The sequence below is a fragment of the Pseudocitrobacter sp. CD920760 genome (genome assembly GCF_057782505.1).
Map to the genome: position 1 here is coordinate 2,069,773 of NZ_CM173490.1, position 55,755 is coordinate 2,125,527.

The 55,755-nt window shown below is 53.5% G+C and carries 53 protein-coding genes, 2 tRNA genes and 1 pseudogene (2 of these 56 cut by a window edge); 31 read left to right on the forward strand and 25 right to left on the reverse strand.

What is annotated here, in order from left to right:
- From cadA to rutR, 4 genes are all read left to right on the forward strand, one after another.
- On the forward strand, positions 1–2,062 hold the 3' portion of the coding sequence (gene cadA / locus AC1MKH_RS09510) for a lysine decarboxylase (RefSeq protein ID WP_276220258.1). It extends 83 nt beyond the left edge of the window; only the last 2,062 of its 2,145 coding nucleotides appear in the window; its start codon lies beyond the left edge, outside the window; it ends in the stop codon at positions 2,060–2,062.
- Between the two features lie 293 nt (positions 2,063–2,355).
- On the forward strand, positions 2,356–2,532 hold the full coding sequence (locus AC1MKH_RS09515) for a con-10 family general stress protein (RefSeq protein WP_015964929.1): 177 nt from the start codon (positions 2,356–2,358) through the stop codon (positions 2,530–2,532).
- Between the two features lie 159 nt (positions 2,533–2,691).
- Positions 2,692–3,615, forward strand: coding sequence for a DMT family transporter (locus AC1MKH_RS09520; protein ID WP_276220257.1), 924 nt, complete (start codon positions 2,692–2,694; stop codon positions 3,613–3,615).
- Positions 3,616–3,680: 65 nt separating this feature from the next.
- The gene (gene rutR / locus AC1MKH_RS09525) at positions 3,681–4,319 is read left to right on the forward strand and encodes an HTH-type transcriptional regulator RutR (protein WP_015964927.1); all 639 of its coding nucleotides are present in this window, start codon (positions 3,681–3,683) and stop codon (positions 4,317–4,319) included.
- On the opposite strand, the gene AC1MKH_RS09530 is transcribed toward rutR, so the two are convergent.
- Positions 4,316–4,717 (reverse strand): lysozyme inhibitor LprI family protein, encoded by a 402-nt coding sequence (locus AC1MKH_RS09530; RefSeq protein WP_276220256.1) that lies wholly within the window; start codon positions 4,715–4,717, stop codon positions 4,316–4,318. The genes rutR and AC1MKH_RS09530 overlap by 4 nt on opposite strands.
- 209 nt (positions 4,718–4,926) lie before the next feature.
- On the opposite strand from AC1MKH_RS09530, the gene AC1MKH_RS09535 reads away from it, so the two are divergent.
- The 3 genes from AC1MKH_RS09535 (at position 4,927) to AC1MKH_RS09545 (ending at position 7,791) form a co-directional block, all read left to right on the forward strand.
- Positions 4,927–6,267: an MATE family efflux transporter gene (locus AC1MKH_RS09535; RefSeq protein ID WP_276220255.1), complete on the forward strand. Its 1,341-nt coding sequence runs from the start codon at positions 4,927–4,929 to the stop codon at positions 6,265–6,267.
- 107 nt (positions 6,268–6,374) lie between these two features.
- Positions 6,375–7,124: a C40 family peptidase gene (locus AC1MKH_RS09540; RefSeq protein WP_276220254.1), complete on the forward strand. Its 750-nt coding sequence runs from the start codon at positions 6,375–6,377 to the stop codon at positions 7,122–7,124.
- 169 nt (positions 7,125–7,293) lie between these two features.
- A complete protein-coding gene (locus AC1MKH_RS09545) occupies positions 7,294–7,791 on the forward strand; it encodes an REP-associated tyrosine transposase (RefSeq protein WP_276220253.1) in 498 nt (165 codons plus the stop codon).
- A gap of 210 nt (positions 7,792–8,001) precedes the next feature.
- Here the strand turns inward: AC1MKH_RS09545 and AC1MKH_RS09550 are convergent.
- Positions 8,002–9,714, reverse strand: a pseudogene (locus AC1MKH_RS09550) (flagellar biosynthesis protein FlhA); the annotation flags it as partial.
- Here AC1MKH_RS09550 and lafU point away from each other — a divergent pair.
- The gene (gene lafU, locus AC1MKH_RS09555; RefSeq protein ID WP_276220252.1) at positions 9,686–10,453 is read left to right on the forward strand and encodes a putative lateral flagellar export/assembly protein LafU; all 768 of its coding nucleotides are present in this window, start codon (positions 9,686–9,688) and stop codon (positions 10,451–10,453) included. The pseudogene AC1MKH_RS09550 and the gene lafU overlap by 29 nt on opposite strands.
- A 100-nt stretch (positions 10,454–10,553) precedes the next feature.
- Here lafU and putA read toward each other — a convergent pair whose 3' ends face one another.
- Positions 10,554–14,516 carry a trifunctional transcriptional regulator/proline dehydrogenase/L-glutamate gamma-semialdehyde dehydrogenase gene (putA, locus tag AC1MKH_RS09560; RefSeq protein WP_276220251.1) on the reverse strand — a complete coding sequence of 1,321 codons (3,963 nt, stop codon included), beginning with the start codon at positions 14,514–14,516 and terminating at the stop codon, positions 10,554–10,556.
- A gap of 418 nt (positions 14,517–14,934) precedes the next feature.
- On the opposite strand from putA, the gene putP reads away from it, so the two are divergent.
- From putP to phoH, 5 genes are all read left to right on the forward strand, one after another.
- Positions 14,935–16,443, forward strand: a complete 1,509-nt coding sequence (gene putP, locus AC1MKH_RS09565) for a sodium/proline symporter PutP (RefSeq protein ID WP_276220250.1) — start codon at positions 14,935–14,937, stop codon at positions 16,441–16,443.
- 246 nt (positions 16,444–16,689) lie between these two features.
- The gene (gene efeU / locus AC1MKH_RS09570; protein WP_231827702.1) at positions 16,690–17,523 is read left to right on the forward strand and encodes an iron uptake transporter permease EfeU; all 834 of its coding nucleotides are present in this window, start codon (positions 16,690–16,692) and stop codon (positions 17,521–17,523) included.
- A gap of 35 nt (positions 17,524–17,558) precedes the next feature.
- Positions 17,559–18,674: an iron uptake system protein EfeO gene (gene efeO / locus AC1MKH_RS09575; RefSeq protein WP_276220249.1), complete on the forward strand. Its 1,116-nt coding sequence runs from the start codon at positions 17,559–17,561 to the stop codon at positions 18,672–18,674.
- 5 nt (positions 18,675–18,679) lie between these two features.
- The gene (gene efeB, locus AC1MKH_RS09580; RefSeq protein WP_276220248.1) at positions 18,680–19,939 is read left to right on the forward strand and encodes an iron uptake transporter deferrochelatase/peroxidase subunit; all 1,260 of its coding nucleotides are present in this window, start codon (positions 18,680–18,682) and stop codon (positions 19,937–19,939) included.
- Positions 19,940–20,569: 630 nt separating this feature from the next.
- A complete protein-coding gene (gene phoH / locus AC1MKH_RS09585; protein ID WP_276220247.1) occupies positions 20,570–21,358 on the forward strand; it encodes a phosphate starvation-inducible protein PhoH in 789 nt (262 codons plus the stop codon).
- A gap of 427 nt (positions 21,359–21,785) precedes the next feature.
- Here the strand turns inward: phoH and AC1MKH_RS09590 are convergent.
- The 3 genes from AC1MKH_RS09590 to AC1MKH_RS09600 all read right to left on the reverse strand — a co-directional run bounded on the left by AC1MKH_RS09590 (position 21,786) and on the right by AC1MKH_RS09600 (position 23,578).
- A tRNA-Ser gene (locus AC1MKH_RS09590) sits at positions 21,786–21,873 on the reverse strand.
- Positions 21,874–22,021: 148 nt separating this feature from the next.
- Entirely contained in the window at positions 22,022–22,699 is a 678-nt protein-coding gene (locus tag AC1MKH_RS09595) for an isochorismatase family protein (RefSeq protein WP_276224784.1), read from the reverse strand.
- 18 nt (positions 22,700–22,717) lie between these two features.
- The gene (locus AC1MKH_RS09600; protein WP_276224783.1) at positions 22,718–23,578 is read right to left on the reverse strand and encodes a pirin family protein; all 861 of its coding nucleotides are present in this window, start codon (positions 23,576–23,578) and stop codon (positions 22,718–22,720) included.
- A gap of 114 nt (positions 23,579–23,692) precedes the next feature.
- On the opposite strand from AC1MKH_RS09600, the gene AC1MKH_RS09605 reads away from it, so the two are divergent.
- Entirely contained in the window at positions 23,693–24,595 is a 903-nt protein-coding gene (locus tag AC1MKH_RS09605) for a LysR family transcriptional regulator (RefSeq protein WP_276224782.1), read from the forward strand.
- 118 nt (positions 24,596–24,713) lie between these two features.
- Here AC1MKH_RS09605 and AC1MKH_RS09610 read toward each other — a convergent pair.
- A tRNA-Ser gene (locus AC1MKH_RS09610) sits at positions 24,714–24,801 on the reverse strand.
- 267 nt (positions 24,802–25,068) lie between these two features.
- Between AC1MKH_RS09610 and ghrA the strand changes: the two genes are divergently transcribed.
- The 4 genes from ghrA to AC1MKH_RS09630 all read left to right on the forward strand — a co-directional run bounded on the left by ghrA (position 25,069) and on the right by AC1MKH_RS09630 (position 27,989).
- On the forward strand, positions 25,069–26,007 hold the full coding sequence (gene ghrA, locus AC1MKH_RS09615; RefSeq protein ID WP_276220246.1) for a glyoxylate/hydroxypyruvate reductase GhrA: 939 nt from the start codon (positions 25,069–25,071) through the stop codon (positions 26,005–26,007).
- A 93-nt stretch (positions 26,008–26,100) separates the two neighbouring features.
- A complete protein-coding gene (locus tag AC1MKH_RS09620) occupies positions 26,101–26,838 on the forward strand; it encodes a phosphatase (RefSeq protein WP_276220245.1) in 738 nt (245 codons plus the stop codon).
- Between the two features lie 20 nt (positions 26,839–26,858).
- Positions 26,859–27,413, forward strand: a complete 555-nt coding sequence (locus AC1MKH_RS09625; protein WP_276220244.1) for a TorD/DmsD family molecular chaperone — start codon at positions 26,859–26,861, stop codon at positions 27,411–27,413.
- A gap of 96 nt (positions 27,414–27,509) precedes the next feature.
- Positions 27,510–27,989, forward strand: a complete 480-nt coding sequence (locus AC1MKH_RS09630) for a DUF1097 domain-containing protein (RefSeq protein ID WP_276220243.1) — start codon at positions 27,510–27,512, stop codon at positions 27,987–27,989.
- A gap of 36 nt (positions 27,990–28,025) precedes the next feature.
- Here AC1MKH_RS09630 and AC1MKH_RS09635 read toward each other — a convergent pair whose 3' ends face one another.
- A complete protein-coding gene (locus AC1MKH_RS09635) occupies positions 28,026–28,430 on the reverse strand; it encodes a curli assembly protein CsgF (protein WP_276220242.1) in 405 nt (134 codons plus the stop codon).
- Between the two features lie 383 nt (positions 28,431–28,813).
- Here AC1MKH_RS09635 and AC1MKH_RS09640 point away from each other — a divergent pair, with 383 nt between their 5' ends.
- Both AC1MKH_RS09640 and AC1MKH_RS09645 read left to right on the forward strand, forming a co-directional pair.
- A complete protein-coding gene (locus AC1MKH_RS09640) occupies positions 28,814–29,311 on the forward strand; it encodes a hypothetical protein (RefSeq protein WP_276220241.1) in 498 nt (165 codons plus the stop codon).
- 41 nt (positions 29,312–29,352) lie between these two features.
- A complete protein-coding gene (locus AC1MKH_RS09645) occupies positions 29,353–30,618 on the forward strand; it encodes a hypothetical protein (protein ID WP_276220240.1) in 1,266 nt (421 codons plus the stop codon).
- Between the two features lie 106 nt (positions 30,619–30,724).
- Here the strand turns inward: AC1MKH_RS09645 and AC1MKH_RS09650 are convergent, their stop codons facing one another.
- The 3 genes from AC1MKH_RS09650 to csgD form a co-directional block, all read right to left on the reverse strand.
- Positions 30,725–31,687: a CsgG/HfaB family protein gene (locus tag AC1MKH_RS09650; RefSeq protein WP_276220239.1), complete on the reverse strand. Its 963-nt coding sequence runs from the start codon at positions 31,685–31,687 to the stop codon at positions 30,725–30,727.
- 164 nt (positions 31,688–31,851) lie between these two features.
- The gene (locus tag AC1MKH_RS09655) at positions 31,852–32,232 is read right to left on the reverse strand and encodes a CsgE family curli-type amyloid fiber assembly protein (protein ID WP_015964903.1); all 381 of its coding nucleotides are present in this window, start codon (positions 32,230–32,232) and stop codon (positions 31,852–31,854) included.
- Between the two features lie 5 nt (positions 32,233–32,237).
- Positions 32,238–32,888 (reverse strand): biofilm master transcriptional regulator CsgD, encoded by a 651-nt coding sequence (gene csgD / locus AC1MKH_RS09660; RefSeq protein ID WP_276220238.1) that lies wholly within the window; start codon positions 32,886–32,888, stop codon positions 32,238–32,240.
- Positions 32,889–33,400: 512 nt separating this feature from the next.
- Between csgD and csgC the strand changes: the two genes are divergently transcribed.
- From csgC to ymdB, 3 genes are all read left to right on the forward strand, one after another.
- Positions 33,401–33,733 (forward strand): curli assembly chaperone CsgC, encoded by a 333-nt coding sequence (gene csgC, locus AC1MKH_RS09665; protein WP_276220237.1) that lies wholly within the window; start codon positions 33,401–33,403, stop codon positions 33,731–33,733.
- A gap of 249 nt (positions 33,734–33,982) precedes the next feature.
- A complete protein-coding gene (locus AC1MKH_RS09670; protein WP_276220236.1) occupies positions 33,983–34,306 on the forward strand; it encodes a fimbrial protein in 324 nt (107 codons plus the stop codon).
- A gap of 99 nt (positions 34,307–34,405) precedes the next feature.
- Positions 34,406–34,948, forward strand: coding sequence for an O-acetyl-ADP-ribose deacetylase (gene ymdB / locus AC1MKH_RS09675; protein ID WP_276220235.1), 543 nt, complete (start codon positions 34,406–34,408; stop codon positions 34,946–34,948).
- Between the two features lie 45 nt (positions 34,949–34,993).
- Here ymdB and mdoC read toward each other — a convergent pair whose 3' ends face one another.
- Positions 34,994–36,145 carry a glucans biosynthesis protein MdoC gene (mdoC, locus tag AC1MKH_RS09680; RefSeq protein WP_276220234.1) on the reverse strand — a complete coding sequence of 384 codons (1,152 nt, stop codon included), beginning with the start codon at positions 36,143–36,145 and terminating at the stop codon, positions 34,994–34,996.
- Between the two features lie 252 nt (positions 36,146–36,397).
- Between mdoC and mdoG the strand changes: the two genes are divergently transcribed.
- From mdoG to AC1MKH_RS09695, 3 genes are all read left to right on the forward strand, one after another.
- The gene (gene mdoG, locus AC1MKH_RS09685) at positions 36,398–37,951 is read left to right on the forward strand and encodes a glucans biosynthesis protein MdoG (protein WP_276220233.1); all 1,554 of its coding nucleotides are present in this window, start codon (positions 36,398–36,400) and stop codon (positions 37,949–37,951) included.
- Positions 37,944–40,472 carry a glucans biosynthesis glucosyltransferase MdoH gene (mdoH, locus tag AC1MKH_RS09690; RefSeq protein ID WP_276220232.1) on the forward strand — a complete coding sequence of 843 codons (2,529 nt, stop codon included), beginning with the start codon at positions 37,944–37,946 and terminating at the stop codon, positions 40,470–40,472. The genes mdoG and mdoH overlap by 8 nt, the downstream gene beginning before the upstream one ends.
- Before the next feature lie 65 nt (positions 40,473–40,537).
- Positions 40,538–40,765, forward strand: a complete 228-nt coding sequence (locus AC1MKH_RS09695; protein ID WP_276220231.1) for a YceK/YidQ family lipoprotein — start codon at positions 40,538–40,540, stop codon at positions 40,763–40,765.
- On the opposite strand, the gene AC1MKH_RS09700 is transcribed toward AC1MKH_RS09695, so the two are convergent.
- The 3 genes from AC1MKH_RS09700 to AC1MKH_RS09710 all read right to left on the reverse strand — a co-directional run bounded on the left by AC1MKH_RS09700 (position 40,766) and on the right by AC1MKH_RS09710 (position 43,525).
- Complete coding sequence (locus AC1MKH_RS09700; RefSeq protein ID WP_015964894.1) at positions 40,766–41,140, reverse strand: MysB family protein; 375 nt, start codon at positions 41,138–41,140, stop codon at positions 40,766–40,768.
- Positions 41,141–41,261: 121 nt separating this feature from the next.
- A complete protein-coding gene (mdtG, locus tag AC1MKH_RS09705; protein WP_276220230.1) occupies positions 41,262–42,488 on the reverse strand; it encodes a multidrug efflux MFS transporter MdtG in 1,227 nt (408 codons plus the stop codon).
- A gap of 116 nt (positions 42,489–42,604) precedes the next feature.
- Positions 42,605–43,525, reverse strand: a complete 921-nt coding sequence (locus AC1MKH_RS09710) for a Kdo(2)-lipid IV(A) acyltransferase (protein WP_276220229.1) — start codon at positions 43,523–43,525, stop codon at positions 42,605–42,607.
- Positions 43,526–43,746: 221 nt separating this feature from the next.
- On the opposite strand from AC1MKH_RS09710, the gene trhO reads away from it, so the two are divergent.
- Positions 43,747–44,796 (forward strand): oxygen-dependent tRNA uridine(34) hydroxylase TrhO, encoded by a 1,050-nt coding sequence (trhO, locus tag AC1MKH_RS09715; protein WP_276220228.1) that lies wholly within the window; start codon positions 43,747–43,749, stop codon positions 44,794–44,796.
- On the opposite strand, the gene AC1MKH_RS09720 is transcribed toward trhO, so the two are convergent.
- From AC1MKH_RS09720 to mdtH, 7 genes are all read right to left on the reverse strand, one after another.
- Positions 44,797–44,910 carry a DUF2770 family protein gene (locus AC1MKH_RS09720; RefSeq protein WP_015964890.1) on the reverse strand — a complete coding sequence of 38 codons (114 nt, stop codon included), beginning with the start codon at positions 44,908–44,910 and terminating at the stop codon, positions 44,797–44,799.
- Between the two features lie 104 nt (positions 44,911–45,014).
- Positions 45,015–46,133: an N-methyl-L-tryptophan oxidase gene (solA, locus tag AC1MKH_RS09725; RefSeq protein WP_276220227.1), complete on the reverse strand. Its 1,119-nt coding sequence runs from the start codon at positions 46,131–46,133 to the stop codon at positions 45,015–45,017.
- Between the two features lie 146 nt (positions 46,134–46,279).
- A complete protein-coding gene (gene bssS, locus AC1MKH_RS09730) occupies positions 46,280–46,534 on the reverse strand; it encodes a biofilm formation regulator BssS (RefSeq protein WP_015964888.1) in 255 nt (84 codons plus the stop codon).
- 274 nt (positions 46,535–46,808) lie between these two features.
- Entirely contained in the window at positions 46,809–47,054 is a 246-nt protein-coding gene (gene dinI / locus AC1MKH_RS09735) for a DNA damage-inducible protein I (protein WP_276220226.1), read from the reverse strand.
- Positions 47,055–47,125: 71 nt separating this feature from the next.
- Positions 47,126–48,172 (reverse strand): dihydroorotase, encoded by a 1,047-nt coding sequence (gene pyrC, locus AC1MKH_RS09740; RefSeq protein WP_276220225.1) that lies wholly within the window; start codon positions 48,170–48,172, stop codon positions 47,126–47,128.
- Positions 48,173–48,319: 147 nt separating this feature from the next.
- A complete protein-coding gene (locus AC1MKH_RS09745) occupies positions 48,320–48,880 on the reverse strand; it encodes a lipoprotein (RefSeq protein WP_149464674.1) in 561 nt (186 codons plus the stop codon).
- A gap of 171 nt (positions 48,881–49,051) precedes the next feature.
- Complete coding sequence (gene mdtH, locus AC1MKH_RS09750) at positions 49,052–50,260, reverse strand: multidrug efflux MFS transporter MdtH (protein WP_276220224.1); 1,209 nt, start codon at positions 50,258–50,260, stop codon at positions 49,052–49,054.
- A gap of 231 nt (positions 50,261–50,491) precedes the next feature.
- Here mdtH and rimJ point away from each other — a divergent pair, with 231 nt between their 5' ends.
- The 4 genes from rimJ (at position 50,492) to murJ (ending at position 54,337) form a co-directional block, all read left to right on the forward strand.
- Positions 50,492–51,076 carry a ribosomal protein S5-alanine N-acetyltransferase gene (rimJ, locus tag AC1MKH_RS09755; RefSeq protein ID WP_108475757.1) on the forward strand — a complete coding sequence of 195 codons (585 nt, stop codon included), beginning with the start codon at positions 50,492–50,494 and terminating at the stop codon, positions 51,074–51,076.
- 9 nt (positions 51,077–51,085) lie between these two features.
- A complete protein-coding gene (locus tag AC1MKH_RS09760; protein ID WP_276220223.1) occupies positions 51,086–51,733 on the forward strand; it encodes a YceH family protein in 648 nt (215 codons plus the stop codon).
- Between the two features lie 2 nt (positions 51,734–51,735).
- Positions 51,736–52,659: a Gfo/Idh/MocA family protein gene (locus AC1MKH_RS09765; RefSeq protein ID WP_276220222.1), complete on the forward strand. Its 924-nt coding sequence runs from the start codon at positions 51,736–51,738 to the stop codon at positions 52,657–52,659.
- A gap of 142 nt (positions 52,660–52,801) precedes the next feature.
- Positions 52,802–54,337: a murein biosynthesis integral membrane protein MurJ gene (gene murJ / locus AC1MKH_RS09770; RefSeq protein WP_276220221.1), complete on the forward strand. Its 1,536-nt coding sequence runs from the start codon at positions 52,802–52,804 to the stop codon at positions 54,335–54,337.
- Between the two features lie 48 nt (positions 54,338–54,385).
- Here murJ and flgN read toward each other — a convergent pair whose 3' ends face one another.
- The 3 genes from flgN to flgA form a co-directional block, all read right to left on the reverse strand.
- Entirely contained in the window at positions 54,386–54,811 is a 426-nt protein-coding gene (gene flgN, locus AC1MKH_RS09775) for a flagella biosynthesis chaperone FlgN (RefSeq protein ID WP_276220220.1), read from the reverse strand.
- A gap of 4 nt (positions 54,812–54,815) precedes the next feature.
- Positions 54,816–55,109 (reverse strand): flagellar biosynthesis anti-sigma factor FlgM, encoded by a 294-nt coding sequence (flgM, locus tag AC1MKH_RS09780; protein ID WP_276220219.1) that lies wholly within the window; start codon positions 55,107–55,109, stop codon positions 54,816–54,818.
- A gap of 93 nt (positions 55,110–55,202) precedes the next feature.
- On the reverse strand, positions 55,203–55,755 hold the 3' portion of the coding sequence (flgA, locus tag AC1MKH_RS09785) for a flagellar basal body P-ring formation chaperone FlgA (protein WP_276220218.1). Its footprint extends 107 nt past the window's final position; the window shows 553 of its 660 coding nt (coding positions 108–660); its start codon lies off the right edge, out of view; the stop codon is at positions 55,203–55,205.

Below are 55,755 nucleotides of genomic sequence, written 5' to 3' on the forward strand. Positions count from 1 at the left end.
AGAAAATTATCGTATTATCTATCCAGAAGATGTGGATGATCTTATGGAGTTGGTTGAAAATAACGCGAAGGTTTGTGGCGTTATTTTTGACTGGGATACATGGTCAGTACTCTTGCCGAAGAACATTTCAGGGCTAAATGAGCAACTGCCAATGTATGCGTTTTCAAGTCAACGCAAGCAACTTGATATAGCTGTGGATGATCTCGGTCTTAACCTTCATTTCTTCGAGTATGCCTTTGACGCGGTTGAAGAGATTGCTGCACGTATTCAACGAGGAACTGATGTCTATTTTGACGCGATTCTCCCGCCTTTTACTAAAGCGCTATTTCGCTACGTTGACGAAGGGAAATACACATTTTGTACGCCTGGCCATATGGGCGGAACTGCTTTCCAGCAAAGTCCGGTAGGGAGTCTGTTTTACGACTTCTTTGGCGCAAATACCATGAAGTCGGATATCTCGGTATCCGTCTCTGAACTCGGTTCACTGCTTGACCACTCTGGTCCACATCGCGAGGCAGAGAATTACATCGCCGACGCCTTTAACGCTGACCGTAGCTACATGGTGACAAATGGCACATCGACGGCAAATAAGATTGTGGGCATGTACGCAGCACCAGCGGGAAGCACTATTTTAGTTGACCGTAATTGCCACAAATCGTTGACCCACTTAATGATTATGAGCGATGTCACGCCAATCTATTTCCGTCCAACGCGAAATGCGTGGGGGCTCTTAGGCGGAATTCCCCGCAGTGAGTTTGCGCGAGAAACGATTGAAGCGCGTGTAAGACAAACACAAGGTGCCACCTGGCCTGTGCATGCAGTGATCACCAATTCCACGTATGACGGGCTGCTTTATAACACTGACTACATCAAACAGACGCTGGATGTAAAATCAATCCACTTTGATTCAGCCTGGGTGCCTTATACCAACTTTAGCCCCATCTACAAAGGACTCTGTGGAATGAGCGGCCAGCGCGTACCAGGTAAAGTGATATACGAAACGCAGTCTACGCATAAATTGCTGGCCGCCTTTTCCCAGGCATCGATGATTCATATTAAAGGTGAGGTGGAAGAAGAAACCTTCAACGAAGCGTTTATGATGCATACGTCCACGTCGCCGCATTACGGCATTGTTGCATCCATTGAAACCTCCGCAGCGATGATGAAAGGCAACTCGGGTAAGAGGTTGATGGACAATTCCATCCTTCGGGCTGTTCGCTTCCGTAAGGAGATTAAAAAAATCAAGTCTGCCTCTGATGACTGGTTCTTTGATGTCTGGCAGCCTGAAGGCGAGGCGTTAGCCCCTTGTTGCTGGAATCTCACGCCGGGTGCAGAGTGGCACGGATTTAACAATATCGATGAAGGGCATATGTTCCTTGATCCTATCAAAGTCACTCTGCTAACGCCTGGTATGGATAAGCAGGGCAAAATGGAGGATCAGGGGATTCCGGCATCCATCGTGGCGAAGTATCTCGATCAACATGGCATTATTGTGGAGAAAACCGGCCCCTATAATCTCTTGTTCCTCTTCAGCATTGGTATCAATAAAACCAAAGCGCTGAGCCTGTTGCGGGCGTTGAATGACTTCAAACGTGACTACGATCGTAATGTGTTCGTCAAAGATATGCTGCCTTCCGTTTATGAGCAGCAGCCCACTTTCTACGCTGGTATGCGAATTCAGGAACTTGCAAACGGCATTCATCAATTGATTCGTCAGCATAAGCTGCCGGAACTCATGTTCCGCGCTTTTGAAAACTTACCGACGATGGTGATGAACCCTCATGCGGCTTTCCAGAAAGAGCTGCATGGTGAAATTGAGGAGGTTTATATCGACGAGATGATTGGCCGAGTCAGTGCAAATATGATCCTGCCTTATCCTCCAGGCGTGCCGTTAGTGATGCCCGGTGAGATGCTGACCGAGGAGAACCGTCCTACGCTCGAGTTTATTCAGATGCTCTGTGAAATCGGTGCCTGGTATCCGGGTTTTGAAACAGATATCCACGGCGCTTATCGACAGGCAGATGGGCGTTATACGGTTAAAGTGATTAAGAATGCGCGCTAAGCGCATCTGACAACCTGCCCCTTATCTCTGAGGGGCAGGCAGAAGCATCATGACACACTTTCAGTTATGCATTTTTCTTCTGCGATAAGAGTTAATTATGACCCGTACTTATCGCACCGGTAATGTGAGGCCCTAAACCCATTACAAAATGTTACGTTCTTCCTCATAAACCCGCACAGTCCGCTAAGCTTAGTGTCACGCAGCACAAAAAATGGTCAATGCCAGTGCTGTGGGGGAATGACTCCCTGATTTCACGTAATGCAATATGATGTCTAATCAACTGGAGGTCAGAAATGGCAAATCATCGTGGTGGTTCAGGTAACTTTGCTGAAGACCGGGACAGAGCATCAGAAGCAGGTCGTAAGGGTGGCCAGCACAGCGGCGGTAATTTCAAAAATGACCCGCAGCGCGCCTCCGAAGCAGGTAAAAAGGGAGGGAAAAACAGCCATGGTAGCAACCGCAACAGCTAACCTCTTATAGGGCTGAGTTAATCCGTAGCGAGTGTTTCTACACTCTGTAACCCCCTCCGCCGCCGATGGATTCGGCGGCTTTTTATTTTCACTTCACCGGGTTGAACTGTGACCTTGCTCACTGCACACTGTAAGGCTGTTTGATTTCCGGGCGGCATCATGTCTTTTTTCTCACGCTACGCATTTTCTGTTAAGCCTCAGGAAGCCATCCTGATCCTCATCACCATGTTCTGGGGCGGCACCTTTCTCGCTGTACAGTACGCCGTCACCCTCAGCGGGCCGTTCTTCTTCGTGGGCGTGCGCTTTGCGATGGCAGCGGTTGCCGTTGGGCTGCTTTGCGCCCGCTCACTGCGTGGCCTGACCCGGCTGGAACTGAAAGCGGGCGTCGTGATTGGCATCGCCATTGCGCTGGGCTACAGCCTGCAAACCTGGGGTTTGCAGTCGATTCCCAGCAGTAAATCCGCGTTTATTACCGCCATGTATGTGCCGCTGGTGCCGCTGTTGCAGTGGCTCTGTTTGGGGAGAATGCCGGGGCTGATGTCCTGCGTGGGCATCGTGCTGGCTTTTATCGGCCTGATTTTTCTTGCCGGGCCAAATGGCGATTTGCTGGCGCTCGGGCAGGGCGAGCTGATTACGCTTGCCAGCGCGGTGGCGATTGCGGCTGAAATTATTCTTATCAGCGCCTGGGCAGGGAAAGTGGATGTGCGGCGGGTCACCGTTGTGCAACTGGCGACGGCGTCGATTGTGGCGTTCGCTATGATGGTACCTGCCGGTGAAAGTGTGCCGCCTGTATCGTCTGGCTTGCTGCTCGTGGCGCTGGGGTTGGGCATTTTCAGCGCCATTATTCAGGTGACCATGAACTGGGCGCAGCGTAGCGTGTCGCCGACGCGCGCGACGGTTATCTACACCGGTGAACCAGTATGGGCGGGGATTTTTGGCCGACTGGCGGGAGAGCGCTTACCGGCGCTGGCGCTGCTGGGCGCGGCCTTTATCGTGGTTGGCGTGTTGGTCAGTGAACTGAAGTTTACGCGTAAAAAAAAGTCACAACTGACTACGGAAGCATCACTTAATCACGAGCCGTAAGTATCACTCCTGTGTATGCCTCCCGCTTTTGCTATGCTGTGGAGGCTAATAACAGGAGAGGGCGTATGGCTCAGGACGCAACAAAGAAAAGCGGAAAACGCTCGCAGGCAGTCAGTGCAAAAAAACAAGCCATTCTCTCGGCTGCGCTCAATACTTTTTCCCAGTACGGCATTCATGGCACGCGCCTTGAGCAGGTAGCGGAGCTTGCCGGTGTGTCAAAAACCAATCTGCTTTACTACTATCCGTCGAAAGAGGCGCTTTATGTCGCCGTAATGCGGCAAATTCTGGCTATCTGGCTGGCGCCGTTGAAAGCGTTTCGCGAAGATCTCGCCCCGCTGGTGGCGATTAGAGAGTACATCAGGCTGAAACTGGAGGTTTCGCGTGATTATCCGCAGGCCTCGCGACTGTTCTGCCTTGAAATGCTGCAAGGCGCGCCGTTGCTGATGAACGAACTGACCGGCGATCTTAAAGCGCTGGTCGAGGCTAAATCCGCGATTATCGCCGCGTGGGTGAATGCGGGAAAACTTGCGCCGGTTGACCCGCATCACCTCATTTTTATGATTTGGGCGACAACCCAGCACTATGCGGATTTCGCCACCCAGGTGGAAGCGGTTACGGGCGCGACATTGCAGGATGAAGCCTTCTTTCAGCGCACGGTCGACAATGTGCAGCAGATGATTATCGAAGGCATTCGCGTACGTTAATTGGCATTCGCTGGCGGCAGCGGGCAGCTCAGGTCACCCTCTTCGCATTGTAAAAGGGAAGAGAGAAAGGCTTCGCGCTCGGCGGTTTTATCCGTCAGACATTGGTTGCGCACCATTGGCTGAACGCTACCGCCCTCGCTGCTGGAGCTGAGCAGTTCGCAATCGGCATCACGGGAAGCAATCCATGCGAGCTGCGCTTTTTTCAGCTGTTCACGCTGCGGTTCCTGTGCCCGCTTTTGTGCCGCCAGATACGTCTCGTTTAACTTTTTGTCCGCCGCCTGATACTGAGCAGCAGTGCATTGATTCAGGTCGCTCTGAGTGCTGGCGTCTTTGCATTCATCCGCCAGCGCCAGGCCGCTTGCCATCAGGGTGATCATCGCCAGCAAGGTACGTTTCATCTGTTCACTCCCTTAAAAAAGATGCCGTTGAATATAGTATGAATCGTGGTCCATGTGAAAGAGGCGTTAATGCTTTGCACTCACAATTATCTCCTCCAACCAGCGTTCGCTTTTCTGATTTTTGACCCTGCCGTAGACCGCGCCAATAAAGATGGTTAATCATCATCTACTGCTATTTAAACAATGTTCAATAACAGGGATGGCGGACGATGTCAGGCGGAGAAAATACCTTCAGGCTTGGGCTTTATACATTGGCCTGGCCGATATTTATCGAACAGTTGCTGCGATTGCTGATGAACTACGTCAGCGTGTTTATGCTGGGGCATTATTCAGATGAAGCGGTGGCGGCGACCGGTGTCGCCAGTCAGATTCTGGCTATCTCGGTTATCTTTTACGGTTTTTTGACCGTGGGTGTGCAGATTGTTGTCGCGCAGCTTATCGGCGCGAAAAAGTTTCACCGCGTGGAGTACGTCATTACCAACGGGCTGGTGGTGGCGTTTATCATCGGTGTGGCGATGAGTTTTATCTTCATTTTTCTGGGGGAAGGGTTCCTGCGTGCATTGGGGCTGAGCGAACGCCTGGTCAGCGTTGGTGCGCCCTTTATCCAAATCATTGGCGGCAGCTCGGTGATTATTGCGCTTTACTCCTCGATGCTGCCTATTTTACGTACCCACGGTTACGTGCGTCAGGCGATGGTTGTGCCCATCACCGTGAGCGTGGTTAACGTGATCCTCAACTATATGTTCCTCTATGGGCCGCTTCATTTTCTGGACATGGGTGTGACCGGCGTCGGCATTGCCAGCAGTTTTGCCAATATGGTTGGGATGGCGCTGAGCGTCTGGCTGCTGAATAAATACATTGGCTATCGTTTCCGCTGGCAGAAACTGAAACAGTGCTCGCGCAAAATGCTGCGTTCTATTTTGCAATACGGTCTGCCTTCCGCCGGAGAGAACTTGTCCTATGCGGGGTCGCAACTGGTGGTGACCGCCATAATCGCACTGTTGGGCACCGAAGCGCTGACCACCAAAATTTACGCCTCCAGCATAAGCCAGTTTGTGGCGCTGTTTGCCATGTCGATAGGCCAGGCCTCGCAAATCATTATTGGCCGGGCGATTGGCGCACGGGAACTGGATACCGCCTATCGTCAGGGGATACGCAGTTGGCGAATTGGTTTGCTGATTGCCTTGCTGGTGAGTGCGCTGCTGGCAACGTTCGCAAGGCCAATTATGGCGCTGTTTACGCCCAGTGAAACGATTATTGAAATGGCTCGGGTGCTGTTTATGTACTCTATTTTGCTGGAGCTGGGGCGGGCCACCAATATCATTGTGATCAGCTCGTTAAACGCGACCGGGGATGTGCGTTTCCCGTTTATCTGCGGGATTATTGTGATGTGGATTGTTAGCCTGCCGTTCTCGTACGTGCTCGGTATTTCCGCCGGCCTGGGGCTGGTGGGGGTATGGCTGGCATACATTATTGATGAGGGCGTGAGGGCCGCGTTGATGTACCGACGCTGGCAGAGCCGAATCTGGACGACGAAATCGCTGTTTTAATCATCGGCGAACCGGGGTTAATAATGTATTAATAAGCCATTATTAACCCCGCTTTCTGCATTGGTTCGGTAAACTCAGCGCCTGTTTTTTACCCGGTTTTGCTTGTTATGTCTTCGTTATCTCTCCCCGGATTTCTGCGCCCGGGTCTGTTTTCGCTATGTGTATTGCTTCCTGCTATGTCACTTGCTGCTACACCGCACACCGCCTTCAGCTACGCCGCCCGCCAGCGGATGCAAAACCGTGCGCGGGTACTCAAACGGTACCAGGCTCATCTGAAAAAACAGGCCAGCTACATTGTGGAAGGCGATGCACAAAGCAGAAGGGCGCTACGCCAGCACAACCGTGAACAGATAAAACAGCACCCCGAATGGTTCCCTGGCCCGCTGAAGCTGAGTGATAAACAGTGGCAAACGCTGGCGGAGAATAACCACTTCTTAAGCAGCGACCATCTGCACAATATTACCGAAGTGGCGATTCACCGTCTGGAGCAGCAGCTTGGTAAGCCTTACGTCTGGGGCGGCACGCGGCCTGATAAAGGCTTCGACTGTAGCGGGTTAGTTTTTTATGCCTACAACAAGATCCTTGAGGCGAAGCTCCCGCGCACGGCTAATGAGATGTATCACTACCATCGGGCAACGATTGTGGCGAACAACGACCTGCGCCGGGGAGATTTGCTGTTTTTCCATATCCACAGCCGCGAAATTGCCGACCATATGGGCGTGTATCTGGGCGATGGGCAATTTATCGAGTCGCCACGTACCGGTGAAACCATTCGGATAAGTCGGTTAGCCGAACCTTTCTGGCAGGACCATTTTTTGGGCGCGCGGCGGATTTTGACGGAAGAGACAATTTTGTAGGGCGGATAAGGCGTTCACGCCGCATCCGGCAATTGTGCGCTGATGCCGGATGCGCTTACGCTTATCCGGCCTACGAATCTGTGTATTTTTGCGAGCCGCTTTCCCGTTATTCTATTACCTCATTGCCGACCTTTCCTTTTCTTCTTACCGTTGAGAAAAAGGAGTCGCCATGTCTGAATATCGTCGTTATTACATCAAAGGGGGAACCTGGTTTTTCACGGTAAATTTACGCAATCGTCGAAGCCAGCTTTTGACCGCTCAGTTCCAGATGCTCCGTAAAGTCATTATTAACGTTAAGCGAGCCAGACCTTTTGAAATTAACGCCTGGGTAGTTTTGCCGGAACATATGCACTGTATCTGGACATTACCCGAAAGCGATGATGATTTTTCCTCTCGCTGGCGGGAGATTAAAAAACAGTTCACCCATGCTTGTGGATTGCAAAATATCTGGCAGCCGCGTTTTTGGGAGCACGCCATCCGCAATACCAAAGACTATCGCCATCATGTTGATTATATTTATATAAATTCAGTGAAACATGGCTGGGTAAAGCAGGTGAGTGATTGGCCATTCTCAACGTTCCATCGCGATGTCGCGAAAGGTTTATACCCCATCGATTGGGCGGGGGACGTAACGGATTTTAGTGCCGGGGAGCGTATCATTTTATAATTGTGCGCAGATGCCGGATGCGCTTACGCTTATCCGGCCTACAAATCTGTGCTTTAACGGTAGGCCGGATAAGGCGTTTACGCCGCATCCGGCGGTTGTGCGCTGGTGCCGGATGCGCTTACGCTTATCCGGCCTACGAATCGTGCCTTAACGGTAGGCCGGATAAGGCGTTCACGCCGCATCCGGCAATTGTGCGCCAGTGCCGGATACCTACATCAATGCCCCCATAATCTTCAACTCCAGCTCATCCGGCACTTCGTTATACGACAGCACATGCAGACCCGGCGCAAACAACCTTGCATAGCGCGCCAGCAAAGGGCGCAGCTGCGGCGGCACCAGCAGCACAGGGTCTTTCCCCGCCGCTTTCATCTGCTCTTTTACCTGCGGCATCGTGCTCTGGAACTGGTTGAGCATATTCGGGTCCACCGGTACGCTGTCGAGCATCACTTTACCGCCCTGTTGCGCCTGATTCACTACGTTGGTCAGCAGATTTTCCAGCTCATTATTCAGTGTATACACCGCCAGTTCCTGCTTGCGAACGAACGGATGGGTAATGCTGCGCCGCAGTGCCAGGCGCACATCGGCCGCCAGCAGAATATGATCTTTGGTGACGGTGCTACTGGCGACCAGCACGGTGGCGATGGTGACGATATCGCGCAGGGAAACGCCTTCGGTCAGCAGCGCGCGGTACACTTTCAGCAACTGGCTGTAATTCAGCGCCGCGCTCAAATCTTCCGCCAGGCGCGGTGCCATCGATGACAGGCGATTGTGTAACTGCGTGATGTCATCATAGTTAAACAAATCAGGAATATAGATGCGCACAATCTTGTTCACATGCGTGGCAATCACGCTGGCGCTGTCGATCACCTGATACCCCATATTCAGCGCCTTCGCCTTCTGCGCGGGCTGGATCCAGGTCACCGGCATCCCGTACGCCGGGTCGTTCCCCAGCACGCCGTCAATCTCGCCGTAGGTTTCGCTGGAGGGCAGCGCCATCAGTTTATCCGCCGGAATATCCGCTTCATCAGCCTTAATGCCGTTGATGAAAATGGCGTACTGGCTCGGCTTGAGGCGGAAGTTTTCCCGAATGCGGATCTCCGGCAGCAGCACGCCGTTGCCGTCAGAAATCACCTGCCGCACGCCGCGAATCCGCTGGGTGAGCGGGTTGCCCTGCGCTTTGTCCACCAGCGCCACCAGTTTGTAGCCGAGGCTTAAGCTGATGGGCTCGATCAGCGGAATGGTTTCCCAACTGACCTGTTGCTCGCTGGTTTCAGTGATGGTGCGGGTCAGCGTTTCGAGGCTTTTCTCTTCCGCCTCCGCCGCCTGCGGCTGTTTGCTCATCCGCCAGCCGGTAAAACCCAGCAGGGCGCTGAACAGCAAAAAAGGCAGGTGCGGCATCCCCGGCACCACCGCCAGCACAAACATGATACCGGTGGCGGTGTAGAGCACAGACGGGCTTGCCAGCAGTTGGTGGCGCACGTCATGGGCAATATCGCCGTTATCGCTGACGCGGGTGACGATAATCGCTGCCGCCGTGGAGAGTAGCAGGGACGGGATCTGCGCCACCAGCCCGTCGCCGATGGTCATCAGCACATATTGCTGGAAGGCGGCATCGGCGCTCAGGTTGTATTTGAAGATCCCGATACAGACGCCGCCGATCAGGTTGATCGCCAGAATCATCATCCCGGCGATGGCGTCCCCGCGCACAAACTTCGATGCCCCGTCCATCGCGCCGTAGAAATCGGCCTCGCTGGCAACATCTTTACGCCGGGTTTGCGCCTGTGCCTGGTTGATCAATCCGGCGTTAAGATCGGCGTCAATCGCCATCTGTTTGCCGGGCATCGCGTCCAGGGTAAAGCGGGCAGAAACCTCGGAAATACGCTCGGCCCCTTTGGTGACGACGATAAAGTTGATTGTTAACAGCGTGAGTAAAACCGAGCGTGAAAGCATTATCGCCGCGCTGCACGGGCAGTCGATTTTTAACGGTGGCGGGCTGTCTCCGTTAAATAAAATCAGCCCGACCCGCCCGCCGAAACCTGCCACCGTAGCGGTGCCGGAAGAGACGGAGAAAAAAGCGCGCGATGTGAATGAGAAAACAGCGCTGCTGAAGAAGAAATCCGCCACTGAGCTTGGCGAACTGGCAACCGATATCAACACCATCGCCCGTGATGCACATATGGAAGCGAATCTGGAGATGGAGATTGTCCCGCAGGGATTGCGCGTGCTGATTAAAGACGACCAGAACCGCAATATGTTTGAGCGCGGCAGCGCGAAGATTATGCCGTTCTTCAAAACGCTGCTGGTGGAACTCGCGCCGGTATTCGACTCGCTCGATAACAAAATTATTATTACCGGGCATACCGATGCGATGGCCTACAAAAGCAATATCTACAACAACTGGAACCTTTCGGGCGACCGCGCGCTTTCGGCTCGTCGCGTGCTGGAAGAGGCCGGAATGCCGGAAGATAAAGTGATGCAGGTGAGCGCGATGGCGGACCAGATGCTGCTGGATGCGAAAAATCCGCAAAGCGCGGGCAACCGGCGCATCGAGATTATGGTGCTGACCAAAAGCGCGTCCGATACGCTATATCAATATTTTGGTCAGCATGGGGATAAAGTGGTGCAGCCGCTGGTGAAAAAGCTGGAACAACGAGGCCGGTAGGCGAATTGCCCGGAGGCGCTACGCTTACCGGGCCTACATTTCTGATGCCCGGCCGGTAGGCCGGATAAGGCGTTTACGCCGCATCCGGCATCTGCGCGGTTTAACCGATCGTCATCAGACTCGCATTCCCACCCGCAGCCGCAGTGTTCACACTCAGCGAACGTTCGTGATACAGGCGTTCCAGCAGCAGATTCGTTTCGCCGCGTGCGAAGCCCTGCACTGAAACAATCGCGCCGTCGCGGGCCGCCACCTGTTCACACAGTTTACGCAGCTGATCGGAATCGCCGTGGTAAATCACCGCATCGAAGAACTGGCTCATGAGGACATCCGCTTTGGCGAAGCGGATACGCTCGCTCACCTCTTTCGGCAGCTTTTTCGCCAGTTCGCGCTGGAGTGGGGCGTCCGGCCACAGCACTTCGCTACCGACGGCCATGACGGCCGCCAGTTGGGTCAGCGCATCCTGTTCGCCATCAGCGACGCAGAGTACACGTTCGCGCGGCATCAGCGTCCAGGTGTTGCGTTCGCCGGTCGGGCCCGGCAGTACGCGCTGGGTTCCGGCTTGCGCCAGTTCGCCATACTGTTGGCAGAGCGCGCTCAGCGAGGCATTACCGTTGCCCCAGTTTTTCAGCGCGGTAAGCGGTTTTTCCAGCAGCGCTTTCAACTGTGCGTCCACCGGGTATTCCGCGTCCTGACGTGCAAGCGTTTTGCCCAACGCTGTTTCCGGGCGGCTGGTCAGCAGGCGATAGAGATAGAGCGGGCCGCCCGCTTTCGGACCGGTGCCGGATAATCCTTCGCCGCCGAATGGCTGCACGCCCACCACTGCGCCGACCATGTTGCGGTTGACATACAGGTTGCCGACTTTCGCGCTACCCGTGACCTGAGCGATGGTTTCGTCGATACGCGTATGCACGCCCAGCGTCAAACCGTAGCCAGAGGTGTTAATTTGCTCAATCAGTTTGTCCAGATTATTGCGGTTGTAACGCACTACGTGCAGTACCGGGCCGAACACTTCTTTCTTCAGTTCATCAAAACTTTCCAGCTCGATAAGCGTCGGGGCAACAAAGGTACCGGACTGCCATTCGCGCGCGTCGTCGCTGTTTTCGCGTGCAGCCTGGAAGACGGTGCGGCCTTTGGCGCGCATCGCCTGAATGTGGCGTTCGATATTGGTTTTGGCTTCGTCATCAATCACCGGGCCGATGTCAGTGGTCAGACGGCCTGGGTTGCCCATGCGGCATTCACCCATCGCACCGCGCAACATGGTGAGGGTGTGATCGGCAATATCGTCCTGCAGGCAGAGTACGCGCAGGGCGGAGCAGCGCTGGCCTGCGCTATCAAAGGCGGAGGCGACGACATCCACCACAACCTGCTCGGTGAGCGCGGAAGAATCGACGATCATCGCGTTCATCCCACCCGTTTCGGCGATAAGCGGCGTCGGGCGACCTTGAGCATCAAGACGCGTCGCAATGTTACGTTGCAGCAGGGTAGCGACTTCCGTCGAGCCGGTGAACATCACACCACGTACGCGGTTGTCGGAGGTAAGTTGCGCGCCCACGGTTTCGCCTCGGCCCGGTAACAGTTGCACCACGCCTGGCGGTACGCCTGCTTCCAGCAGAATGGCAATCCCCTGTGCGGCAATCAGCGGTGTTTGCTCGGCAGGTTTCGCCAGCACGCTGTTACCTGCGGCGAGGGCGGCGGCAATTTGCCCGGTAAAGATGGCCAGCGGGAAGTTCCACGGGCTGATACACACCACCGGGCCCAGCGGGCGGTGAGTTTCGTTGTCGAAATCGTGACGAACCTGGCCGGCGTAATAGTGCAGGAAATCGACCGCTTCACGTACTTCGGCAATCGCGTTGCTGAAGGTTTTCCCGGCTTCGCGCACCAGAATGCCAATTAACTGCTGCATCTGGCCTTCCATCAGGATGGCTGCGCGTTCCAGAATCGCGGCACGTTCCTGCGGTGGGGTGGCAAACCAGATTGGCGCATTGTTCACCGCGCTGGTCAGCGCCTGTTCGACTTCGCTTTCGCTGGCTTCACGTACATAGCCAACGATATCTTTCGGCTCTGCCGGGTTAAGCAGCGGCGTCATTTCGCCTTCAGCAACCGGATGATCCAGCATCGGCAGGGCACGCCATTTTTGCAGCGCGCTGTTCAGCAGCGAGGAAGAGAGCGAGGCCAGACGATGTTCGTTAGCGAGATCGAGACCCGCAGAGTTGGCGCGGTCTTTGCCGTACAGATCGCGCGGCAGGGCGATTTTCGGATGCGGCAGGCCAGCTGCACCTTCCTGAATGGCCATTTTTTCAACGGCTTCAACCGGATCGGCCACCAGTTCATCGAGTGGCAGGGTGGTATCCGCGATACGGTTAACGAAGGAGGTGTTCGCACCGTTTTCCAGCAGACGGCGCACCAGATACGCCAGCAGCGTTTCATGCGTACCCACCGGGGCGTAAATACGGCACGGACGGTTTAACTTGCCATCAGCGACTTTGCCTACAACTTGTTCATACAGCGGTTCACCCATACCGTGCAGGCACTGGAACTCATACTGACCCGGATAGTAGTTCTGCCCGGCCAGTTGATAAATGGCTGCCAGGGTGTGGGCGTTATGGGTGGCGAACTGCGGGTAAATCAGGTTTGGCACGCCAAGCAGTTTCTTCGCGCAGGCGAGGTAAGAGACGTCGGTGTACACCTTGCGGGTATAAACCGGGTAACCTTCCAGGCCGTCCATTTGTGCGCGCTTGATTTCGCTATCCCAGTACGCGCCTTTCACCAGACGGATCATCAGGCGGCGACGGCTACGGGTGGCGAGGTCAATCAGATAATCAATGACGAACGGGCAGCGTTTCTGATACGCCTGAATAACAAAACCAATCCCGTTCCAGCCCGCCAGTTCTGGCTCGAAGCACAGTTTTTCCAGCAGGTCGAGGGAGATCTCCAGACGGTCAGCTTCTTCAGCGTCGATGTTAATGCCGATATCGTACTGGCGCGCCAGCAACGTCAGCGATTTCAGGCGCGGATAGAGTTCGTCCATGACGCGGTCATACTGCGCACGGCTGTAGCGCGGGTGCAGGGCGGAAAGTTTAATTGAGATGCCCGGGCCTTCATAAATGCCACGCCCGTTAGAGGCTTTACCAATCGCATGGATCGCCTGTTGATAAGAGACCATATAGGCCTGCGCATCGGCGGCGGTCAGGGCGGCTTCGCCCAGCATGTCGTAAGAGTAGCGGAAACCTTTCTCTTCCAGTTTACGTGCATTGGCCAGCGCTTCGGCGATGGTTTCGCCGGTGACGAACTGTTCGCCCATCAGGCGCATCGCCATATCCACGCCTTTGCGGATCAGCGGTTCACCGCTTTTGCCGATAATGCGGTTGAGTGAGCGAGAAAGGCTGGCTTCATTGTGTGTGGAGACCAGTTTACCGGTAAACAGCAGGCCCCAGGTCGCCGCGTTGACAAACAGCGACGGGCTGCGGCCAATGTGTGATTGCCAGTTGCCGTTGCTGATTTTGTCGCGGATCAGCGCATCACGCGTGGCTTTATCCGGGATACGCAATAGCGCTTCGGCCAGGCACATCAGCGCTACGCCTTCCTGAGAGGAAAGCGAAAACTCCTGCAACAGGCTTTGTACCATGCCTGCACGTCCGCTGGCGGTTTTCTGATTACGCAGTTTTTCTGCCAGTTTCCAGGCCAGTTGATGGGCCTGAGCGGCGATGTTTTCCGGCAGACGAGCCTGCTCCATTAACATGGGAACCGCATCGGTTTCACTGCGACGATAAGCGGCGGTGATGGCAGCACGACTCACGGACTGCGGCAGGATCTGTTCGGCGAATTCGAGGAACGGCTGGTGCGGCTCTTCCTGGGCGGTGATGATTTCATCGCTCTCATTGGCGGCCCCGGCGAGCAGTGCCGGTAATTCCGGCAATACTTCATCGTTTTCCAGTTTTTCCAGGTAATTAAAGATTGCCTGCTTTATTAACCAGTGTGGGGTGCGATCAATTCGCGTGGCCGCACTTTTAATTCGCTCGCGCGTGGCTTCATCCAGCTTAACACCCATGGTGGTGGTGCCCATGCCATCTACTCCTGTTGTTTTGTCGTCATATTTTCGGCGTAGCAAGAATATCTACTATGTTGCAACTTTGTGCAACCGTGTTAAATGTGACATCAATTGCAACCTGAGAAATGAATTTATTGTTAAAAGAAAAACTGATGGTATGGAATGTAACCGATGTATCTGAAAGCTTGATTTTGAGGGCTAGTTAACAGTTCTAAATGGTGCAACCCTAAAAAGCGTGAGGGAGTGCAACCTATAGGAAAATGGTATTACGACAGGGATGCATTCGATGTGAATGCAGTGTTAAATCATTTGTGAAAAATCTTCGCTTCCGTCAGGATACGGTCGCCTGAATAACAGAACAGGCCTTTACCTCGTTCCGGTAAGGGAATAACGACAAGTCGGATGTTGTCGACGAATAAATCTGGAGAGTTTAATGAATATAAGCACACCGATGCTGGTGACTTTTTTTGTCTATATCTTTGGCATGATATTAATTGGGTTTTTCGCCTGGCGATCGACGAAAAACTTCGATGATTATATCCTCGGGGGACGAAGTCTTGGGCCATTTGTGACGGCGCTTTCTGCGGGCGCGTCGGATATGAGTGGTTGGCTGCTGATGGGCCTGCCGGGGGCAATTTTTATCGCCGGTATCTCGGAAAGCTGGATTGCTATCGGCCTGACCGTGGGCGCGTGGATCAACTGGAAGCTGGTGGCGGGGCGTTTACGTGTACACACCGAAGCCAACAATAATGCGCTGACGCTGCCGGACTACTTCACCGGGCGCTTTGAAGATAAGAGCCGCGTACTGCGCATTATCTCTGCGCTGGTGATTCTGCTGTTCTTCACCATCTATTGTGCGTCAGGCATTGTGGCCGGGGCGCGTCTGTTCGAAAGCACCTTCGGCATGAGTTATGAAACGGCGCTGTGGGCCGGTGCCGCCGCGACCATCATTTACACCTTTATCGGCGGCTTCCTGGCGGTTAGCTGGACCGACACCGTGCAGGCCAGCCTGATGATTTTCGCGCTGATTCTGACGCCGGTGATGGTTATCCTCGCCGTGGGCGGCCTGGATGATTCGATGGAGGTTATCAAGCAAAAGAGCATTGAGAACATCGATATGCTCAAAGGGCTGAACTTCGTCGCCATTATTTCCCTGATGGGCTGGGGGCTTGGTTACTTCGGTCAGCCGCACATTCTGGCGCGTTTCATGGCGGCAGATTCCCACCACAGCATCGTGCATGCGCGTCGTATCAGTATGACCTGGATGATCCTGTGTCTGGCGGGTGCGGTCGCGGTTGGCTTCTTTGGTATCGCCTACTTCCAGAATAACCCGGCGGTTGCGGGCCCGGTAAGTCAGAACGCCGAACGCGTGTTTATCGAACTGGCGCAAATCCTGTTTAACCCGTGGATTGCCGGTATTCTGCTTTCTGCGATTCTGGCCGCGGTGATGTCAACCCTGAGCTGTCAGCTGCTGGTGTGCTCCAGCGCGATTACGGAAGACCTGTACAAAGCGTTTCTGCGTAAAAACGCCAGCCAGAAAGAGCTGGTGTGGGTAGGGCGTTTGATGGTGCTGGTGGTGGCGCTGGTGGCGATTGCGCTGGCGGCAAACCCGGAAAACCGCGTACTTGGTCTGGTGAGTTACGCCTGGGCAGGCTTTGGTGCGGCGTTTGGCCCGGTGGTACTGTTCTCGGTACTGTGGTCACGTATGACGCGTAACGGCGCGCTGGCGGGGATGATTATCGGTGCGGTAACCGTGATCGTCTGGAAGCACTTCGAGCTGCTGGGCCTGTACGAAATCATTCCGGGCTTCATTTTCGGTAGCCTGGGGATTGTTATCTTCAGCCTGCTGGACAAAGCACCGTCAGCGGCGATGCGTAAACGCTTCGAAGAAGCGGACGCACATTACCATTCTGCACCGCCGTCGCGTTTACAGGCGGAGTAAACACGTTGCCGGATGCGCTGCGCTTATCCGGCCTACAGGAGAATTTGTAGGCCGGATAAGGCGTTAGCCGCATCCGGCATTTTATCATCCGAATTTTCCCGCCTGCACATCTTACTGCTTTTACATTTGCTTATCATTTCCGACATATTTCACTTGAATTTCGTCTTTGCGTAATGATAATCGCTATCACTCACATTTACTTTTCTTTGCATGTGTTGACTGCGATTCACATTTAAGGACGTTCGCATGTTTGTGCCTTTTTTGATTATGCTGCGCGAAGGATTAGAAGCCGCGCTGATTGTTAGCCTTATCGCCAGCTATTTGAAACGCACACAGCGTGGTGGCTTGATAGGCGTGATGTGGATTGGCGTATTCCTGGCTGCGGCGCTCTGCCTTGGGCTGGGTATCTTTATCAACGAAACCACCGGTGAGTTCCCGCAAAAAGAACAGGAGCTGTTTGAAGGTATCGTGGCGGTTATCGCCGTCGTCATCCTGACCTGGATGGTGTTCTGGATGCGCAAAGTATCGCGCAACGTAAAACAGCAGCTGGAACAGGCGGTGGATAACGCGCTGGCGCGGGGCAATCACCACGGCTGGGCGCTGGTGATGATGGTCTTTTTCGCCGTGGCGCGTGAAGGGCTGGAATCGGTGTTCTTTCTACTGGCGGCATTCCAGCAGGATCTCGGTATCTGGCCACCGCTTGGCGCAGTCCTCGGGCTGGCGACAGCCGTCGTGCTGGGCTTCCTGCTCTACTGGGGCGGCATTCGTCTGAATCTCGGCGCGTTCTTCAAATGGACCAGCCTGTTTATTTTGCTGGTCGCTGCGGGGCTTGCCGCCGGGGCAATTCGCGCGTTCCACGAAGCCGGGCTGTGGAACCACTTCCAGGATGTCGCGTTTGATTTCAGCGGCACGCTCACCACCCACTCACTGTTTGGCACGTTGATGGAAGGTATTTTTGGCTACCAGGAAGCGCCAAGCGTCAGTGAAGTGGCGGTCTGGTTACTCTATTTACTGCCTGCGCTGGCGCTCTTTTTCTGGCCAGCGCGCGCGCCGAATGCAGCATCACGTATCGCCCCGTAAGGCAAATGGCTTTTACTCATTGAAAGGGATGGACCATGAACACTATTTTTCGCCGTAGCGTGCTCGCCGCGCTGTGCTCTTTCGCATTCTCTGCGCAGGCTGCTGACATTCCGAAGGTCAATGTCACGGTAAACGACAAACAGTGTGAGCCGATGACGCTCACCGTCAATGCAGGTAAAACACAATTTATCATTCAGAACCATAGCCAGAAGGCGCTGGAGTGGGAGATCCTCAAGGGCGTGATGGTGGTGGAAGAGCGTGAAAATATCGCGCCGGGCTTTACGCAAAAAATGACCGCCAACCTGCAACCGGGTGAATATGAGATGACCTGCGGTCTGCTGACCAACCCGAAAGGCAAGCTGATTGTTAAAGGTGAAGCCACGAAGGATGCGGCGAAAGCGGATGCGGTTTTAAGCCTGGGCGAGGCGATTACCGCTTATAAAACCTATGTCACCGCACAAACGGCAGAGCTGGTAAAAGCCACTAAAGCCTTTACCGATGCGGTGAAAGCGGGGGATATCGAAAAAGCGAAATCCCTGTACGCACCTACGCGTCAGTACTACGAACGTATTGAACCTATTGCAGAGCTGTTCTCTGATCTCGATGGCAGCATTGATGCTCGTGAAGATGACTATGAGCAGAAGGCCGCTGACCCGAAATTCACCGGCTTCCACCGTCTTGAGAAGGCTCTCTTTGGCGACAACAGCACCAAAGGAATGGATAAGTATGCCGAACAGCTTTACAGCGATGTGGTTGACCTGCAAAAACGTATTGCGGAATTGGCCTTCCCGCCGTCGAAAGTGGTGGGCGGTGCAGCCGGGCTGATTGAAGAAGTGGCCGCCAGCAAAATCAGCGGCGAGGAAGATCGCTACAGTCATACCGACCTGTGGGATTTCCAGGCCAACATCGATGGCGCGCAGAAGATTGTTGACCTGCTACGTCCGCAACTGCAAAAAGAGAACAGTGCGCTGCTGGCGAAGGTGGATGCCAACTTTAAGAAAGTCGATGCGATCCTCGCGAAATACCGCACCAAAGACGGTTTTGAGACCTACGACAAACTGACCGATGCGGATCGCAACGCGCTGAAGGGGCCAATCACCACTCTGGCGGAAGATTTAGCGCAGCTGCGCGGGATTCTGGGTCTGGATTAAGCATCATGGCAGAGCAACATAAAACCGGCGTGAATGAACCTTCACGCCGTCGCTGGCTGAAGGGCGTAGGCGCGCTTGCGCTGGCGGCGGGTTGCCCGGTGGCGCACGGTGCGAAAGCCGTTGCGCCAGCGGTGACCGGGCGCGATGAGAAACAGCCTTTTTACGGGGTGCATCAGGCGGGCGTGCTGACGCCACAGCAGGCATCGATGATGCTGGTGGCGTTTGATGTGCTGGCCTCCGATCGCGCCGATCTGCAACGGTTGATGCGTCTGCTGACCACGCGGATTGCGTTTCTTACCGAAGGCGGCCCGGCGCCGGAGACGCCAAATCCGCGTTTGCCGCCGATGGATTCCGGTATTCTTGGGGCGTGGATCGCCCCGGATAACCTGACCATGACGGTATCGGTCGGGCAGTCACTGTTTGATGAGCGTTTCGGGCTGGCAGCGCATGCGCCGAAAAAACTGCAAAAAATGACGCGCTTTCCGAATGATTCATTAGATGCGGCGTTATGCCACGGTGACCTGTTACTGCAAATTTGCGCCAACACGCAGGATACGGTTATCCATGCGTTGCGCGACATCATTAAGCACACGCCGGATCTGCTGAGCGTGCGCTGGAAGCGGGAAGGGTTTATCTCTGACCACGCCGCGCGCAGTAAAGGTAAAGAGACGCCGGTTAACCTGCTCGGTTTTAAAGATGGCACCGCGAACCCGGATAGTGGCGATAAATCGCTGATGGACAACGTGGTGTGGGTGACGAAGGATCAACAGGAACCCGCGTGGGCGCTGGGCGGCTCGTATCAGGCGGTGCGCATCATTCAGTTCCACGTCGAGTTCTGGGATCGAACGCCGCTCAAAGAACAGCAGACTATTTTTGGCCGCGATAAGCAGAGTGGTGCGCCGCTCGGAATGCAGCATGAGCATGATGTACCCGATTATAGCCGTGATCCAGAAGGTGAGGTGATTGCGCTGGATAGCCATATCCGATTGGCTAACCCGAGAACCGCCGAGACGCAGTCCAGCCTGATGATGCGTCGGGGGTACAGCTATTCTCTCGGCGTGACCAATTCGGGGCAACTGGATATGGGGCTGTTATTTGTCTGCTATCAGCACGATCTGGAAAAGGGATTTCTCGCGGTACAGAAACGGTTAAATGGTGAAGCGCTCGAGGAGTATGTTAAACCCATCGGCGGCGGCTACTTCTTCGTGCTGCCGGGTGTGCCGTCATCGGCATCCTATCTTGGGCAAACGCTGCTTGAAGCCTGAATCATGCCAAACTTGCCTGATGGCGCTGCGCTTATCAGGCCTACAAAATGCCTGCAAAAATTTGTAGGCCGGATAAGGCGTTTACGCCGCATCCGGCATTAACCAGGCGCACGTTGTCAATAATCTGAAAAACACCTACCTCTTTGGGTAGGTGGTATATCCACTCTTTTTTCTTGTTTCTATCCCATTGATATAATTCTGTAATATAAATAGAAGAGACTGTCTGTGAACGGATGGGATCTAATTTGTTACTTTTAGGTAAAATTTAAATTGCATTCTTAATTATTTTTGATGTATTTAATAAGTAGTAGCGGTAGTTCCCGGTTGTGATGTAGCTCACTATGGAGATCGCGAATGGTAGCGTCCTTTATCGGACAAGGTAAAAACAGTCACCGCACCACTCCGCGCGGAGGTTTAGCTTCCGGCAGCGATTTCGTCACCTCAAAAATATCTCATTCTGAAAACAACACTCCCTTTCCCGATGTGGAACGCGATGCGCGTAGTCGTGCTTTCACGTCAGTTCGACAGGCAAGCAATGGCTTACAAGGAAGCCAAACCTCAGACGTTCGTGCGCATAATCGTGCTGCCAACGGCACGTGTGATGTAAACCTACAACTCAAGGTGCTATCCATGGGAAGACAAAAAGCAGTGACTAAAGCTCGTCGTGAAGCGAAACGTGTGCTGAGACGGGATTCACGTAGCCATAAACAGCGTGAAGAAGAATCGGTCACCTCGCTTGTGCATATGAGTGGCGTGGAATCTATCGGTATGGCGCGGGACAGCCGCGATAATTCACCGATTAAGGCCCGCAATGACGCTCAGGCGCATTATTTGAATGCGATTGAAAGCAAACAGCTGATCTTCGCCACTGGCGAAGCAGGCTGCGGTAAAACCTGGATAAGTGCAGCAAAAGCGGCTGAAGCTCTGATTCATAAGGACGTGGAGAGGATAATCGTTACCCGCCCGGTATTGCAGGCTGATGAAGACCTCGGCTTCCTGCCCGGTGATATCTCTGAGAAGTTCGCGCCTTACTTCCGGCCCGTCTATGACGTGCTGGTGAAGCGGCTAGGGGCGTCCTTTATGCAGTACTGCCTGCGCCCGGAAATCGGCAAGGTGGAAATCGCGCCGTTCGCTTATATGCGCGGACGTACATTTGAAAATGCGGTGGTCATTCTCGACGAGGCCCAGAACGTCACCGCTGCGCAAATGAAGATGTTTTTGACGCGCCTCGGGGAGAACGTGACGGTTATCGTCAACGGCGATATCACACAGTGTGACTTGCCGCGCGGCGTCTTGTCCGGGTTAAGCGACGCGCTGGAGCGCTTTGAAGAAGATGAGATGGTAGGGGTAGTGCGCTTTACCAAAGAAGATTGTGTGCGCTCGGCGCTGTGCCAGCGAACGCTGAAAGCGTATTACTGATGCGGTGAGGTTGTGGCAAAGCCCGGGTAACCGGGCTTTGGTGTTTTTGGGCGTGGTGCGGTATTTGTCCCCTCACCCCGGCCCTCTCCCCAAAGGGGCGAGGGAGAAAACCAGCGCCGAACTTAACAGCGAGCACATTCGATCCCCTCGCCCCTTTGGGGAGAGGGTTAGGGTGAGGGGAGCAGGCGGCACCTGAACAACAGGCGAAAAAAAAGCCCGTACTTTCGTACGAGCTCTTTCTCGAATATGGCGGTGAGGCGGGGATTGACTCGCTGCGCTCGCCCTGCGGGCAGCCCGTTCACTACGTTCACGGTCTGTCCAACTGGCTGCGCCAGTTGTCGAACCCCGGTCCGGGCTTCTCACCCCGCCTGGCTGTGCAACAGGCGAAAAAAAAGCTCGTACTTTCGTACGAGCTTTTTCTCGAATATGGCGGTGAGGCGGGGATTCGAACCCCGGATACGTTGCCGTATACACACTTTCCAGGCGTGCTCCTTCAGCCACTCGGACACCTCACCATATTGTTTTGCTGCCGAACTGCTTGGGTGGCAACGGGGCGCTACTATAGGGAGTTGCCCTAAAACGGTCAAGCATAATTTCTTAATTATCTCTCGTTCGGTTAAGCATTGAACATATTCCCCGTCCGGATGCGAACGGGGAGGTAAATCAACGTTGTGAATCGAGCAATTCGTTATTTTTCACGACGTCCTGCGCTTTACCATAGCTTTCAATCAATAACTGATAGGCAGGGAAGATGTTGGTATAAACGTCTGCCCACTCTGCTGCGTCCTGGCGATTCCATGTGCCTTGCAATTCCGCAGCGACCGCTGCGGTATCCATTGGCACAACACCTGCCTGAACCACCCGTGCGAGGGTAATCTCTTGTGCCATTTTACTGTAAGTACCCGATGCGTCGATCACGGCAAAAACTTTGTATCCTTCAGCGACAGCCGCAATGGCCGGGAAAGCCATGCATACACTGGTGATCGTTCCGGCGATAATTAAGGTATTACGCCCCGTCGCTTTGACCGCTGCGACAAACTCCGGGTTATCCCAGGCATTAATCTCCCCCCGACGCGCAACGTACTGTGCATGTGGAGCATTCTGGTGAATCTCCGGGATCAAAGGACCGTTTGGCCCCTGTGGAACAGATGCCGTGGTGATGACCGGCAGTTTTGCCAGCGTCGCCATTTTTGCCAGCGCAGCCGCACGGGCACGCAATTCCGGCATAGGCATGTCGGCCACGGTCTGGAACAGGCCGCTTTGATGATCAATCAGTAGCATTACGGCATCATTAACATCAATAACCGGACGGGTATTGTTAAAATTAGCGGGAATAGACATGTTATTTACCTCGTGTTGTTAAATCTGGCCGAAGCGGCCTGAATTAAAATCGCGAATCGCTTCGGCGATTTGCGCCTTGTTATTCATCACAAATGGCCCGTACCCAATAATCGGCTCGTTCAGGGGCTCACCTGCCAGCAGGAGAACGCTGGAATCCGCTTGTGCCTGAAGATGTATCTCTTCACCCTGCTGGTCGAAAACCACTAACTGGCCCTCCAGCGCAGGTTTCTCACCGTTAAGGGTCACTTCGCCTTTTAGCACGACCAGCGCGGTGCTCCAGCCATTGGGCTGCTTAAATTCAACGTCATGCCCGCGTTTTAACTGCATATCCCACACATTCAGCGGCGAGAAGGTGTGCGCCGGCCCGTTGATGTCGTGATAGTGGCCTGCAATGATGCGCAGAGTGCCACCGCCATCGGGTAATGCGATGTGCGGAATATCCTCTGCACGGATGCTTTGGTAGCCTGGTGTCGCCATCTTGTCTTTTGCCGGCAGGTTGACCCATAGCTGAATCATCTTGAGTTCACCGCCGGTTTGGCTAAAGGCTTGAGAATGAAACTCTTCGTGCAAAATTCCCGCGCCTGCTGTCATCCACTGGACATCACCAGGGCCAATCACGCCACCTTTACCTGTTGAATCGCGATGTTCCACTTCGCCGTCGTACACCAGCGTGACGGTTTCAAATCCACGATGCGGATGTTCACCGACACCGCGCTTCTCGCTTCCCGCCGGAAAAGTGAAGGGCCCGGCATAGTCGAGGAGCAGGAAAGGGCTCAACTGCTCACCGTGGCTCTGGTACGAAAACAGTGAACGTACCGGGAAGCCATTGCCCACCCAGTGCGGGGCGGGGGCGGTATACACGCCTGTAATCTTTTTCATCGTTATCTCCTGCATCTCTGTTTCTGATGTCATTAAGCTTACTTTCGGCGTTAATATCCCGGTAGATGGCAAAATAGCGCTACACTGTTCTGAAAATGGAACGATGAGGTAGATATGCAGGATCTCAATGATTTCGCATGGTTTGTGCAGGTGGTGGATCACGGAGGATTTGCAGCGGCCGGTAGGGCGCTCGATCAGCCGAAGTCGAAACTGAGTCGGCGTATTGCGCAGCTGGAGGCGCGGCTTGGGGTGAGGTTAATCCATCGCACCACCCGGCACTTTACGGTGACAGACGTTGGGCAGACGTTCTATCAGCACTGCAAAGCCATGCTGGTAGAGGCGGAGGCGGCGCAGGACGCGGTGGCGACATTACAATCAGAACCGCGCGGTACGGTACGGATCGTATGCCCTGTCACATTACTGCATGTGCACATTGGTCCGATGCTGGCGCGTTTTATGGTGCGTTATCCGGGCGTCAATGTGCAGCTCGAGGCGACCAACAGACGTGTCGATGTCGTGGCGGAAGGGATAGATGTCGCGATACGCGTACGTCCTCGGCCCTTTGAAGATAGCGATCTGGTGATGCGCGTGCTGGCGGATCGTGGCCATCGACTGGTCGCGAGCCCCGAGTTGGTTGCGCGTATGGGCAAGCCGCTGGCACCCGCTTCGTTGAGCAGTTGGCCTGGCTTAAGCCCTGGCGCGGGTAAACAGCATCGCTGGGAATTGAGTGGACCGGAGGGCGCGCGTGCTGAAGTCTGGTTTACGCCGCGCATGATAACAAGCGACATGCTGGCGCTGCGTGAAGCCGCGATAGCGGGGGTAGGCATTGTGCAATTACCTCTATTGATGGTGAGGGAGCAGCTGGCGTCAGGGGAGCTTGTGTCAGTACTTGATGAGTGGCAACCGCGTCGCGAGGTGATCCATGCGGTGTTTGCATCCAGGCGTGGATTACTGCCTTCGGTCAGAGCATTGGTCGATTATCTGGCTGAGGAGTACCAGAAGATGGAGGAGGAATAAAAGGGGGGGTGACCCGCTGCGCCAGTTGTCGAACCCCGGTCCGGGCTTCTCACCCCGCCTGGCGGTGCAACAGGCGAAAAAAAAAGCTCGTACTTTCGTACGAGCTTTTTCTCGAATATGGCGGTGAGGCGGGGATTCGAACCCCGGATACGTTGCCGTATACACACTTTCCAGGCGTGCTCCTTCAGCCACTCGGACACCTCACCATATTGTTTGTTCCGTTGCTGCTGGAACGGGCGCTAATTTAGGGAAATCCGCTGCTTGCGTCAATAAACTTTTTTAAAAAAAGGTTCGTTTAGACAAACTTCAAGCAACTTGCTTTTAAATCAGTCATAAATCGCCTTTTTTGCCACCACAATGCTTTTTACGGGACTGATAAGATAATTTTGCTATGCTGAGGATCCGCTAAAAAAATCAATCAATACCGCGCCGAAGAGATAAAAATACGATGGCGCTTTATGTCAGGAGTAGTTATGGAGATCATCTTTTACCATCCGACCTTTGATACCCCGTACTGGATTGCCCAACTGAGCAAGCAACTGCCGGGCGCGAACGTTCGCGAGTGGAAAAAGGGCGACAATCAGCATGCCGACTATGCGCTGGTTTGGCATCCACCGGTAGAAATGTTGCAGGGCCGCGATTTAAAAGCCGTGTTTGCGCTGGGGGCTGGCGTAGATTCCATTCTCAGTAAGTTAAAAGCGAACCCGGAAATGCTGCCGGAGTCGATTCCGCTGTTTCGCCTCGAAGACACCGGCATGGGTCTGCAAATGCAGGAATATGCCGTAAGTCAGGTGCTGCACTGGTTCCGCCGCTTTGATGATTATCAGGCGCAGCAGCAGAAATCTGAGTGGCAGCCGCTGGCCGACTATCATCGCGAAGATTTCACTATTGGTATCATGGGTGCAGGTGTGCTGGGCGGTAAAGTGGCTGAAAGTCTGCTGGCGTGGGGCTTCCCGGTACGCTGCTGGAGCCGTAGCCGCAAAACGTTGCCCGGTGTGCAAAGTTTTGCCGGAACCGAAGAACTGGGCGATTTCCTGCGTGAAACGCGCGTTTTAATCAACCTGTTGCCGAATACGGCGGAAACCGTTGGCATTATTAATCTCGACCTGTTGAATCAGTTGCAGGATAAGAGCTATCTGTTGAATCTGGCGCGCGGCGTGCACGTCGTGGAGGATGACCTGTTGCAGGCGCTCAACAACCATAAGCTGAAGGGCGCGATGCTCGATGTCTTCAGCCGTGAGCCGCTGCCGCAGGAAAGCCCGTTGTGGCAGCATCCGCGCGTGGTGATGACCCCGCACATCGCAGCGGTCACCCGCCCGCAGGAGGCCATTGCCTATATCGCCCGTACAATTACGGGGCTGGAGCGCGGCGACCACGTGAGTGGCCAGGTCGACCGCCAGCGCGGCTATTAATCACCTCTACAAACCCGGCTTCTGCCGGGTTTTCGCTAATAAAAGGCCAGGTTTCCTGCTATTCTTGGCGCTAACACGATAGAGGAGAATGTGATGTATCCCGTTGACCTGCATATGCACACTGTTGCCAGCACGCATGCTTATAGCACGCTGCATGACTATATTGCCGAAGCGAAACGTAAAGGCATCAAACTCTTTGCTATCACCGATCACGGCCCGGATATGGCCGACGCACCGCACGCCTGGCACTTTATTAATATGCGTATCTGGCCGCGTATCGTTGATGGCGTGGGGATCCTGCGCGGTATCGAAGCAAACATCAAAAATACTCAGGGTGAAATCGACTGTACCGGGCCCATGCTGACCTCGCTCGATTTCATTATTGCGGGCTTCCACGAGCCGGTTTTCCCACCGCAGGATCAAGCCACGCACACCCAAGCGATGATTGCCACGATGGCCAGCGGTAATGTGCATATGATTAGCCACCCGGGAAACCCGAAATTCCCGGTGGATATCCAGGCCGTAGCCGAGGCAGCAGCTAAATATCAGGTAGCGCTGGAGATCAATAACTCATCGTTCCTGACCTCGCGTGTGGGTAGCGAAGGTAACTGTCGCGCCATCGCCGCAGCGGTTCGCGATGCCGGCGGCTGGCTGGCGTTGGGCTCGGATTCCCACACGGCATTTACCCTGGGCGAATTTACCGAGTGTCGGAAGATCCTCGATGCCGTCAATTTCCCCGAAGATCGTATTCTTAATGTTACCCCACGTCGTTTCCTGAATTTCCTGGAGTCACGCGGCAAAGCTCCGGTTCCTGAATTTGCCGAATTTTAATGAATGAGATGGATTAATTAATGAACGAGTTTTCAATTCTCTGCCGGGCGCTGGGCTCGCTGTACTACCGTCAGCCGCAGGACCCGCTGCTGGTACCGCTGTTCACCCTGATCCGCGAAGGGAAGCTGGCGGCGAACTGGCCGCTGGAGCAGGATGAACTGCTGACCCGTCTGCAAAAGAGCTGTGATATTCAGCAAATTGCCGCAGATTATAATGCCCTGTTTGTGGGCGAAGAGTGCCGGGTTTCCCCATACCGTAGCGCATGGGTAGACGGTGCGGCAGAAACCGACGTGCGCGCGTTTCTGACTTCGCGCGGCATGCCGCTGGGTGAAAATCCAGCCGACCATATTGGGACGTTACTGCTGGCGGCTTCCTGGCTGGAAGATAATTCGGCAGAGGATGAAAACGAGGCGCTCGAGACGCTGTTCGAAACGTATCTTCTTCCATGGGTCGGCACTTTCCTTGGCAAAGTAGAAGCCCATGCCGCGACCACGTTCTGGCGTACTCTGGCGCTCCTGACCCGCGAAGCGATTAGCGCCATGTGGGACGAGCTGCAGGAAGAGGAAGAAGAGTGATTTAAATCACGTTTATGATGCAATGGATGTAATTGCATTGCGTAAAATGTGTTCACGATCTCACTAACTCGGCGGGCATCTGCTAAAATGCCCGCCATGAACATACTTCTCTCTATTGCAATCACCACAGGCATTCTCTCCGGCGTTTGGGGCTGGGTAGCGGTGTCGTTGGGATTATTAAGCTGGGCCGGTTTCCTCGGATGTACCGCCTATTTTGCCTGCCCACAAGGTGGGCTGAAGGGCCTGCTTATCTCCGCATGCACCACGATGAGCGGCGTGCTGTGGGCGCAGGTGATTATTTACGGCAGCGCAATGGCGCCGCATCTGGAAATCGTTGGCTATCTGATGACGGGCGTGGTGGCGTTTCTGATGTGTATTCAGGCAAAACAGCTGTTGCTGTCGTTTGTTCCCGGAACGTTTATCGGGGCCTGCGCAACGTTTGCCGGGCAGGGCGACTGGCGCCTGGTGGTACCTTCACTGGCCGTTGGGCTGGTTTTTGGTTTCGCGATGAAAAACAGTGGGCTATGGCTGGCAAATCGGCGAACTTCTGCCTCAACACAACGCGCAGTAGAATAATAAAAACCGGCGACCTTGTGTCGCCGGTTTTGTTTTTTAGTTGCTCATGCCGCTAATTTCAATTTGCGAGGTTTGATTGGTTTTTCTATCGGTAATATTCATCACCAGCTGACCATCTGTATTGGTCACGTTAACGATAAAATCTTCCGTCACCAGCTTACCGGGTTTCCCCTGACTGACGTTACCCATCAAGCTCCCCAGCAACTGAGACTGGATTGATGACGTAAAGGCGCTGAGTGCGGAGGTTTGATCAAACGAATCATCGGAGTTCGGCGCGGAGTAGCCGTTTTGCGCCTGTGCTTCGGAAAGCAGCGTGGAGCCATTTAATGGGTTACCACCAAAATTTGGGTTAACCGGGGTATAGACAAGCTGCCCCGCGATACAGACGTTCGCCAGCATAATGCCTGCCAGACCCAACAGCACTTTATGACGTTTTAACATGGTGTGCCCTCAATCAAATACTGCGATATTGTTTTTTGAGAACGCGTGGTATCACGACGCTTTTATCATAGTTCCCCATACAAAAATTTCCACGGTATCTAATGTAAACGCTCTGAATAAGCAAAGCACAAAATAATATTAGTGAGAGAAATCAATCTGATTCTTTATTTGCGGCATAATACCTTGTCAGAAAAATAGCACTTTTTTCTGACGGAAACGGACAAATCCTGTTTTTGTATGAGTACGAAATATCCGCAGGGGAATAATATTATTACCATATGTGAAATTTTGTATATGCCTGGCAACGTGCCGGGATGCAGTAACATATTCGTTTTTTACAAGGGGGTAATCAATAGTCTAATTACATCGACCGGAGGTATTCTATGAGAGGCTATGTCCTCGCAGCACTACTGACATTCACTCCTATGGGTGTTTATGCGCATTCTAATTCAAATGAACATCCTGATTTGTCCTCCCTGTCTGCTGAAGATTACGCGTTACCAGATAAATTGAACTTACCTCGCAATGCGACCAACGCATGGATCAAACAGAATGGTGATGGGCTCCGGGCTGATATTGATCAATATCATACAGGTAGAAATACTAACGCAATTATTCAACAACAAGGTGGAGGGCATACGGCTGATATTACACAACTTTATGGCAATAATGATCTTGCTATTATTAGTCAGGCGGGTTGGGGTAATGATGCTGAAATAATACAAAAAGGTTCTGGGAACGCAGCGGCTATTTCTCAGGACGGTTATTCGAATTATGCGAAAATTGTTCAGGTTGGAAATAACCTGGCAGGTATTAAGGTAAGTCAAACTGGAGTAGGTAAAACTATCACCGTAAAAGTCACCCATGGCTATACGAGGTAGTTCATTTAACCCGTTACGTTAACTACATAATAGGTACTACTATGAATCTCTGGAAATTGACAGCAATCGCATCATTAGTTATTTCTGGAAGTGCCTTCGCGCAATATACCGGACCTGCGGTAACCGACGGTGGTAATTCCGAACTCACCACAACCGCTGGGCTTGCTAACGACGCGGTTGCCGCACACGGCAGCGAATTACCAGGCTTCGGGCCGAATGCGGGTAACAACAGTGAACACGTCGCCATCTACCAGGGCGGCTCAAGCGGCAGTGGCCATGGTGGCCACGGCGGTCATGGCGGTTGGGATGATAAAGGCGGCTCGGGTTATGGCAGCGGCAATAATCTGGCCAACGTCGAGCAGGATGGGGCGAAAGGCTCCTCAACGCTGATTTATCAGGAAGGGGGAAATAACTCCCTGAGCACCCTGCAAACCGCCAAAAACAGCCTGTTGTATATCCGCCAAAGCGGGGGTAAAAACAACACCATCGGTACCGCTCTACTCGATTCGAAAGGCGGCTCTTCCGGTAATACCTTCACCCAAAGTGGTTCTGATAACCAAATGGTGATTAACCAGGATCAGAGTGATAACCACATCTACAGCCCTGGCCAATCAGGTACGCATAACAAGGCGGTGATTTACCAGAAAGGTAAAAATGACCTGACCGCGAACCTTTCCGGTAACTATAACGAAGCCTATATTAGCCAGAATGGCCAGGGCAACGGCGCAACCGTGAATCAGTCAGGTAGCTTCAACGACCTGACACTCAAACAGAAAGGCAACTACAACACCGCAGATCTGACGCAAACCGGCGGCGGCTTCTACGACGGTAAAAACGATCGTAAAGGCGGTAGTGGTCACAGCAGCGGAGGCAACGTGCTGGATGTGACTCAGCTTGGCTTCAAAAACGATGCTACGGTTAACCAGAATGGTAGCAGCAACACCATTACGCTTGAACAAAACAGCAGTAATGGTATCGCGACTATCGATCAAAGCGGCGGGACCAGTCGTAACACTGTCACTGCGACCACCAACGTCAATAATGGTCTGGTGGATGTCGATCAGACCAGCGGCACCAAAGACAGCGATGTTGTCATTAATCAGAGTGGCGGCAGCAGCTGGGATAAATCGTTCGACGATGATAAACACGGTGGCGGCTACGGCACCCTGGTGGCAGCCGCTAAAGTGCTGCAAACCAGCGCCAATGGCAGCAGTGTGAACATCAATCAAACCGTCGCAGGCATTTCAACCACGGCATATGTGAAACAGACCGGGTCTGGCAACACAGCAATTGTGAATCAACACTAAGTGATGTTTTGCCTGATGAGCCGCCACGTTTGTGGCGGCTTTTCTGTGCACGGAATAAAGGAACAAAAACCGGCTGTGCAGAGCAGACAGCCGGCAAGATACGCTATCAGGAGCTGCTTTCGCTCGCGGCTTTCGGCAACGGTGCCTGCGGTGGGGCGAGATTTTGCTGCGTTGCCTGCGCTGGCACGTTCGGGCGAACCGTTTGCGGTGGCGGCGATTGAGTGAGTTCATCGGGCATCAGCAAGCCTTCCACGGCCTCTTTGCGATAGCGCGTCAGGACTTCGGAGTTGATGTCCGCGGCATTACTCAGCGCCCACAGTTTCTTGTTGATTCCATCGTTAATCAGGTGGATGACGCCTTCTTCAATGGCCGACATCAGGCAGGTCATCACCGGCTCGTTGGTGGTAAAGCCCGCTTCGCCTTCTAACAGACGCTGGTAATCAATAAAGCGGAAGACGCCTGCCTGAATTTCATAGGAGAGAATCGTTTTGCTGGTATTCACCGAGGAGAGCACTTCGCCAGTATGGACATTCACAATACGCAAGTTAACGGCCACCTGATCTAATTGATACTGGGTGCTGCCGCCAATACCAAAATAGCGCGCGCCGAAGCCACCGGTTTTCACGTTGCTGGCATAGCCAATAATCGACCCTTCAACAATCACGTTTGCTGAATAGAGTGAAGGAAGCGGGCTGGCGTTATTATCACCGACGGTACCATTTTGCTGCGCCGCACGAATAATTTTTCGTTCATTAAGCAGGTTATTCAATCCCTGACGCTCCAGAGGAACAAACCAGCGAGAGTCTTTCAGAGAGGAAACCAGCATTGCCGTGGCGCTTTGCGGCACTGATGTTGAAAAGTTACTGGCTGGATAAGGCTGGAACTGGCCTGTTTCATCCTGGATGTTATAGACGGCAACAAATATTTTTCCGCGCGGCTGCGGCAGCGACACCAGATCTTTATAGGTCGCATCACGCGGGAGTAATGTCGGTTTGGCGGCTTCTTGTGGTGGTGTTGTAATGCACCCAGACAAGAGTCCAGCTACAACTGCCAGAGTAACGATACGCATCTTGTTCTTGCCTCTCTGAATGGTGACATTTAAATACCCCTCTGTGAAATATTTACGCAAGAAGCCGTGAACACAATTAATAATAATTAATTGCGCTACGACTATTTTCCGGGTTGTAAATTACAACAGCACAAAAGGACTATTTCTATATAATATATTTCAGATTAGTATTCGTCGGAGGAAAGGTCTCCAGTTTGCAATAACGCTTGATTTATAATCCTTTTTTGTATTTCTTCCTGTACTGATGCGACGGCTTGTGTAATCACCGCATCATAATTTCGCATGACAGGTGAAACTATTGTCTGGAAGACAATATCTTGATTATAGCGAATGGTCATAATACTGCCCCAGCGTGCGCTGGGGCGTTCAATAATAATCAGGTTAATTTTATTATCTGTCCAGTGCTCGCTAAAATCTCGGCAGAACTTTTGTCCCACCGAGGTAACAGCACGAGTGACAATCAACCCTGGAACTTCAAGTTCTGCCGCCGGGGCTGGCGCAAGATGTAAAAGCAGAACTGTCGCCAATACAGGAACGGTTTTCATGATAGTCACCGTAGGTATTTGTTCGCCCAAAACACGGCCTGAGTTCGGTTCTTCACCGAGAGCTTTTTAAAGAGATTGTAGATATGCGTTTTGACTGTGTTCTCGCTGATGAACAGCAGATGAGCAATTTCGATGTTGGAGGCGCCTTGTCGAAGTTTGCTCAGGATCTGTTTTTCGCGATGTGTCAGGTCAACGGTTTCATTCCACTGCGGATGGGACAAATTTAGCTGCTGTGTAAGATAGTCATTAATCGACTTAGGAAAGAATTTCTCACCCCGGCATACGGTTCTGATACCTTCTATTAAATTTTCTTCGCCGGTTTCTGTTTGGAATATACCACTAATCATCGGCCATTCGACAATATCACGGTGATGATAATGCGGCGGTATATTAAAAAGCAGTGTTTTAAACTTTTTCTGGCAGTTTTGCAGATCCTGGCACCACTGCCGTGATGTCTGTTCTTCAAGGGACATCATGTCGAATAAAAGCAGATCGCCATCCTCAATCGTTGAACTGTCGATGACATCGCAATGTTTAAGTGTCACTTCATTGTAGAAACGCTTCTTAAGTGCCTGTAACAAAAGCGTTGATTGCAACGACGGCTTTGTTATCAGAAACAAAAATCTGGGCTCAGACGGATTCTTATTCGTTCTCATGGTTCACTCCAGAGAGATATATGCCATTTTTATATAGTTGAAATATAAGGTTAAACAGTAACAACACGCACGCTCAGGCGGCCGCAGGAAGCGCGACAATGCCAATGGACTACGAAATATGAATTAATCTAAAATTTAGGTAGGGCAAATTAATTAAACAAGTTTATATAGTGTAACAAAATGTAAATTTGAGTTATGTTTTTTTCTAAACTCAGTTTCGTATGATGAATGTCAAAGTTTAAAAACAGAATTAATTTTTACTTTATTGATATCTAATGAATTTATCAAAAATAATAAAAAAGCATTAGTTACATTATCTGCACGGTTGAGATAGATTTTGATTAATTTTATTAAGCAATTTAATGGTATTATAAATAATATATTTGAGGATTTTCACCTGTGACAATAATAGCTTAGGACAATTCTTATTGAACTCATGGCGATGGAGATTATGAGCGCGTTATGTTGGCTCGGTCTGGTCGCTGACACACTACAGAGAGGTTAATCATAAGATGCCTGGTCTCATTCTTGCTGCAATGGTCATTGGAACGTTGAGCTTTGAGTCGAAGAAAGAAGGCGATCAGGTTACCGTGATCCCGATGGTGACGCTGCCCGTAGAGTGCCAGTGCGAAGTCAGCATGGAAACCGAACGACTGGGCGCATCGGGCACCAGTCGAAGCCGGCAAAAAAGTGTGCTGGTGATTCATGCGCGCAGACCGCAGGCGCTGGCCACGCTGATACTGACGCCTGCGCCGGGCGACAACGTGGTGGTGACCGTGCGCGTGTCTGATGGCCGCGATATCGATCTCAGTGAAACCTGGACGCTTGACCCACAAAAAACCTGACAGCCTCTCTGTCTAAAGTATCTCCCCCCTCTGCCGATAGCTTCTCTGTTGGTAATAGCGGTCTTCATTGCCAATAGCGAGTCATTTAACTCTCTAAAAATAAATGACGTATTGAACAACACAACTTTTTAATTTCATCCGTTGATTGCTGATGCCTCCCAAACATCGTAGGGGCTGCTAGCCTGAAAAGGTGCACAGATCACCCATCGTAATCAACAATCAGGGATGAAGCTTTGTGAAGAGGCTTACATGAAAGCATTTTTCGGTAATGCGTTGTTGATACTTTGTTTTACTCCCGCCATCTGTCTCGATGCGCTGGCGGGATCCGAACGGTCAGGCCAGGGAGGCGTGATTCATTTTCGTGGGCAAATCGTGGAAGGCGGGTGCGCGGTGGATCCGTCGACGCGCAATGTGAATGTATCCTGCTACCGCGATGGCAATCACCATCAAAATACGATTCCCGTCACGTCGCTTTCGCACGGAGAAACACAACATCTGAGGGATGCCACGCTGAATATGCAGTGGCTGAACAAACAGAAAACGCTTGCTGTGATAAGCGTGCAGTATCAATAATGGCAACCCCGCAGAAGGCGGGGTTCTATTATTTGTCAGTAAGCTCACCACCTCTATTGTCTAAACTGGTAATAGGTTTGTGGTTGGCAGGAGGTCAGCATGACAGCACGAATTCAGGTGTTGCAGGGAGATATCACCCAACTTGACGTGGATGTGATCGTCAATGCGGCAAACCCATCTCTGATGGGCGGTGGCGGCGTTGATGGTGCCATTCACCGTGCCGCAGGCCCGGCGTTAGAAGAAGCCTGTGCGGTCGTGCGTCAGCAACAAGGGACGTGCCCGCCGGGTCATGCAGTGATTACCCACGCGGGTAATCTGAAGGCGAAAGCGGTGATCCACACGGTCGGTCCGATTTGGAAAGGTGGCGATGCGCATGAAGCTTCGCTGCTGGAGCAGGCCTATCGCAACAGCTTGCAGCTGGCGCTGGATAACGGCTATCAGAGCGTCGCGTTTCCGGCGATTTCGACTGGTGTTTACGGTTACCCGAAACCCGCGGCCGCAGAAATTGCTTTCCATACGGTTGAGCGTTTTCTGACGTTTCATCGCACGCCGGAGAAAGTCTGGTTTGTTTGTTATGACGAAGAGAACGCCCGGCTGTATAAACGGTTATTAAGCCAGCAGGGCGACGACGTCGACGCATAAAAAAACGCCTGATACCGCAACGTATCAGGCGTTTTTGTTTGGGCGTTAGCCGCGTGAAGGCTGCGCTTTTTCAACCTTCTGCTGCGGTTTTCCTGAGAACAGGAAACGCAGTAGCGGAATACGCAGGTGGATCTCGTACAGCACCAGCGCGCACCCAATCACAAAGACCAGCCCGGTAACAAAGCCCACGATATTGGAGCTAATATTCGGCGTGATCCACGCGCCATAAAACAGCGTTAGCGGATGGTGCACCAGGTAGATAAACAGTGAGGCGTTAACGAAATAGGTCACGCGCGCAGACTGGAAATTCAGTAGGCGGTGGCCCAGCGAGAACACCACATTAACCATCCACAGACCCAGCACCATGGTGATCACCGACTCGGTTTCATACATCCACGCATCGCCGGAGCCGTATTGTTGATTCAGACGATAGGCGATGAAACCAGCAATGGCGGCAATCACGCACGGCCAGGAGGTGGTGGTAAACAGCGCTTTCACGCGTGGGTGAATAAATGCCAGCGCGCCCAGCACGAAGAAGGGTACATAGAACAGCGTTTGCATCACCGCAAAGTTAAACAGGCCGTCGCTGAGAATGGGCGGGTAAACGATAAACAGCGTGCGTCGGATTGCGGCGTACAGCACGCCCAACAGCAGGAACCAGACCGTCAGTTTTCCCATGGTCAGGTTATCTAAACACCCTGGCGTCTGACGGCGTTTAATGACCTTAAATGCCCAGATGCCAAGTGTGGTCAATACCACAAGAACCAATAAAAACCACAGATGCGACACCAGTTCCCATACCAGCGTATTATATTTGTCATAGAGCGACAGCGTGTGCCAGCTTTCCGTCTTGCCCTTGACGTGTTGCAGCATGAGAAACTGCGGCAGCGTCAGCAGAGGGATCGCGGTCAACATGGGGATCCCGACGCGCTCTACGCGCACTTTCCACCATTTCTTCAGCGGATAACGCAAAAACAGCATGTAGGAGAAGTAGCCGGAGATGACAAAGAACACCTGCATGCGGAAGGCATGAATAAAATCATTAAATAGCGTGAGCCACCATGAGGGTTCAACGCTGTTAACATGCCAGGTGTGGCTGGAGTAAATCAGAGAAATGTGAAAAGGGATACCCAGGAGCATCAGCCATGCGCGGATGGAATCGAGGAAATACTCGCGCTGTGCAGGTACATTATTCATAGAGTTAGCTAAATTCTCAGACTATTCGTCTTATCGCACGCGGCGATAACGTTTACATTCGACGCAACCCTACACGAAGTCCGGGTACCTGTCTCCAGGATAAGCACGCAAAGTGCAAAAAGCAGTTAACGGTTGCTTATTCCCTGAGCCGCTATGCTGAACAATATGGGGATTATGTTGTCGGATTGCTTGAGTTTCCAGTAAAATGGATCGGATCGATTTAAGCACACAAAGGGGGAAGTGCTTAGCTATATGAACAATAAACCACAGATGATGAAAATGCGCTGGATTGGCGCTGCCGTAATGTTGTCCCTGTGTACTTCATCTGCATGGGCGTTTAGCATTGATGACGTTGCAAAGCAGGCGAAATCACTGGCCGGGAAGAGCTATGAAGCGCCGAAAAGCAACCTGCCTTCCGTATTCCGCGAGATGAAATACGCGGACTACCAACAGATTCAGTTCAACCACGATAAGGCCTACTGGAGCAACGTTAAGACCCCATTTAAGCTCGAGTTCTACCACCAGGGTATGTACTTCGACACGCCGGTTACCATTAACGAAGTTACCGCTACGTCCGTACGCAAAATTAAATACAACCCGGACTACTTTAACTTCGGTGATGTACAACACGATAAAGACACGGTAAAAGACCTTGGCTTCGCCGGTTTTAAAGTGCTTTATCCTATCAACAGCAAAGGCAAAAACGACGAAATCGTCAGCATGCTGGGTGCCAGCTATTTCCGTGTCCTGGGCCAGGGGCAGGTGTATGGCTTATCCGCACGTGGTCTTGCTATCGACACCGCTTTACCGTCCGGTGAAGAATTCCCGCGTTTCCGTGAATACTGGATCGAGCGTCCGAAAGCCACCGACAAGCGCCTGACCATCTACGCACTGCTGGATTCTCCACGCGCCACCGGAGCTTACCGTTTTGTCATCATGCCGGGTCGCGACACGGTTGTGGATGTACAAACCAAAATCTACCTGCGTGACAAAGTCGGTAAACTGGGTGTCGCGCCGCTGACCAGTATGTTCCTGTTCGGGCCGAACCAGCCGTCGCAGGTCACTAACTATCGCCCGGAACTGCATGACTCCAACGGTCTGTCTATTCACGCGGGCAACGGTGAGTGGATCTGGCGTCCGCTGAATAACCCGAAACATCTGGCCGTCAGCAGCTATGCGACTGAAAATCCGCAGGGCTTTGGCCTGCTGCAACGTGGCCGTCAGTTCTCCCGCTTTGAAGATCTCGACGATCGTTATGACCTGCGCCCAAGCGCCTGGATCACGCCGAAAGGTGACTGGGGCAAAGGCACCGTCGAACTGGTTGAAATTCCGACCAACGATGAAACCAACGATAACATCGTCGCTTACTGGACACCGGACCAACTCCCGGAAGCCGGTAAAGAGATGAACTACAAATACAGCATCACCTTCAGCCGTGACGAAGACAAACTGCATGCGCCGGATAGCGCGTATGTCATGCAGACGCGTCGCTCTACCGGTGATGTGAAACAGTCCAACCTGATTCGTCAACCGGATGGCACGATGGCCTTTGTGGTTGATTTCACCGGTGCGGACATGAAAAAACTGCCGCAGGATACGCCTGTTACTTCACAAGCCAGCATTGGCGACAACGGTGAAATCGTTGAAAACAGCGTACGTTATAACCCGGTCACCAAAGGCTGGCGCTTGACGTTGCGCGTTAAAGTGAAAGATCCGAAGAAAACCACTGAAATGCGCGCGGCGCTGGTCAACGCTGACCAAACGCTGAGTGAAACCTGGAGCTATCAGCTGCCTGCCAATGAATAAGACAACGAAGTACATTGACGCGCTGTCGCTCACGGAGGCTGAAAAATCGGCGCTGCCCGATTCCAGCCTGCGTGCCGTGCACGAAGCGCTGGATACCGAGCATCAAACGTTTGAACGCGATGACGATACCCCGCTCGCATCCGTGAAAGCGCGTCTTGAGCAAAACTGGCCAGACTCTCTGGCCGGTGACCAGCTCATCAAAGATGACGAAGGCCGCACCCAGCTTCAGGCAATGCCGAAAGCGAAGCGATCCTCCATGTTCCCGGACCCGTGGCGTACCAACCCAATTGGTCGCTTCTGGGATCGCCTGCGCGGTCGTGATGTTACCCCGCGCTATGTCTCTCGTCTGACGAAAGAAGAGCAGGAGCACGAGCAAAAATGGCGTACGACGGGTTCTATCCGCCGTTACATTTTGCTGATCCTGACGCTTGCGCAGACTGTGGTGGCGACCTGGTACATGAAAACCATTCTGCCGTATCAGGGCTGGGCATTTATTAACCCTGCCGATATGGTCGGCCAGGACCTGTGGGTCTCCTTTATGCAGCTGCTGCCGTATCTGCTGCAAAGTGGCATCCTGGTGCTGTTTGCTGTGCTGTTCTGTTGGGTTTCTGCCGGTTTCTGGACCGCGCTGATGGGCTTCCTGCAACTGCTGATTGGTCGGGATAAATACAGTATTTCCGCGTCCACGGTGGGTGATGAAGCGCTGAACCCGGAACATCGCACTGCGCTTATCATGCCTATCTGTAACGAGGACGTCGATCGCGTCTTCGCGGGCCTGCGTGCAACGTGGGAATCGGTGAAAGCGACCGGTCAGCAGAAACACTTCGATGTGTACATTCTGAGCGACAGCTACAACCCGGATATCTGCGTTGCTGAGCAGAAAGCGTGGATGGAGCTGATTGCCGAAGTGCAGGGCGAAGGGCAGATCTTCTACCGTCGCCGTCGCCGCCGTGTGAAGCGTAAAAGCGGTAACATCGATGACTTCTGCCGCCGCTGGGGTAGCGAATACAGCTACATGGTGGTGCTGGATGCCGACTCCGTGATGTCCGGCGATTGCCTGACCAACCTCGTGCGTCTTATGGAAGCGAACCCGAATGCCGGGATCATCCAGTCATCGCCGCGTGCGTCCGGTATGGATACGCTGTATGCCCGTTGCCAGCAGTTCGCCACGCGCGTCTATGGCCCGTTGTTTACCGCCGGTCTTCACTTCTGGCAGTTGGGTGAATCCCACTACTGGGGGCATAACGCGATTATCCGCGTGAAACCGTTTATCGAGCACTGTGCGTTAGCACCGCTGCCGGGCGACGGTAACTTTGCCGGGTCGATTCTGTCGCACGACTTCGTGGAAGCCGCGTTGATGCGTCGTGCAGGGTGGGGCGTGTGGATAGCCTATGACCTGCCGGGCTCCTATGAAGAACTGCCGCCAAACCTGCTCGATGAGCTGAAACGTGACCGTCGCTGGTGTCAGGGTAACCTGATGAACTTCCGCCTGTTCCTGGTAAAAGGGATGCACCCGGTTCACCGTGCGGTGTTCCTGACTGGCGTAATGTCTTACCTTTCTGCGCCGCTGTGGTTCCTGTTCCTGGCGTTGTCAACGGCGCTTCAGGTGGTGCATGCGCTCACCGAGCCACAGTACTTCCTGCAACCTCGCCAGCTGTTCCCGGTGTGGCCGCAGTGGCGTCCTGAACTGGCGATTGCGCTGTTTGCTTCAACCATGGTGCTGCTGTTCCTGCCGAAACTGCTCAGTATTATTCTGGTGTGGTGTAAGGGGCCGAAAGAGTACGGCGGCTTTATCCGCGTGACGATTTCTCTGCTGCTGGAAGTGCTGTTCTCCGTGCTGCTGGCACCGGTGCGTATGCTATTCCACACCGTGTTCGTGGTTAGCGCATTCCTTGGCTGGGAAGTGGTCTGGAACTCGCCGCAGCGTGATGATGACTCTACGCCATGGGGCGAAGCGTTTATGCGTCACGGCTCTCAGCTGTTGCTGGGTCTGGTGTGGGCCGTTGGTATGGCATGGCTGGATCTGCGTTTCCTGTTCTGGCTGGCGCCGATTGTCTTCTCGCTGATCCTTTCGCCGTTCGTCTCGGTTATTTCGAGCCGTTCAACGATCGGTCTGCGCACCAAGCGCTGGAAACTGTTCCTGATCCCGGAAGAGTACAACACGCCGAAAGTGCTGGCGGATACGGATGCCTACCTGCAACTGAACCGCAATCGCACGCTGGAAGATGGCTTTATGCACGCGGTGTTTAACCCGTCATATAACGCGCTGGCGACAGCCATGGCAACCGCACGTCACCGTGCCAGCCATGTGCTGGAGATTGCGCGCGACCGCCACGTTGAGCAGGCGCTGAACGAAACGCCGGACAAACTTAACCGCGACCGTCGTTTAGTGCTGCTGAGTGACCCGGTGACCATGGCGCGTATGCACTATCGCGTATGGGCTGCGCCTGAGAAATACACATCCTGGGTGGATGAGTATTCGAAACTGGCGATTAACCCGCTGGCGATGAAAGCAAAATAAGCCGTAAAAATAAGAAAATACCGGCGTTAAAGCCGGTATTTTTTTGTCTGACGTTGAGGTATTGCATGAAATTCGTACTGGTCATCGCGATGACGCTGTTATTGAGCGGATGCGGCAGCGTTATCAGCCGCACCATTCCCGGCCAGGGACACGGAAACCAATACTATCCCGGCGTGCAGTGGGACCTGCGTGATTCCGCGTGGCGTTGGCTGACGATAATTGACCTGCCATTTTCGCTGATCTTCGATACGCTCCTGTTGCCTATCGACGCCAGCCACGGCACTTACGAATAATCAGCGCTCATCCCACTCATCTGCCGCAGCCTGGCCCTCTTCGGTATCCAGCGAGGGTTCAAGCTGAAATTCGCCTTCATCCCATTCATGAAGCGTATTCTCTTCCAGCCACTCCTGGCGTAACTCAATTTCGTCATAATCGCCGTCAAAGACGCTCTGGGCCGCTTCCCCACTCAGCACCGGCAGGCACTCGCCTTCTTCGCTGTCGTCGGCAAAGAATTCTGCCTGCCACATGATATCGCCATCCTGCAAAACGTACTTCTGGATATTCAACTGCTGAACATCCGCATCGCTCTCTTCAACGGAGGGGTTATCGGCGAGGAACTCTTCTCGCGCCGCGTCAATAGCTTCTTCAAGCGTGGCATACATAGTCATCTTATTCTCCCTGCGATTTGACGTGGTCTCGGGTGTTACCCGTTCAGACGGGCAACATTCCGGGTATATTCAGGGAAAGAATAGCTTAAGATTGGAACAGGCAAGAAAAAATGGCTGAAAATCACCCGACTGTCTTAGCCGGGGCGCGACGACGCAGGCTAAAGCCGGTATAAATCGCATTGCACAACACCACCGCGGCGGTAATGCAGAACACCGCGCGAAAACCGTAGGTCGCCGACACCGCCGAGCCAATCAACGGCCCGGTCACGTTGCCAATATCGCGAAACGACTGGTTATAGCTGAACACCCGCCCGGCAATCTGGTTGCTGGCGTTATACACCAGCAGCGTTTGCACTGCGGGCAGTAAAGCGCCATCGGCGGCACCAAGCAGAAAACGCAGGATGCCAAGCTGCAACGGATTTTGTACAAACGACATGGGGATCAACAGCAGCACGGAGAGAACCAGCGCGGTGATAAGAATTTTTTCCGGACCAATTCTGTCGCCCAGTTTGCCCAGCCTTGGCGCGCTCAGCAGCGCGGCGACGCCGGGTACGGAGGCAATCATCCCGCTGATAAACGCAATGTTGCTGACGTTGCCGGCGAGATCGCGCACGTAAAGCGTCAGGATCGGCGCAATAGAGCCGGTGGCGACCTGAATAATCAGGGTGGTGACAAACAGGCTGAGCACCAGTTTGGGATTCTTCAGCGAGCTGATTACCTCGCGGGCGTGAAGCATCTCTTTTTTATTGACCGGGGTGAACTGTTCGCGAATCAGCAGCAAGGTCAATACAAAGCACAGGAACAGCACCGTGGCGGTAATGAAAAAGACGGGTCGTAAACCGTAGCTATCGGCCAGCAAACCGCCCGCCAGCGGCCCGAGGAGCGCGCCGCTGACGCCACCCGTTGAAAGTGTCCCCAACGCCCAGCCGCTTTTATTTCGTGGTACCTGAGTGGCAATCAGCGCATTGGCATTGGGCACAAAACCGCCCAGCACGCCAAGCAGCGCGCGCAGCACTAAAAATTGCCAGATATTCTGTGCCAGACCCATCAGCAGCATGACGATAGCCATTCCCAGCGCCGAGCGCAGCAGCATGATTTTTCGGCCTTTTCGATCGGCCAGACCGCCCCAGAATGGCGAGGCAATGGCGGAAAACAGAAACGTAATACTGAAGACAATCCCTGACCACAGATTAAGTTCGCTGTGGCCGGTCACGCCAAGTTGCTCGACGTAGAGAGGAAGGAAAGGCATCACCAGGCTGAATGCCGCGCCGGTCAGGAAGCAACCAAGCCAGGCGATGGTAAGATTACGTTTCCAGTTTATGGGAGCATCGACATCAGAAGCAGGCATAAAATTCCAAAAGTGAGCAGGGGAACAGTTAATTCAATAAGCCTGCTAATTATGCGCTCGTGTGATTGTTACTGCAATGCCAGGCATCAGCGCAGCCGTGAAGGCTGCGCTAACGTTCAGTAGCGGGAAGGCATCCCTTTCGGGCGCGTCTTGAAGCGACGGTGTAGCCACATATACTGCTCCGGGGCCATCATGATGCACTTCTCGACAATCTTGTTCATCCACGCGGCCGTGGTTTCTGCGTCATCCAGCGGCGGGGAGAGTTCCGGCTCAAGGATAATCAACTCGTAGCCTTTGCCGTCAGGTTTGCGGCGCGGCACAAATGGCACAATACTGGCCTTCGACATGCGTGCCAGCATCCAGGTGCCTGACGTCGTGGCGGCTTGCTCGACGGCAAACAACGGCGCAAATACGCTGGCGCGCGGGCCGTAGTCGTGGTCAGGCGCATACCAAACGATTTCGCCGTTTTTCAGCGCGCGGATCATGCCTTTCAAATCTTTCCGGTCGATCATCGATTTATTGGAACGCATCCGCCCCCAGGTTTGCAGTAAATCGATAACCGGGTTGTCGTTCGGGCGATAGACGCCAATGCCTGGGTTGAAGAAACCGAACATTCGCGCACCCATTTCGAGCGTCAGAAAGTGAATACCGATCAGCAAAATACCGCGTTTCTGTTCCTGCATGGCGGAGATATGCTCCAGACCGCTGGCATCCGTCCAGCGATCGATACGGCGATCGGGCCAGAACCACGCCATCCCGGTTTCCATCAGGCCCATACCGACCGATTCGAAATTCTTCACCACATGTTGATGACGTTCGGCTTCACTCATTTGCGGGAAGCATAATTCGAGATTGCGATAAGCGATTTTTGAGCGACGTTTCATAAAACGCAGCGCCACGCGGCCAATGGCATTGCCGAGACGATAAATGATCGGGTAGGGCAACTGTACGATAAGCCACAGCAGGCCAATTCCCAGCCAGGTTAGCCAGTAACGTGGATGCAGCAACGCCGCGGTAAATTTGGGTAACTGGGTCATGTCTTTCCTGTTTTATCGAGCCACTCCCGCTATTGTCGCATTATTTTCCCGCCAGCCAAACTGACGAGGGTACGAGTGTCGATAATTCGAGCAAATGTTTCAGTCGATGTTTTTATAGAGAGACAAATGTAGCGCAAAATGTGTGGATGTAAATTGTCGATGATTGCTATATCATCCGCCCGATCTATATATTTCATTCCCTTTTGCAGGATTAGAGCACCATGCCAGTGTTACATAACCGCATATCGAATGAGACCCTGAAGGCGCAGATGCTCGCTGAAACCGAGCCGCGTACGACAATCTCATTCTATAAGTATTTCACCATCGTTAACCCGAAAGCGACCCGTGATGCCCTTTACCTCGCACTTTCCGAACTGAAAGTGTTTGGTCGCATCTATCTGGCCCATGAAGGGATCAACGCGCAGATTAGCGTTCCCGCAAGCAATGTCGAAGCGCTGCGCGAGTTGTTGTACCGTTTTGACCCTGCGCTGGACGGGCTGCGCTTTAACATCGCGCTGGATGACGACGGCAAATCATTCTGGGTGCTACGCATGAAAGTGCGCGACCGCATTGTGGCGGACGGCATTGACGATCCCTCGTTTGACGCGAACGATGTCGGCGCTTATTTAAAAGCGGCGGAAGTGAACGCGATGCTGGATGACCCGGATGCGGTGTTCATCGATATGCGCAACCACTATGAGTATGAAGTCGGCCATTTCGAACGCGCCATGGAGATCCCGGCAGATACGTTCCGCGATCAGCTACCGAAAGCCGTCGAGATGATGCAGGAACATAAAGACAAGAAGATTGTGATGTACTGCACCGGGGGAATTCGCTGCGAAAAAGCGAGCGCCTGGATGAAACATAACGGGTTTAAGCAGGTGTGGCACATTGAGGGCGGCATTATTGAATATGCCCGCCGCGCGCGTGAGCAGGGGTTACCGGTGCGCTTTATCGGCAAGAACTTTGTGTTTGACGAGCGGATGGGAGAGCGTATTTCTGACGAGGTGATTGCCCACTGCCACCAGTGCGGGACGGCCTGTGACAGTCACACCAATTGCCTGAACGACGGCTGCCATCTGCTCTTCATTCAGTGCCCGGCCTGCGCAGAGAAATATGACGGCTGCTGTAGCGAAGCCTGCCAGGAAGAGCACAAACTGCCGGAAGAGGAGCAGCGTAAACGCCGCGCCGGACGTGAAAATGGCAACAAGATTTTCAATAAATCGCGTGGTCGGCTGAATACTAAACTGGGTATTCCTGACCCTCAGTGATCAGGCGAAAAAAATCCAGATAAGATCGATCAGGGCCAGCAGCAGACAGAGCGCGACGTAAATCATAAAGTGCTCGCGCAGGTTGTTGACCAGATAGTGATATAGACGCTGCATCATTATTCTCTTTAAAGGCACATCATCGTATGTGCCTGCGTTTTTGTCAGGTGCTTTCGAGTGTAGGCCTGATAAGCGCAGCGCCATCAGGCAAACCGCACTAATTAATCGTCAAAACGGGAAAGCGAGAAGGGCGCCAGGTTAAAGGTTTCTGGCTGTGACTGCGCGAATCGCGTGGCGATTTCACCCAGCACGGTCGCGAACTTGAACCCATGACCACTCAACCCGCCAATCAGTAAAGTATTTGGCTGACCGGGTAGCGTATCGATAATGAAATCTTCATCCGCGGTGTTGTCGTAGGTGCAGGCGGCACCGTGCAAACAGCCGCCAATACCGGGCAGAATATTACGCAGGAAGCTGAAAGCCTCAGAGCCATCGGTGGCGACGGTACCGAACGGTTTGCGCCCTTGTGGCGTATTGATTAGCTGGCCGCCATTATGCTTGCCGATTTTAAGTTCATTCTCAACCGCCGGGAAACCGTAGAACTGATCGCCATTCGGCAACTCCCCCGTAAACGCCGGGAAGTTATTTTTGCGGCTGTAACGCCCATCGGCCTGGAACCAGGCAAACACTTTGCGAACCGGTTGTATTGGTAATTGCGGGTAGAGTTGTTTAGCCCAGGTACCGGCGCTGAGCAGCAGTTTTTTCCCTTCAAAGCGGCCTTCTGACGTTTCTATCGCGACCCCGTCAGCGTGATGTTCAATCGCGGTGACTGGGCAGTTGAAGAGTTGCGCGCAACCCGCTTCCTTTGCCTGCGCGATCAATGTTTTTACCGCCAGCTCGCTTTTCAGCACGCCAGACGCGGGCTCAAAGATGGCCTGATAGTCTTCGGGCACCTGAATTTCAGGCCAGCGGGCCATTACGCCTGCGGCATCCAGTCGTTCTACATCAAGGCCAAATTTTTCCGCACTCTCCGCCACGGTGGCAAGAAAGGTTGAATCTGCCGGGCCAAGATTCACCACGCCGCTACGTTCGAACAGGTCTTCACCGCTGGTGGTGGCCAGCGCGTCCCACAGCTGCTGCGCGCGCAGCACCAGAGGAACATATTTTTCGCCTTCACCATACGCGTGGCGAATCAGACGCGTGTCGCCGTGGTGGCTGCCTTCGGTATGAGGCGGCATGTGGGCATCGGTCATCAGGACATTCAGTCCCGCTTTACGGGCGTAGTATCCGGCAGCCGCCCCGACGGAGCCACTGCCGACAATGATTAAGTCATATTGCATAGCGCTTCCTGGAATTGTTTTTTGATAAGCCGCATCAGCATGCAGGATGATGTGTATAGCAGGGTAATTAACAAGCCAGCCTGATACAAGCCTGAAAATAAAGAAGGCACCCGAAGGTGCCTGTTTGATAATTATTCGTATCAGCACTAATGCCTGCGATACTCATTCGCCTGGTAATCGCCGGATTCAATTTTGGCGATGCCCGCCTCTAATATAGAAATAAATTGACGAGCGACATCGGTAGTCAACCAAAGCGTTTGACCTATTTCAGCTTCTTTCTTGCTCGATTCATTGGGGTCTTGGTAGTGCAGGCGCAGCATCAGCGCATCGTAGCTATCAACGGTGCTGATGTCCCATCCAACGAGGGGATGGGTCTGGATGACTTCATTATTCTTTTCCATCATAACCCCTTATATCTTTGTTAAAAGGCAACAACTCTCGAGGTTCAATGCAGGTTTTTTTCGAAGCTTTTTCAGTATACCAACAACTTACTTAATATTCGAGATTTTAAATAAAATGCAACACAAATTCCTAAAGTACGCGTTTTGTTGCGCAATAAATCACCATTGTGGCTGAGATTTTATTAATGGAATCAGAATAAGGCCAAAAAGAAGCGGGGCGGCGAGAAATAAAAAAGCCGGGGCGACCCGGCAAAGAACACAATGAGGGAGCAAATTAATCGGTTATGAACCAGTCATCCGCGCTTTCCCAGGTCTCCTGGAGAATTTCGCTGATCCGGTCTTTATCTTCTTTAATGCCACCGATAACCGAAAGGTTATTTGCCGATGCGTAGCGTACCGAAACGGTGCCGCCGCTATCCGGAAACTGATTGTTAATTCGTCGGGAGAGTTCACCCGCCAGTGCATCAAGTGCGCCAGCGGGGAGGGTTGTGGTTTTAGCAATAGTCACTTCAATGCGCATGGTTGCCCCCTGTATGTGTACTGTATATTTATACAGTTAAAGCAAAAAACTTACAACAGGGAGCGTGCGATTTATTTTTTTACCGTCCAGCGTACGGTTTCACCGGCGAGGAAGGGGATCAGGGTATCGTCAGAAAGGGCAATACTCTCAACCACCTGGCTCTCTTCACGTACCAGCTCAACGGTAGACTCGTTCACCGGCAGGCCATAGAAACGTGGGCCGTTCAGCGAGGTGAAGGCTTCGAAGTGCTGTAGCGCATTCATCTCTTCAAAGACGGTGGCATAGCTACCGAGCGCGGTGGGCGCATTAAAGCAGCCTGCACAGCCGCAACTGGCTTCTTTGCGATGACGCGCATGCGGCGCGGAGTCAGTCCCGAGGAATGCGCGCTCGAAGCCGCTGGCGACCAGTTCGCGCAGCGCCTGCTGGTGGATATTACGTTTGAGGATCGGCAGGCAGTAAAGATGTGGGCGCACGCCGCCAACCAGCATGTGGTTGCGGTTGAACATCAGATGCTGCGGGGTGATTGTCGCAGCCAGCAGTTCATTACCCTCACGTACATAATCTGCGGCATCTTTGGTAGTGATGTGTTCAAACACGACTTTCAGCCCTGGCAGACGCTGGCGCAACGGCTCCATAACCGTCTCGATAAAGCGTGCTTCGCGGTCAAAAATATCGATGTCGGCGTGAGTGACTTCACCGTGAACCAGCAGCGGCATTCCGAGTTTTTCCATTCGCTCCAGCACCGGCATAATGGCATCGATACTGGTGACGCCGTGGCTGGAGTTGGTCGTTGCGTTTGCCGGATACAGCTTAGCTGCCGTAAATACACCTTCCTGAAAACCGCGTTCCACTTCATTCGGATCGAGGGAGTCGGTGAGGTAACAGGTCATCAGCGGAGTAAAGTCGTGGCCTGCCGGAACGGCATCCAGAATGTGCTGGCGGTAGCTGATGGCCGCTTCCACGGTGGTGATAGGCGGCACCAAATTTGGCATGATGATCGCACGACCATAGAGCTCGCTGGTATAAGGCACGACGGTTTTCAGCATCTCGCCATCACGCAGATGGATATGCCAGTCGTCTGGGCGGCGAATTTTCAGAACTTGCGGTAATGCGGTCATGGGTGTGCTCCGGCCTGGTGGGAAATCAGTCATTAGGGCTGTTTTTTGCCGGGCACTAAGGATAAACGTAAACGTTTTCCTTTGCACTCCTTTCTGTAAAAAAAAGACGCCCGACGAAAATATCCGCCGGGCGTCTTTTTTACGATGTTAATCCGTAAACGGGATGATAATTTGTCCTGGTTTTACCTCAATACCTTTCGCATATTTTTTAGCCAGTGCTTCGCCTTTGCTGGCATCTTCTTTCAGCACGTAAGCCGGTTGCTGATTAAAGTAATTGCGCAGTGACTGGTTCAGATAAGGCACTAAAGTTTGCACCACCGATTGCATTTTCTCCGGTGTCACTTTGGCATCGACCACTTCCATCTCCTGCAGGAAAATCGCACCTTTCTCTTTATTGAAGACCGGTAACGCCTTCAGTTTCAGGTCAATGGTCGCTTTCTGACTGCCAAACAGCGAGTTTAAATCCAGTTTAGCGTCACCGGTGAGGGTGACTTTATTCGGCTCTTCGCGGCCAATGGCGCTGGTGAGATTATTCAGCACGATGTGCGCGTCGGCCACGCCGGGCAGGCCAATATCTTTCGAGAAATTATTGTGCTTTTGCAGCGCCTGATTAATTTCCTGTTCACTCACTGTGTATTGCGTCAGTTGATTACAACCCGCCACCAGGCCGCCAACGATCAGTGCGGCAATGACAAAAAATTTCTTCATGAAGTTCCTCAATATGATGCTGTGCTGTAATCCTGTCCACAGGCAGCTTGCGCTTTCAGTCGTGATTATGACAGCGGAAAATACTGAAAGTGCCATCTCTTCTTTCTTAGGATGAGATTCTACTGATGGCCTGCGTGAATTGCAGGCCATCAATTGCGCGGAATAAAAGGGCTAAAGGCGGGGTTCAAGCATACCGGAGGCAGCGCGTTTTGGACTGAACTGCCACCATAAGGCGATAAATGTGATTATGCCGATAAGCCCCAGCATCGCCCACGGCAGTTCCGGCTGGTTCAGCGCTTTCCCGCTGTCGAATAGCCAGCCGCCACCGGTGTAGCCGAGGGCGCCGCCAAAGGCAAGCCCCAGACGGCTGAAGCCCATGTAGCTGCCGCGCGCGCGGGCATTGGCCAGATGTGCGCTCAGCGTTTCACGTGCCGGTTCCGCAATAATCGAACCGATGTAGAACGTACAAATTAACGTGAACAACTGCTGTAGCGAGGTGGCCAGACCAATCGGCAACATGGAAGCTGTCATGATCAGCAGGCCCGCCATCAGACGCTGCTCAAGGCGAAAGCGTTTTTCGCTCCATCGTGCGATAGGGTAGAGCAGCGTCAGCGATAGCGCCGCTTCGATGGCGTACATCCATTTCACGGCAGAAGGCGAGCCCGCAATATCGTTCACCATGATTGGCAGCATCAGCATTACCTGTACCGCCAGCATGTAGTAACCGGTGAGGGTTAACACATAGGTGACAAAACGTTTATCACGCAGCACCTGCGCAAGCCCTTCGCGTACTGGCGTTCTCACAGTAGAAAGTTTCCATGCCGGGAGGTAACAGGCGTTGAAGATAGCGCACAGAATGAACAGCACCGCACCCGCGCTGCACACCAGACGGAAGTCATATTGCAGCAGCCAGCTGCCCATCAGCGCACCGATGACCGCGCCCGCGCTGTCCTGCATCATCAATAGTGAGAAAAAACGGCCACGATGCGCCGGACGCACCAGCTTCACCACCAGGGCGGAACGCGGCGGATCGAATAGCGTGCCGCCAAGCCCGGAAAGCAAACAAGAGAGCCACAGCACCCACGGCTCGTGCGCGACGGCCATAATGGCAAAACCGCCCGCGCGCATCAGCATGCCGGTCACAATCATCGGTTTGGCGCCGAAGCGGTCCGCAATCGCGCCGCCAAAAATACCCAGACCTTGTTGAATTAACTGGCGCAGACCGAGCGCAATCCCGACCATTAATGCCGCCCAGCCCATCTGATCGACAAAACGAATGGAGATCAGCGGAAAGACGACAAAAAAGCCCAGCACAACCAGCATGTTATCGACTAAGAGGAAATATTTACCCAGGCTCCTTGCCTGCGATACGCGGGACATTTCCCCTCCAGGGGAATAAAAAGAGATGAACATCTCCATTCTGCCGGGTCGCCTCACCTTTTCCCATATTGCCAGCGACAATATTTTTTTATCAAAATGCTGCTTTGATTGAGCTTGTTTATCGAAATCGCGATCGGGGTATGAAAAAAGGTATGTTGCTGTTTTCACAGACCCCCTGTGGACAGGTATAGTGAGTTAACCCGGGTTATTATTCAGGTACAGGAGTAAGAGATGTTTGGCTATCGCAGTAACGTGCCGAAAGTGCGTTTGACAACCGATCGTCTGGTTGTGCGTCTGGTCCATGACCGTGATGCATGGCGTCTTGCCGATTATTACGCAGAGAACAGGCAGTTTTTAAAACCCTGGGAGCCCATCCGTGACGATAGCCACTGTTATCCTTCCGGCTGGCAGGCTCGCTTGTCGATGATTAATGAATTTCATAAGCAGGGAAGCGCGTATTATTTTGCGCTGCTCGACCCGGAGGAGAAGGAAATTATTGGCGTCGCCAATTTCTCTAACGTGGTGCGCGGGTCGTTCCACGCCTGCTACCTTGGTTACTCGATTGGGCAAAAGTGGCAGGGGCAGGGGCTGATGTTTGAAGCGCTGACCAGCGCTATCCGCTATATGCAACGCACCCAACATATTCACCGCATTATGGCTAACTATATGCCGCACAATCAGCGCAGCGGCGATTTACTGGCGCGGCTGGGGTTTGAAAAAGAGGGTTATGCCAAAAACTATTTGCTGATTGACGGCGAATGGCGTGACCACGTATTAACCGCACTCACCACCCAGGAATGGACAGCTGGTCGCTAAGGAGAAGAGATGAAATATGAGTTAACCCCGCTGGAAGCGCGCGTGATTGGTTGCCTGCTGGAAAAACAGGTCACCACACCCGAGCAGTATCCGCTGTCGATTAATGGCGTAGTGACGGCCTGTAACCAGAAAACCAACCGCGAACCGGTGATGACGCTCAGCGAGTCTGACGTACAGGATCTGCTGGATACGCTGGTCAAACGCCACTATCTGCGCACGGTCAGCGGTTTTGGTAACCGCGTGACCAAGTACGAACAACGTTTCTGTAATTCTGAATTTGGCGATTTGAAACTTTCCAGCGCCGAAGTGGCGCTGGTGACTACGCTGTTACTGCGCGGTGCGCAAACGCCGGGTGAATTGCGTGGCCGCGCGCAGCGGATGCATGAATTTAGCGATATGGCAGAAGTGGAAGCCACGCTTGAGCGACTGGCTACGCGGGATGATGGCCCGTTTGTGATGCGTTTGCCGCGCGAACCTGGCAAACGCGAGAGCCGCTATATGCACCTTTTCAGCGGGGAAATGGAAGTACTGGCCCAGGTCGCCGATGATGTCGCCCCGGCGGATGACGATCTCCGTGCGCGCGTTGATGCACTGGAAGGCGAAGTGGCGGAGCTGAAACAGCGCCTGGATTCCCTGCTGGCGCATCTCGGAGAATAACGATGGCAAAATTACGCGTAGGCGTGGTTGGGCTGGGCGGGATCGCGCAGAAGGCGTGGCTTCCGGTACTCAGCGCCGCCACCGACTGGACGTTGCAGGCGGCCTGGTCGCCGGGTAAAGAGAAGGCGCTGAAAGTGTGCGAAACCTACCGCATGCCGTATGCGGACTCGTTAGCCTCACTGGCGGCGCAGTGCGATGCTGTGTTTGTCCACAGCGCAACGGCGTCTCACTATTCGGTGGTCAGCGAACTGCTGAATGCGGGCGTGCACGTCTGCGTCGACAAACCGCTGGCGGAGAAGCTAAGCGATGCCGAGCGTCTGGTCGAACTGGCCGCGCGCAAGAAGTTAACGCTGATGGTGGGTTTTAATCGCCGTTTCGCGCCGCTGTATCGTGAGCTGAAAGGCAATCTCGCCAATGCGGCGTCGCTGCGGATGGATAAACACCGTACCGACAGCGTCGGCCCGCACGATCTGCACTTCACGCTGCTGGATGATTATCTGCATGTGGTCGACACCGCGCTGTGGCTGGCGGGCGGTAATGCGCCCTTAAGCAGCGGCACGCTGCAAACCACAGACGACGGTGAGATGCTCTACGCTGAGCATCACTTCAGCCATCCAACGCTTAGCGTCACAACCAGCATGCATCGCCGCGCCGGGAGCCAGCGCGAGTGGGTGCAGGCGGTGACGGACGGCGCGCTGTATGACATCACCGATATGCGTGAGTGGCGAGAAGAGCGGGGCGCAGGCGTGCTCACCCGTCCCGTACCCGGCTGGCAGACCACGCTTGAGCAGCGCGGATTCGTCGGCTGTGCGCGCCACTTTATCGAATGCGTGCAAAATCAGACGGTTCCGGAAACCGCTGGCGACCAGGCACTGATGGCGCAACGCATCGTAGAAGCGCTGTGGCGCGAGGCCGTTGATGAATAACCTGCTGTAACATCTGGCAGTAGCAATTCATCCCGAACCCGGTAGACTAACGCCTCTTCAGGCTCCTGCCTGTAAACCGCAGCCCGGCAATCGCGCCGGGCTGTTGCAGGCATTTTGCTTCCGGTTGTGGAATAACACGTTAATGAATCTATTAAAATCGCTGGCGGCTGTCAGCTCGATGACCATGTTTTCGCGCGTGCTGGGTTTTGCGCGTGATGCCATTGTGGCAAGGGTTTTTGGCGCAGGAATGGCGACTGATGCCTTCTTTGTTGCGTTCAAACTGCCTAACCTGCTGCGCCGTATTTTTGCCGAAGGCGCGTTTTCTCAGGCTTTTGTGCCGATTCTCGCGGAATACAAAAGCAAGCAGGGCGAAGACGCGACCCGCGTATTTGTCTCGTATGTTTCCGGTTTATTGACGCTGGCGTTAGCGCTGGTGACGGTCATTGGCATGCTGGCGGCACCGTGGGTTATCACGATTACCGCGCCGGGCTTTGCCGATACGGTGGATAAATTTAATCTCACCTCACAGCTGCTGCGCATTACCTTCCCCTATATTTTGCTGATTTCACTCGCCTCGCTGGCGGGGGCTATTCTTAACACCTGGAACCGCTTCTCGGTGCCTGCGTTTGCGCCGACGCTGCTTAACGTCAGTATGATTGGCTTTGCGCTGTTTGCTGCGCCGTATTTCAACCCACCGGTGCTGGCGCTGGCGTGGGCGGTGACCGTAGGCGGCGTGCTCCAGCTGGCGTATCAGCTGCCGCATCTGAAAAAAATTGGCATGCTGGTACTGCCGCGCATCAATTTAAAAGATGCGGGCGCGATGCGCGTGGTGAAGCAAATGGGGCCGGCTATCCTTGGCGTCTCCGTCAGCCAGATTTCCCTGATCATCAACACCATTTTTGCCTCTTTCCTGGTTTCCGGTTCCGTTTCGTGGATGTACTACGCTGACCGTCTGATGGAGTTCCCGTCCGGCGTGCTGGGCGTGGCGCTGGGGACGATTCTTCTGCCGTCGCTGTCGAAAAGCTTTGCCAGCGGTAATCATGATGAATATTGCCGTCTGATGGACTGGGGGCTGCGTCTGTGCTTCCTGCTGGCGCTGCCGAGCGCGGTGGCGCTGGGTATTCTGGCGAAACCGCTGACCGTATCCCTGTTCCAGTACGGTAAATTCACTGCGTTTGATGCGGCGATGACGCAGCGTGCGCTGGTGGCCTATTCCGTCGGCCTGATGGGGCTTATCGTAGTGAAAGTCCTTGCGCCAGGATTCTACTCGCGTCAGGACATCAAAACGCCGGTGAAAATCGCGATTGTGACGCTGATTATGACCCAGTTGATGAACCTCGCGTTTATCGGCCCGCTGAAACACGCGGGTCTGTCGCTGTCGATTGGTCTGGCGGCCTGCCTGAACGCCAGCCTGCTCTACTGGCAGTTGCGTAAGCAGAAAATCTTTACCCCACAGCCGGGCTGGAGCAAATTCCTGGTGCGTCTGATTGTGGCGGTGCTGGTGATGGCAGCGGCATTGCTGGGAATGATGCACATCATGCCTGAGTGGTCACAGGGGACCATGCCGGTGCGCCTGTTACGCCTGATGGCGGTGGTTGTGGTGGGAATTTTTGCCTACTTCGCCACGCTTGCGGTGTTGGGTTTCAAAGTGAAAGAGTTCGCACGCCGGACGGCGTAATAAGATGCGGCGGCGGGAGCGTGATGTTTCCCGCCGTCCTGATTGCAGTTAGACGGTAAATTTCTTGCCGCTGCGCGGTTGTCCCGCCGTTTGCCCATCCTTGCCATACAATCCCGTCTCCTGAAAAGGCTTCAGCACGTCCAGCGCCTGCTGGTTACGGGCGATTTGGCCTTCCAGCAACCAGCCGTTGTGCTGATTGAGGTCACGCAGCTGCTGCGTTTTCTGCGTAATGTTCAGCCAGCGCGAAGCCACGTCATCGTCATTGGCGCAACGCTGCGCTTCCTGCTCTACGCGACGCTGTTGTTCCAGATAATCGAGCGCCGCCAGCAGCGAGCTTTTATCTTCTGTTATGCGCTGCAGCAGGCTTCCGTTCACGCTTCCGGCAGAAAGCTGCTGTTGCTCGGCATCCATCACCTCTTTCAACGAGTTCAGGATAGCGGTCATTTGATCCAAAATATCGGGCAGACGACTCATGCGGTTAGTTACTCTGTAGATAATTCTGCGTTTCCTGAATCAACGCATCAGCAATTTTACCGGTATCCATTTTTAGCTCACCGTTGCGAATAGCGTTTTTCAACGCTTCCACGCGATCCAGATTGATATCACGCGTATCTGATTGCGTCAGGGTCGTTTGTGCGTCACTCAGTTTGACGCTGGTGCTGTTAATCTCAGCGTTTTTTTCCACACGCGCTTTCGGCGTCTGGGTTTCGTTTGGTTCGCGAGCCTGTACCGCGTTAACAGGATTCAGAGGCGATGTACGTTCAATGCTCATGTGCTTTCCTCATGGAGGCTTATGATGGCGCGGGGATTGCCATTTTCATTTGTTAATACTTTATCGGCAATCGCCGCACTTTCTTTATCACGATTATAGGTTAATCAGAACATTCCCATCCGTATTCACTTCGCCGCTGACCACCTGGCCTGAGGACATACGCACGCGTGCGTTTTGCGCCACGGCGGCGTTATTCAGCGCCTGACCTTCACTGTTGACGCTAAAACCGTCGCCTTTCGCGATGACCTGGACGCGTTGCCCGGCTTTTACCCGCCAGGCGGCGCGAATCATGGTCAGCTGTAACGCTTGTCCGGCGGCAACATCGCGCAGGCTGACTGCATCCTGCGCCTGATTGATGTCCAGCATCGTGCGTGGCGGCAACTGATCCAGACGACCACGTTTCAGGGCGACCGATTGCGCATTCAGCACGGTGCCACGCACAATCGGCCCGGCGGCGACCACATAATTGCCCGTGGCCTGCACCGTCACCTGCAAATAGCGTTTCTCATTACCGCAGCGCGCCACCACGTTCAGGTTCCCCCAAAGCCGGGCATTGCCTGGCGTACTGAGCACCGGTTGCTCACAGGAGGGCAACATCGCGAGCGGGCTACGCAGTTGCACCATCACCTCATCACTTAACCCTTCC

Excerpts from the sequence above, each read along its gene's own strand:
- AC1MKH_RS09515 (WP_015964929.1), top strand. The coding sequence starts at position 2,356 with ATGGCAAATCATCGTGGTGGTTCAGGTAACTTTGCTGAAGACCGGGAC.
- AC1MKH_RS09520 (WP_276220257.1), top strand. The coding sequence starts at position 2,692 with ATGTCTTTTTTCTCACGCTACGCATTTTCTGTTAAGCCTCAGGAAGCC.
- rutR (WP_015964927.1), top strand. The coding sequence starts at position 3,681 with ATGGCTCAGGACGCAACAAAGAAAAGCGGAAAACGCTCGCAGGCAGTC.
- AC1MKH_RS09530 (WP_276220256.1), bottom strand. The coding sequence starts at position 4,717 with ATGAAACGTACCTTGCTGGCGATGATCACCCTGATGGCAAGCGGCCTG.
- AC1MKH_RS09535 (WP_276220255.1), top strand. The coding sequence starts at position 4,927 with ATGTCAGGCGGAGAAAATACCTTCAGGCTTGGGCTTTATACATTGGCC.
- AC1MKH_RS09540 (WP_276220254.1), top strand. The coding sequence starts at position 6,375 with ATGTCTTCGTTATCTCTCCCCGGATTTCTGCGCCCGGGTCTGTTTTCG.
- AC1MKH_RS09545 (WP_276220253.1), top strand. The coding sequence starts at position 7,294 with ATGTCTGAATATCGTCGTTATTACATCAAAGGGGGAACCTGGTTTTTC.
- putA (WP_276220251.1), bottom strand. The coding sequence starts at position 14,516 with ATGGGCACCACCACCATGGGTGTTAAGCTGGATGAAGCCACGCGCGAG.
- putP (WP_276220250.1), top strand. The coding sequence starts at position 14,935 with ATGAATATAAGCACACCGATGCTGGTGACTTTTTTTGTCTATATCTTT.
- efeU (WP_231827702.1), top strand. The coding sequence starts at position 16,690 with ATGTTTGTGCCTTTTTTGATTATGCTGCGCGAAGGATTAGAAGCCGCG.
- efeO (WP_276220249.1), top strand. The coding sequence starts at position 17,559 with ATGAACACTATTTTTCGCCGTAGCGTGCTCGCCGCGCTGTGCTCTTTC.
- efeB (WP_276220248.1), top strand. The coding sequence starts at position 18,680 with ATGGCAGAGCAACATAAAACCGGCGTGAATGAACCTTCACGCCGTCGC.
- phoH (WP_276220247.1), top strand. The coding sequence starts at position 20,570 with ATGGGAAGACAAAAAGCAGTGACTAAAGCTCGTCGTGAAGCGAAACGT.
- AC1MKH_RS09595 (WP_276224784.1), bottom strand. The coding sequence starts at position 22,699 with ATGTCTATTCCCGCTAATTTTAACAATACCCGTCCGGTTATTGATGTT.
- AC1MKH_RS09600 (WP_276224783.1), bottom strand. The coding sequence starts at position 23,578 with ATGAAAAAGATTACAGGCGTGTATACCGCCCCCGCCCCGCACTGGGTG.
- AC1MKH_RS09605 (WP_276224782.1), top strand. The coding sequence starts at position 23,693 with ATGCAGGATCTCAATGATTTCGCATGGTTTGTGCAGGTGGTGGATCAC.
- ghrA (WP_276220246.1), top strand. The coding sequence starts at position 25,069 with ATGGAGATCATCTTTTACCATCCGACCTTTGATACCCCGTACTGGATT.
- AC1MKH_RS09620 (WP_276220245.1), top strand. The coding sequence starts at position 26,101 with ATGTATCCCGTTGACCTGCATATGCACACTGTTGCCAGCACGCATGCT.
- AC1MKH_RS09625 (WP_276220244.1), top strand. The coding sequence starts at position 26,859 with ATGAACGAGTTTTCAATTCTCTGCCGGGCGCTGGGCTCGCTGTACTAC.
- AC1MKH_RS09630 (WP_276220243.1), top strand. The coding sequence starts at position 27,510 with ATGAACATACTTCTCTCTATTGCAATCACCACAGGCATTCTCTCCGGC.
- AC1MKH_RS09635 (WP_276220242.1), bottom strand. The coding sequence starts at position 28,430 with ATGTTAAAACGTCATAAAGTGCTGTTGGGTCTGGCAGGCATTATGCTG.
- AC1MKH_RS09640 (WP_276220241.1), top strand. The coding sequence starts at position 28,814 with ATGAGAGGCTATGTCCTCGCAGCACTACTGACATTCACTCCTATGGGT.
- AC1MKH_RS09645 (WP_276220240.1), top strand. The coding sequence starts at position 29,353 with ATGAATCTCTGGAAATTGACAGCAATCGCATCATTAGTTATTTCTGGA.
- AC1MKH_RS09650 (WP_276220239.1), bottom strand. The coding sequence starts at position 31,687 with ATGCGTATCGTTACTCTGGCAGTTGTAGCTGGACTCTTGTCTGGGTGC.
- AC1MKH_RS09655 (WP_015964903.1), bottom strand. The coding sequence starts at position 32,232 with ATGAAAACCGTTCCTGTATTGGCGACAGTTCTGCTTTTACATCTTGCG.
- csgD (WP_276220238.1), bottom strand. The coding sequence starts at position 32,888 with ATGAGAACGAATAAGAATCCGTCTGAGCCCAGATTTTTGTTTCTGATA.
- csgC (WP_276220237.1), top strand. The coding sequence starts at position 33,401 with ATGCCTGGTCTCATTCTTGCTGCAATGGTCATTGGAACGTTGAGCTTT.
- AC1MKH_RS09670 (WP_276220236.1), top strand. The coding sequence starts at position 33,983 with ATGAAAGCATTTTTCGGTAATGCGTTGTTGATACTTTGTTTTACTCCC.
- ymdB (WP_276220235.1), top strand. The coding sequence starts at position 34,406 with ATGACAGCACGAATTCAGGTGTTGCAGGGAGATATCACCCAACTTGAC.
- mdoC (WP_276220234.1), bottom strand. The coding sequence starts at position 36,145 with ATGAATAATGTACCTGCACAGCGCGAGTATTTCCTCGATTCCATCCGC.
- mdoG (WP_276220233.1), top strand. The coding sequence starts at position 36,398 with ATGAACAATAAACCACAGATGATGAAAATGCGCTGGATTGGCGCTGCC.
- mdoH (WP_276220232.1), top strand. The coding sequence starts at position 37,944 with ATGAATAAGACAACGAAGTACATTGACGCGCTGTCGCTCACGGAGGCT.
- AC1MKH_RS09695 (WP_276220231.1), top strand. The coding sequence starts at position 40,538 with ATGAAATTCGTACTGGTCATCGCGATGACGCTGTTATTGAGCGGATGC.
- AC1MKH_RS09700 (WP_015964894.1), bottom strand. The coding sequence starts at position 41,140 with ATGACTATGTATGCCACGCTTGAAGAAGCTATTGACGCGGCGCGAGAA.
- mdtG (WP_276220230.1), bottom strand. The coding sequence starts at position 42,488 with ATGCCTGCTTCTGATGTCGATGCTCCCATAAACTGGAAACGTAATCTT.
- AC1MKH_RS09710 (WP_276220229.1), bottom strand. The coding sequence starts at position 43,525 with ATGACCCAGTTACCCAAATTTACCGCGGCGTTGCTGCATCCACGTTAC.
- trhO (WP_276220228.1), top strand. The coding sequence starts at position 43,747 with ATGCCAGTGTTACATAACCGCATATCGAATGAGACCCTGAAGGCGCAG.
- AC1MKH_RS09720 (WP_015964890.1), bottom strand. The coding sequence starts at position 44,910 with ATGCAGCGTCTATATCACTATCTGGTCAACAACCTGCGCGAGCACTTT.
- solA (WP_276220227.1), bottom strand. The coding sequence starts at position 46,133 with ATGCAATATGACTTAATCATTGTCGGCAGTGGCTCCGTCGGGGCGGCT.
- bssS (WP_015964888.1), bottom strand. The coding sequence starts at position 46,534 with ATGGAAAAGAATAATGAAGTCATCCAGACCCATCCCCTCGTTGGATGG.
- dinI (WP_276220226.1), bottom strand. The coding sequence starts at position 47,054 with ATGCGCATTGAAGTGACTATTGCTAAAACCACAACCCTCCCCGCTGGC.
- pyrC (WP_276220225.1), bottom strand. The coding sequence starts at position 48,172 with ATGACCGCATTACCGCAAGTTCTGAAAATTCGCCGCCCAGACGACTGG.
- AC1MKH_RS09745 (WP_149464674.1), bottom strand. The coding sequence starts at position 48,880 with ATGAAGAAATTTTTTGTCATTGCCGCACTGATCGTTGGCGGCCTGGTG.
- mdtH (WP_276220224.1), bottom strand. The coding sequence starts at position 50,260 with ATGTCCCGCGTATCGCAGGCAAGGAGCCTGGGTAAATATTTCCTCTTA.
- rimJ (WP_108475757.1), top strand. The coding sequence starts at position 50,492 with ATGTTTGGCTATCGCAGTAACGTGCCGAAAGTGCGTTTGACAACCGAT.
- AC1MKH_RS09760 (WP_276220223.1), top strand. The coding sequence starts at position 51,086 with ATGAAATATGAGTTAACCCCGCTGGAAGCGCGCGTGATTGGTTGCCTG.
- AC1MKH_RS09765 (WP_276220222.1), top strand. The coding sequence starts at position 51,736 with ATGGCAAAATTACGCGTAGGCGTGGTTGGGCTGGGCGGGATCGCGCAG.
- murJ (WP_276220221.1), top strand. The coding sequence starts at position 52,802 with ATGAATCTATTAAAATCGCTGGCGGCTGTCAGCTCGATGACCATGTTT.
- flgN (WP_276220220.1), bottom strand. The coding sequence starts at position 54,811 with ATGAGTCGTCTGCCCGATATTTTGGATCAAATGACCGCTATCCTGAAC.
- flgM (WP_276220219.1), bottom strand. The coding sequence starts at position 55,109 with ATGAGCATTGAACGTACATCGCCTCTGAATCCTGTTAACGCGGTACAG.